Origin of the sequence: Bradyrhizobium sp. (assembly GCF_004799405.1) — a bacterium.
Lineage (GTDB): Bacteria > Pseudomonadota > Alphaproteobacteria > Rhizobiales > Xanthobacteraceae > Bradyrhizobium.
Window position 1 is genome coordinate 1 of sequence record NZ_SSMW01000038.1, and the last position, 41854, is coordinate 41854.

The following is a 41854-nucleotide window of genomic DNA, read 5'->3' on the forward strand; positions in this document are numbered from 1 at the left end:
TCAGCTAAACGAACGACCACGTGAGACCTTGCAATTTGAAACCCCAGCAGAGAGATTTAACGCCTGTGTTGCGTCGACCGGTTGAGCCGGCAACCCGAAAGCGGACATTGTGGCTCAGTGAATCGGCGCGATGCATCGTTACGTTGCCTCTTCAAGGCTAGGTACGCCGACCAATAGGTCGATGATGGGCTTTCCGCTAAGGGTCAATTTCAGACCTTGCGGCAGCTGTCTGCCCATGTCGGGGCCGCAGGGGATGATGGCCTATTTTCCGGGCCTTGATGGGTTTCTTTGCAGCAGCAATTGCCGTTTCATGGTGTTGTACGGCATTTAGAAGTTCATTTTCTGCGACGAACTTTCCCGGTTCTGGTAGGGTTTGCCTTACGAAAATGCAGGGGCGGTGAAAAGGCGATGGAAAGAATAATATTTCTGGTGATATCCGCGCTTGCCGCCTCGGCAATACCGGCTTCGTCCCCGGCCTGGGCTGACGATTGGCACGGCGTCACCAACTATCCGGCGCGGGTTAGCGCATTCACGTTCGGCTCCGGAGTACTCAGTGCAAATCATCCGGTGCACTTCGGCGCCTGGACCGTCTCGTTCGGCACGCAAGGCGTTCAAACCGTCTACGTTCAACAAACCGCGGGCTACAGTTGGTTTCACACCGGCAAGCTATAGCTTGATTTGCGCCAATGCGGTGCTCGGTCAGACCCCTTGCGCCATGTGGCTGCAGCCCGCGTCGCAGAATTCACCCGAAGCATGCAAGATGGCCCTGCTGCCAAATCTAGGGACGGTCGATTTGCTGCCGATACCTTGCCCGACGAGCATCACGTTCCAGCGCTAGTATCGATGTCTGCTGTCTGAGCCCGTGGTCCGCTGTCCGCGCCCCCAAAACGTGGACATCGATCACGGCGACGGCAAAGTCAGCGGTGTGCCGGAAACAGATATATCCGGTTCACGGCTTGGACGTCATGTCTGGTTTGCCGGTGTTGAAATCGACGGGCACCGAGACGTGCTCATGGACGATCAACCAATTGCCCTTGATCTTGCGATAAACATCGGTGACGCGAACGGTAAGGTCCATCGGCTGGCCTTTGGTGTCGGTACCCGTGAGATGCTGAATGCTGTGCCCGAAACCCATTGTTCCGCTAACGGCGACGCTCACGTCGCTAATTTCGAACTTCAATGGTCCGTTGATCGTACCAAGCAGGTCTGTCCAGTCCTTGGTATAAGCCTTGGCACCGACATATTGACGCGGCGGAACCACATCGAACACCAGGAGACTTTCGTCAGGCACGTAGACCTTCATGATGGCGCTGACATCCTTGGCATTGACAGCGGCGACAAACCGATCTTCGAGCGCCCTGATACTGGCTTCGTCCCTGGACGCCGCCTGGACCGCCGTCTGCGATGCGGCCAACGCCACAGCGAAAGTGAAAGCAGCTGCGGTTGCGGTCAACTTGCTCATTTCCCTGCTCCCCAATTCACCCAGGAGTTCCTGGGTGGCTTCCTCATTTTATCGTCCGCTATTTCGTTTTCGCAAGACGGCATAGCTTGTCTCGAAGGCAAAACTGCACGATACTGATTGCTTCAACGACTGGACGACGGCATGAGCGAGATTGAGGACGCTCCACCGGGGGGTGCAGGTGTCGCGCGATTGCTGGCATCGCAAGAAGGTGGCGCGGTCGTTCGCGGCTGCCACCTTCGTTTTCGCGCTATTTTTGCTGAACAACAGTACCGCACGGGCCACCGCGCTGACGGAAGAGACCCGGGCGGCGCTGATCAAGAGCGCGGAGGAGAGCTGCTTCGACGGACAATCGAAGCAGGAGGCCAACAAGTCGCGGAAGCCGGAACAGCTTCACGCGTTCTGTTACTGCTTCGCGGAAAAGCTGAGCTACACGATGACCATGGAGAAGGCCATCGCTGCCTTTGGCAAGCCGTTCGCACCGACGCCTGAGGAAGAGCGGGTGATGCACGCCGTCTTCGACAATTGCTGGCAGGTCAACGTGAAGTAGCCGCTGCCGCCAGAGCATTTGCCCCTGAAAATCGCGTTATGGACGGTCGATCGCGGCGCTGCCGGGTTTACGACTTCGCCTGGCTCACGCCGCCGGCGAGGAGCAGGCTGCAACTCCCGCCCGCGCTCCGATCGAACGAAGGTGCCGAATGAGACAGCGAACGATCATAGTGAACGACAAGATGCAAAGGGGATATCGCTATCAACTTACCGAACACGCCGGTCGCAATTTCGATCCGGAGTTCCATCCACAGCTAACTCCCAAGGAGATGCTTCGACTGGGTGTATTCTGCGGCAAGTACATGACCGACACCCGAAAGGAATTCCCGAAAAGCTGGTTCGAACACGCCAAACTTGCCGGAAAAAAGCCCGATCGCTCACTCAACTACTTTGGCGTCGATGCCAGCCAGCCGTTGTCTGTATGGCGCAAGAACGGATGGATACATCCCGACGATCCGCGCGGGTGGTTTCAATGGTACTGCCGGTACTATATGGGCCGCCGAATGCCGCAGGAAGACCTTCGACAGATCAGGCGGTGGAAAGCAATGCGCAGACACATCAGGCAGATCGAACTTCACTGCGAACCGGGCGACCAGACCTGTCGTAAACGCCAACGACAGGCGCTCCTTCACTGGGCCTACGACAGCCGGAAATTCTGATCCGCGCCGTCTCGACGGCTGGTACTGTCACCAACCACCCGAAGGTCGATCCTGCCGATCAGATCCGAACGGAGCGACTCGGCGGCGTTCATGGCGTCCATCGTCTGCCGCAAGGTACTGACGTTCGAGCCGAGCGACACGATTCCGCCCAGCACCGCGGCAATCGATCCGATCGCGGCGACCTGATTGGATCCGAACAGGCCGAGCATCACAAGCAGCAGCAACGCGCCGCCGCCGGCGATTGCCGCCTTGGAAACCAGGATAATCTTCCGGCATCGCTCGCAGACCTCGGCCAGTTCCTCGATCCGGGCCTCGATCCGTGAAATCTCGTCGCTCGGGTTGTCCTCGTCTGTCAGATTCAAGATCGAGATCCGGAAGTTGCAGTGTCGTGGGGCGCAGCATGCGCGCCGGTTAACCGAGTCTGTTTCGTTTGTTTTTCTCAAACCGGTGAAATGGTCGTCTTGGAACCGACGCGATATCGTGCGCCAGGAACGCCAATACGAATTGCAGGCCGATGATGAGAAGGAATGCCGAGAGCATCACTGTTCCGGCCGAAGAGACGATCCCGGTACGTATTGAGAGTATCCAGTGATAGCCACCAAATATCGATCCACACAGGATCAAGATTATGCCAAGAGGCAGTTCGATCGATGCAAGGGACATATCCCTCAGGTAGTAGTTATAAAACAGTCTCTTGCAAAAATTTCGCACATGATTCAAAAAGAACGCAGCAATGATATTGTTAATTTCGAGATTGCTTACTTCATCCCCGTATTTTGCGTCCATTGGGATATCAAGAACGACGGCGCGTAGCGTGTTCAGGCGAAACAGCATGTCCATTTCGAAAAAGTAGCGCTGGCTGATTTTTCGAAATGGAAGATGACGCGCTAGATCGCGATGTATCGCCGTGTATCCATTTGTCGGATCGAAGATATCCCAGTAGCCGGACGACAACTTGGTCATGAACGATAGTGCCGCGTTGCCGAGCAGGCGGATCTTTGGCATTCCGCGGGTCTTCTCCAGATCGAAGAAGCGATTGCCTTTGGTATAATCGGCCTCGCCGACCGCGATCGGGGCCACGAAGGCCGGGATCAAGTTCGGGTCCATCTGACCGTCGCCATCCAGCTTGACGATAACATCTATTCCGTCGTCGAGCGCCGCCTCGTAGCCCCTCATAACCGCGCCACCGACGCCTAGATTTTCCGCATTGCGAAGAATGACAACGCGGTTGTCCTTGCAATTGTCTTCGACAAACCTCCCCGAGCCTTCCGGGCAACAGTCGTCCACGACGTAGATTCGGCAAACATCCGGCCCGATCCGATCGATCACGCCCAAAATGTGGTTGCACACCCTGTAGCTCGGTATGACAACCCCGATTCTACACGTTTGATCCATCGCGCTTTGCCGCGTTTGCCGGATATGAAAGTATCAGGCAGGTTGTTTTGGTGCCCGATATTTTGGACCGAGTGGCGGTTTGGAATCCTAGTGCAGAGCTGGTACGTGCGCCACTGGCCCGACATCGCGACGGGGATGCGGTGCTTTCTGAACCAAAGAGGGAAATTCCCTGAAACGCAGAAATGCTGGCTGGGGAACTAGGATTCGAACCTAGACAAACAGAGTCAGAGTCTGTTGTGCTACCGTTACACCATTCCCCACCGAGGCAGCTGATTTTGCAGAACTTTTTGAGGAGTTTTGCAGTTTGCAAATCGGCCGTCTGACCCGGCCATATAGACCGGGTAGGCGTTCGCGGTCCAGTCCTGATTGTCACCGGTCCGATGGCTAATTACCCAATTCTCGAACGGCGGCTGCCGGCTGCATCTTGAGATTGGCCTCGGTCCAGGAGCGCAGGCCGCCGCGGTACCACATCACGTTGCGGTATCCCAAATGCATGGCGCGGAGTGCTGCGTTGTAACTCTCCCAGCATCGTGCGCCTTCGCAATAAAACACCAAAGGCCGGTCGGCGTTGTTGGACGTCAACTGGGTCAGCACCGAAGCAAGCCTGCGCTGAATACGATCCCGGAAACTTCCCGAGTCGCCTGCGCCCGGCACATAAATGGCACCGGGAAGTGTGGGGTGGCCGCCCGAGTTGTCCCGCAAGACATCGATGAGAACTGCATCGGTATCGAGAAGCTTGAACACCTGGCTGGTTGTGACGCGCCGCCCGCCCGGAATCGTGAGCGGGGTCATGCTGCCGACATTGACCTTGAGTTCGTTCTGCGACGGCACGCCAAAATCGGTGAGTTCTTCGGCATAATTATCTGCCAAGTCCTGCCCTGGCTCCGGCGGGGCTGGCCGGGGCGGCGGGGCTGGCGGTGGCGCCGGCCGGGCCGGCTGGATCGCCGGCACGTCGGCGGGGCCGCCCAATGAGGTCTGCGCAACATCAAAGCGGCGCAGGCCGTCACCGGCGGCTTCGGCGGCTTGGCATCGCAGAGCTGTCGCGATCACAGAGGTCGCGAGCGCTACCGCCGCAGACATCGCAATGGGTTGAACGGCCCGCATTCTCGCCAGCTTCCGATCCGGTGTTTGCATCCTGGCCGGTGAATGTTCCAAGAATTTCGCTGACGGACAAGAGCCGGCGGCGGCCGGCGCGGGCGATTTTCGGACTGAGGCGATACGGCGGGAGTTGCCGGCCATGCCGCACGGAAGCGGTGATAATGGAAAGCGCGAACCGAGGTCAGCGCTTTCATCATGCGATACCGATCCCGGATGATGCCCGGGAAACCGGCATAATTGCCGTTCGTTCCATTCCCCAGGCGTCGAGCGCTAATAGGGTCGGCTATAGGAAGGCTGTCCGCCGTGCCTGGACTCGTCGTAGCCACCGTACGAATAGCCATAAGGCACGGGGCCGGCGTAATAACCCGGTCCGCCCACATAGCCATCATAACCGTACACGGGCCTGGGATCTCCGGGCGCCCATGCATAGGCGGACGAGGCGACGCCAGCGATGGCAGCTCCCGCAATCAGTGCGCCCGGAAAGCCCGGCCGAAAACCACGTCTGGCCTCGGCGGTGCCTGTCGAAACAATTGCCGTCAGGGCCAACGCCCCGACGGTCGCGAAGATGATGGCTGATCTTTGCATGGCCAAACCTTTTGATGGAGTTACGGCATATCAACGCGGCTGGGTTGCTTTGGTTGCCTAACATGCGCGTGAAGCGGCCGTGATGCTCGCGCATTCGCGATGCGTTCGACGCCGTGCTGGCCGGCGTCTTCGCAAACGCGGTGGCGCCTGTCGCCTGTCGTGACCTTTGACGACGCCTGCGGCGAGCGCGGCGCCAGCAACACCGTCCATGTCGGGCTCGAAGACGGTTGGCCGGTCCGGAAGGCAAACATCGAGGCCGCACCATCGACCAATTGATGGTGCCGCGATGGCGTGCGCGCGGGCCCGCAACTTGCCCCTGCCAATCGGGCATGCAATGCTGACAGGGCCAAAATAAAGGGTGAGCTTGCGGGCTAACGCCCGGCGCATCCCGGCCCCAGAGCCTGGCATCGGGTGGACCTTTCGGAGAGCTTTCACATGAAATTCAAGCATATCATCGGGCTGCTCGGCGCCGCCGCGATTTCCGTTGGGCTGGCCGGCCATGCTTCGGCGCAGCAGACCATCAAGATCGGCGCGGTGTTTCCGCTGAGCGGCAACGCCGCCAGCGCCGGCAACCATGCCAAGGCCGCGATCGAGACCGCCGTCGAGATCATCAACAACGCGCATCCCGAGTTGGGCAATTTCCCGCTGGCGAAGGACGCCGGGTTGGCCGGCCTCGGCGGCGCCAAGGTCGAAGTGGTGTACGCCGACAACCAGGGCAGCCCCGCCACCGGCCAGAACCAGACGCTGCGCCTGATCACCGAAGAGAAGGTGGTGGCGCTGACCGGCGCCTATCAGTCCGGCATCACGCTTACCGCGAGCGCAATCGCGGAGAAATACGGAATTCCCTTTGTCAACGGCGAGTCGGTAGCCGCCAATCTCACCGAACGCGGGTTCAAGTGGTTCTTCCGCGTCACGCCGGTGGCCTCGGACTTCGCCAAGATCTATGTCGACTTCCTCAAAGACATGAAAGCAGGCGGCGCAAAAATCGACACCGTCGCGCTGGTTCATGACAACACCGAATACGGCACCTCGGTCGCGAGCGTGGTCACCAGCGTGTTCAAGGATAGCGGGCTGGCTACCCCGCTCGATGTCGCCTATGCGGCCAACGCCACCGACGTGCAGAGCCAGGTCCTGCAGCTCAAGGAGAAGAAGCCCGACGTCGTGATCATGGTCACCTACACCTCGGATGCGATCCTTTATTCCAAGACGATGCAGGCGCTCGACTACAAGCCGCCGATGATCATTGCGGATGATTCCGGATATTCCGATCCGTCTTTCATCAAGGCGGTCGGCAAGATTTCGCAAGGCGTCTTCAACCGTTCGTCCTGGAGCGTCGGGCCCAAGGGCTCGCCGACAGCGCTGATCGCCGAGATGTACAAGAAGAACAGCGGCGACGAGATGGACGACACCGCCGCGCGCCAGATGCAGGGCTTCTTCGTGCTGTGCGAGGCGATCAACCGCGCCGGCTCGACCGATCCGGCCAAGATCCAGGCCGCGCTCAAGGCCACCGACCTCAAGCCGGATCAGTTGATGATCGGTTACAAGGGCGTCAAGTTCGACGACAAGGGCCAGAACGTGTTGGCGGCCGGTGTCATCATCCAGTTGCAGGACGGCGAGAACTACGTCGCGGTCTGGCCGAAGGGCAGCGCCGAGAAGCCGCCCGTGATGCCTTACAAGGGCTGGTGACGATATATTCGACGGCTGACCAAGGGCGGGCACCGGTCCCGCCCACATCGGTTCCTGCTTGGCGCTTTTCCGACTTAACCCGCAAGACGTGAGCGCGGCATGTCCACCATCCTCGTTCAGGTGATCGTCGGCGGACTGTTGCTTGGCGCGGTCTATGCGCTGTTCTCGTCCGGCCTGACGCTGATCTGGGGCATGATGAACATCGTCAACTTCGCGCATGGCGATTTCGTCATGCTCGGGATGTACGTCGCCTTCGTGATCTGGACGCTGTTCGGCGCGGGACCAATGCTCGGCGTGCCGGTCGCGGCCCTTCTACTGGCGACACTCGGCATCGTCGTCTATTTCGGACTGATCCGCAGCATCATGAAGGGACCGATGCTGGCCCAGATCCTCGGCACCTTCGGCCTTGCGCTATTGTTGCGCTATGCGGCGTTCTGGTGGTTCGGCGCCAACTTCCTGTCGCTGCCGGAAAACATCGTCGGCGGCACCTTCGACATCTTCGGCATTCGCATCCAGGCCTCGCGCCTGCTGGCCGGCGTCGTAGCACTACTGGTGACCGGCGGGCTTCATATCCTGCTGACGCGGACCTCGCTGGGATCGAAAATGCTGGCGGTCGCCGAGGATTCAACCGCGGCGCAGTTGATGGGCATTCGCCCCGACACCATGCAGGCGATCGCCTGGGCGATCGCGGCAGGCGTCACCGGCATCGCGGGCGCATTGATTGCGACGTTCTTCTACATCGTGCCGACGGTCGGCGAGACCCTCGGTATCGTCGCCTTTGTCACGGTGTCGCTCGGCGGCTTCGGCAGCGTGCCCGGCGCGCTGGTAGCGGGACTGCTGATCGGGGTGATCGAATCCTTGTCGGCGTACTGGATCGGCGCCGTCTACAAGGACATCGTGGTGTATTCGCTGTTCCTCTCTTTCCTCTGGTTCCGGCCGCAGGGCTTGATGGGCAAATCCTGATGGGGAACAAGTCGTGATGGGGAAGATGTGATGCGGCGTTGGCTGTGGCCGTCGGTAGCGCTGGCGCTGGTGATTGCCTATCCGCTGCTGTTTTCGACACCGTTCCAGCAGCGGCTCGGCGCGCTGGTGCTGCTCTATGCGATTGCCGCCTCGGCCTGGAACATCGTCGGCGGTTACGCCGGACAGGTGTCGGTCGGGCATGTCGTGTTCTTCGGGTGCGGCGCCTATGCCGCGATGGGAGCTTACTCGCATTTCGCGCTGTCGCCGCTGGTCGGGATTCCCATCGGCATCGTCGTGAGCGTCGCGATTGCCGCCGTCGTCGGCGTCCCGACGCTGCGGCTGTCGGGTCATTATTTCAGCATGGCCACCATTGCGGTCGCCGAACTGGTCAGGCTGATCGTGACCAACACCGATTATCTCGGGGCCGGTGTCGGTCTCAGCGGCCCGACGGTGCCGCGAAACCTGTTCGATCTCTCGTTCATTTCGGCGCTGCCATACTACTATTTGTTCCTGGCGATTTTGGTGACCACGCTCGGCATCACCTGGTGGATGACCAATAGCCGGATGGGTTTTTACCTCCGCGCCATCAGGGATTCCGAACGGGCCGCGCGTTCGCTCGGCGCCCCCGCCAGCCGCACCAAGCTCTACGCCTTCATGCTGAGCGCCGGGCTGACCAGCGTCGCCGGCGCGCTCTATGCGATGATGTTCGGTTTCGTCGATCCGGAATCGGGACTGGGCATCCTGATCTCCGTGAAGATGCTGATCATGGCAGCCCTCGGCGGCGCCGGCCTGCTGTTCGGACCATTGGTGGGCGCGGCGATCCTGGTGCCGCTGGAGGAAATCTCCAACAACGTGCTCGGCGGCAAGGGCGCCGGCCTGACGTTCGTGCTCTACGGGGCCATCATCGTGCTGATCGCGCGGTTTCAGCCGGGCGGCATTCTGACGCCGATCATGCGGCTGTGGTCGCGGCGCGGCAAGGCGCCGGAAATACCGGTCGCGACGGGAGCGTCGCATGCTCCTTGAAGCCCGCAATGTCACCAAGGCCTTTGGCAGCTTCCGCGCCGTCGATGCCGCCTCGGTCACGCTGGAGCAGGGCGATATCCTCGGCCTAATCGGGCCGAACGGCGCCGGCAAATCCACTCTGTTCAACTGCCTGACCGGCGATCTCCTGTCGACATCCGGTAACGTGCTGTTCGAAGGCCACGACATCACCCATTTGACGCCGGAGGCCCGTGCGAGCCTTGGGCTTGCCCGCACCTTCCAGGTGCCGCAGACCTTCGAGGGCATGTCGGTGCTGGAAAACGTGATGATCGGCGCGTTTCTTCGCACCTCCCATCGTGCCGAGGCCGAGGCACGCGCGCGCGCCGTGCTGGAGCGCGTCGGCCTCAGTACCCTGGCAAGCGCGCCCGCAAAGTCGCTGGGAACGCCGGGCCGCAAGCGGCTCGAGATCGCGCGTGCGCTCGCCACCGAGCCGAAGGTGCTGCTGCTCGACGAGGCGATGGCCGGTCTCACCCAGCGCGAGGTGCAACTGGCCATCGATCTGGTGCGTGACATCCATCGCTCCGGCATCACGCTTGTCATCGTCGAGCACATCATGGAAGTGATCATGTCGCTGGCGACCCGCGTGGTGGTGTTTCACCAGGGCCGCGAGATCGCGCGCGGCAGTCCCCGCGAAGTCACCGGCAACCCGGCGGTGATCGAAGCCTATCTCGGCAAGCGGGCCGCCAAGGCGGCCGCGGGCCACACCCCGGTCGAACTGATGGGCAGGCCCGCGACATGACCGCGCCGCTGCTCACGATAGAGCATCTGGAAGTCCGCTACGGCGACCTGATCGGCGTATCGGATGTTTCGCTCGAGGTGCCTGAAGGCAGCGTGGTTGCGCTGCTCGGCTCCAATGGCGGCGGCAAGACCACCACGCTCAACGCCATCGCCGGCCTGATCCCCGTGCATGCCGGATCGATCGTGTTCGGCGGCGAGGAGATCGGCGGCAAGACCGCGTTTTCAATCGTGCGCAAAGGCCTTGCGCTGTCGCCGGAAGGCTGGCGATTGTTCGTGCAGCAAAGCGTCGAGAACAACCTGCTATTGGGCGCGACGCCTTTGCGTAACCGGGCGCGCGTCGCGGCTTTGCTCGAGCGCGTCTATGAAATCTTTCCCAAGCTGGCCGAGCGGCGCAGCCAGCGTGCCGGCACCATGTCCGGCGGCGAGCGCCAGATGCTGGCGGTCGGCCGCGCCTTGATGAGCGACCCCAAGCTGTTGATGCTGGACGAGCCGTCGCTGGGGCTCGCGCCCGCGGTGGTCGAGTCGATGTATGAGACCTTCGGCCGGCTGCATCGGGAAGGGCTGACGATCCTGCTCGCCGAGCAGTCGATTGAACTGGCGCTCGAGGTTTCGGATTTCGCAACCGTCCTTCAAGTCGGCAAGAGCGTGCTGTCGGGCACCGCCGCCGCACTGGCCGATGATCCGCAAGTGCAGAAGGTCTATCTTGGCACCGGCTGACGTCAGAATTTTGCAAGGAGTGAGTGCATGAGCGCGGACAAGCCCTTTGGCGGCACGATCGGCAACACCGTCGCCGGCTCGAAGCCATGGTGGCCGCCGACACCGCAGCCGCCGGCGGACGCGCCCAACATTCTCGTGGTGTTGTTCGACGATGTCGGCTTTTCCGATTTCGGCTGCTACGGCTCGCCGATCAGGACGCCGACCATCGACAGGCTCGCCGCCGAAGGCCTGCGCTATTCGGGCTTCCACACCACCGCAATGTGCTCGACCACGCGCGCCGCACTTCTGACCGGACGCAATCACCATTCGGTCGGCGTCGGCTGTCTCGCCAATTTCGACAGCGGCTATCCGGGATATCGCGGCAAGATCGCCCGCGAAGCCGGAACGCTCGCGGAAATGCTCAAGGCGCATGCCTATCGCAACTACATGATCGGCAAGTGGCACGTCACCCCGCTGACCGAAAGCGGCGCCACCGGACCGTTCGACGGCTGGCCGCTCGGCCGCGGCTTCGACCGCTTCTACGGCTTCCTCGATGCCGAGACCGACCAGTACGCGCCGGAACTGGTGTCCGATAACACCCACATCGATCCGCCCGGGACCTATACCGACGGCTACCACCTGACATCGGACCTGATCGACCAGGCGATCCGTTTTATCGCCGATCACACCGCCGACCGGCCCGATTTGCCCTGGCTGACCTGGGTTGCGCTGGGCGCCTGCCACGCGCCGCATCAGGCCCCCGCCGATATCATCAGGGGCTATGACGCGATCTTTGCCAACGGCTGGGACGTCGAGCGCGAGCTGCGCCTGGCGCGCCAGAAGGCGTTGGGGATCGTGCCTCCTGAAACCAGAATGCCGGCGCGCAATGACGGCGTGAAGGCCTGGGGCGAGCACTCCGCCGACGAAAAGCGCGTGTTCACCCGGCTGCAATCGGCCTTTGCCGGAATGCTCGATCATGCCGACCGCCATCTGGCGCGGTTGATCGCATTCCTGGAGAAGGCCGGCATTCGCGACAATACCCTGATCCTGGTGCTGTCGGATAACGGCGCCAGCCAGGAAGGTGGGCCGCTTGGCTTCGTCAACGCGATGGGCCCGTACAATTTCAGGCCGGAACCTGTTTCGGAAAAGCTGCGGCGGCTCGACGACATCGGCGGCCCGGACACCCACACCAATTTTCCGCGCGGCTGGGCGATGGCTTCCAACACGCCGCTGCGCCGCTACAAGCAGAACACCCACGGCGGCGGCATCCGCGATCCCTTCGTCATCTCATGGCCGAAGCGTATCGCCTCGAAGGGCGAGCTGCGTCATCAGTTCGTTCACGCCTGCGATCTGACGCCGACATTGCTCGACCTGGTCGGCATCGGCGCGCCGCAGCAGATCGCAGGGGTCGCGCAAATGCCGATCGAGGGCGAAAGCTTCGCCCGCTCGATCGCGGACGCATCGGCGCCGTCGAAGCCGTCGCCGCAATATTTCGAGATGTTCGGGCATCGCGGCCTGTGGCATCGCGGTTGGAAGGCGGTCTCCTATCATCCGCCCGGCACGCCGTTCGAGAACGACAAATGGGAGCTGTTTCATCTGGAGCAGGATTTCTCCGAGGTCGACGATCTCGCCGCAAGAGAGCCGGACCGGCTGGCGCAGATGGTCAAGATGTGGTGGAGCGAAGCGGAACAGCACAATGTGCTGCCGCTCGACGATCGCTTCGCGCAGCGGTTTGCGGAAAACGCCGCCCGCTTTCAGGGTTTCCGCCACCGTTTCGTGTTCCACGCCGGCATGGGGCACGTGCCGACCGATGTCGCGCCCGACGTGCGCAGCCGCAGTTACACCATCGAGGCTCACGTCGAGATCGGCGATGCAAATGCCGAAGGTGTCCTGATCGCCCATGGCGATGCGACGTCGGGCTACAGCCTCTACGTCAAGGACGGTCACCTGGTTCACGACCTCAATATCGGCGGCGGCCACGAGATCGTCAGCTCCGACCGTAAGGTCCCGGCCGGCGCGCATCGGCTCGGGGTGCATGTCGAACGCCTGGTGCGCCAGACTCCGCCGGCCAAGGGTTCACGCACGGGGGTCAGCGCCTACACGCTATTGATCGACGGCGAGCCCGCGGGTTCGCTGCAGACACAGCTTGGATTCCACAACCTGATCTCGTGGTCGGGCCTCGACATCGGGCGCGACCGCGGCAGCCCGGTGTCGCATTATGACGCGCCGTTCGAGTTCACCGGGCGGTTACTGCGGGTGACGGTCGTCATGCACGACGACCAGAAGCTCGACGGCAATGGCATCGGCGGTGCCGAAATGGCCAGACAATAGAGGGCGTCACTCGGCGGCTTGCTTGACCGCACCATGTTCGCTGGTCTGAAGGTCCTGATCGTCGTTGCCCGATCGTCCCCAGCCGGCAAAGGCATTCGAGAGCCTGTCGAGGTAGAGATAGATCACCGGGGTCGTGAACAGCGTCAGCGCCTGGCTCACGATCAAGCCGCCGACCATCGCGTAGCCGAGCGGCTGGCGGATTTCCGAGCCGGTGCCGGTGCCCAGCATCAGCGGCACGCCGCCGAGCATCGCCGCCATCGTCGTCATCATGATGGGGCGAAACCGCAGGATGGCGGCCTTGCGAATCGATTGTTCCGGCGACAAATGCTCGTCGCGCTCGGCCGAGATCGCGAAGTCGACCATCATGATGCCGTTCTTCTTGACGATGCCGATCAATAGAATGATGCCGATCAGGGCGATCAGGCTGAAGTCGTATCCGAACGCCATCAGGATCGCGAGCGCGCCGACGCCGGCCGAGGGCAGCGTGGACAAAATCGTCAGCGGGTGGATGTAGCTCTCGTAGAGAATGCCGAGGATCAGGTACACCACGACGAGGGCGGCCATGATCAGCAGCGGCACGGTGCCGAGCGACTGCTGGAACGCCTGCGCGGTGCCCTGGAAGCTCGAATTGAGCGTGGCGGGTGCGCCCATGTCGGCCATCGCGCGCTGCACCGCGTCGGTCGCTTGCCCCAGCGCTACACCCTGCGCGAGGTTGAAGCTGATCGTGATCGCCGGGAACTGGCCCTGGTGGCTGATCGAAAGCGAACGGACCGGCACGCTGGTCCAGGTCGCGAATGTCGCCAGCGGCACTTCATCGCCCGTGGTCGGCGATTTGACATAGAGCTTGTTGAGGGTGTCGAGGTTGCCCTGCAGTTCGGGGAGGATCTCCAGGATCACGTGGTAGCTGTTGAGTTGGGTGAAATACTGCGTGACCTGGCGCTGGCCGAAGGCGTCGTAAAGCGTGTCGTCGATCAGTTGCGGGTAAATCCCGTAGCGCGATGCGGTGTCGCGGTTGATCTTCAACTGCAGCGTCGTGCCCTGGCTCTGCTGGTCGGTCGCGACGTCGCGCAGTTCGGACAGCGTCTGCATCTTGCCCAGGATCTTGGGCGCCCACTCGTTCAACTCGCCGAGGTTGGCGTCCTGCAGCGTGAACTCGAACTGCGTCCGGGTCGGCCGGCCGCCGAGCCGCACGTCTTGAGCGGCCTGCATGTACAGCCGGGCGCCCTCGACCTTTTCCAGCTTCGGACGCAGCCGGGAGATGATCTGCTGGGCGCTGGCATGGCGTTCATTGCGCGGTTTCAGCGTGATGAACAGGTTGCCGTTATTGCCGGCCCTGCCGCTGCCGCCGATCGCCATCGCCACGGTGGCGACGTCGGGGTCGGCCATCACGATAGCGCTAAGCGCCTCTTGCCGCTGCTTCATCGCTTCGAAGGAGATGTCCTGCGAGGCTTCGGAGGTGGCGGTGATCAGGCCGTTGTCCTGCTGCGGGAAGAAACCCTTGGGAATGATGACGAACAGGTAGACCGACAATCCCAGCGTCGCGAAGAAAATTACCAGCGTCGTCAGCCGCCAGCGCATCGCAAGATCGAGCCCGCGTTCATAGGCACGAAGCATGGCGTCGAACGCGCGCTCGCTCCATTGATAGAACCGGCCGTGCTGGGCTTCGCCGTGCGCGCGCAGGAAGCGGGACGCCATCATCGGGGTCAGCGTCAGGGACACCACCATTGACACGAAGATCGTCATCGCCAGGACCACCGCGAATTCGCGGAACAGGCGTCCGATGATGCCGCCCATCAGCAGCAGCGGAATCAGCACCGCGACCAGCGAAATGCTGATCGACACGATCGTGAACCCGATTTCGCTGGCGCCCTTGAACGCCGCCGCCAGCGGCTTCTCGCCTTCCTCGATGTAACGCGTGATGTTTTCCAGCATCACGATGGCGTCGTCGACAACGAAGCCGACGGCGATGGTCAAGGCCATCAATGACAGGTTGTCGAGCGTGTAACCGAATATCCACATCAGTGCGCAGGCGCCGAGCAACGCCAGCGGCACGGTGACGGTTGGAATGACCGTCGCCCAGAAGCTGCGCAGGAACACAAAGATCACCATGACGACAAGTGCAATGGTGATCAGCAACGTGAACTGAACGTCCTCGACGGCGGCGCGAATGGTCTGGGTGCGATCGCTGATGACTTCGACCTTGATCGCCGGCGGTATCGCAGCCACCAGTCTCGGCAGCGTCGACTTGATCTTGTCGACGGTCTCGATGACGTTGGCGCCCGGTTGCTTGAACACCACCAGGAACACGCCGCGCTTGCCGTTGGCCCAGGCGGCCTGCTTGGCGTCTTCCGGTCCGGTAACGGCCCGGCCGATGTCGCGGATCCGCAAGGGGCCGCCGTTGCGGTAGGCGACGATGACGTCGTTCCAATCCTTGGAGTCCAGCATCTGGTCGTTGGCGTAGATCGTATAGGCGCGGGTATCGCCGTCGATATTGCCCTTCGGGCTGTCGACCGTCGTGATCGCGATCTGGCTGCGGACGTCCTCCAGCGACAGGCCCTTGGCGACCAGTTTCGCCGGATCGACCTGGACGCGGATCGCCGGCTTTTGCTGACCGCCGATGATGACCTGAGCGACGCCGGAAATCTGGCTGATCTGCTGCGCGAGCTGGGCGTCGACTGCGTCGCTGACCGTAGTGAGCGGCAGGGAATCGGAAGACGCCGACAACAGCAGGATCGGCGAATCCGCCGGGTTGACCTTGCGGTAGGTCGGCGGTGAGGGAAGATTCTTCGGCAGCTGGCCGCTGGCGGCGTTGATGCCGCCCTGCACGTCGTTGGCGGCGCCGTCGATGCTGCGGTTGAGGTCGAACTGGATCGTGACCGCGGCGGTCCCGAGATAGCTCGTCGAGGTCATCTGGGCGATGCCGGGAATCTGTGCGAACTGCCGCTCCAGCGGTTGCGCCACCGAGGAGGCCATGGTTTCGGGGCTGGCGCCCGGCAAGGTCGCGGTGATCTGGATGGTCGGAAAGTCGACCTGCGGCAGCGCCGCGACCGGCAGCAATGGATAGGCGACGAGGCCGACGAACAGAATGCCGGCCATCAACAGCGAAGTGCCGATGGGATAGCGAATAAATGGCGCGGAAATGCCGTCGCTCATTCCTGCTTGACCTTCGGTTGCGCCGGATCCGAACTCGCAACCGCGGTGGTGACGAGGGTGCCGGGCGAAACCTTGTACTGGCCCGCCGTAATCACCTGCTGTCCAGGTGACAGACCGTCATCGATCACCGAGCGTCCGTCGATCGATTGGCTGACCTTGACCTTGTGCAGCTCGGCCTTGTTGTCCTGATTGACGGCATAGGCGTAAAGGCCGTCGTTGCCGTGCTGGATCGCGTCGTCCGGAACCACCGTGGCATCCTTCAGCGTCTTCACCAGAAGCCGCGTCGAGACCGACTGGCCCGGCCACAAGGCGTGGTTCTTGTTGTCGAACACCGCCTTGAGGCGGACGGTGCCGCTGGTGGTGTCGACCTGATTGTTGACGACTGCCAGCGTTCCTTCCGCCAGCGGCTTCTTGCCGTCGGTGGTGATGGCGATGACCTTGAGCGGCGCAATCGCCTGGGCCTCGTTGATGTATGGCAGCTGCTCTTCCGGCGCGGTGAAAATCACGGCGATCGGTTCGATCTGGGCGATCGTCACGATCCCGGTCTGGGTCGAGGCATTGACGATGTTGCCGACATCGACCTGACGCAGGCCGGCGATGCCGGGAATGGGCGATTTGACGGCGGTGTAATCGAGTTGGGTCTGGGCGTTGGCGATGGCGGCGACGTCGGCCGCGATCTGCGCGGTCAGTTGCTGGACGGTGGAACGCTGGGTGTCGGTCTGCTGCCGGGTCGCGAATTCGCCGAGCTTGGTGTAGCGCTGCAGATCCAGATTGGCGTTTGCCAGATTGGCCTCGTCCTGATCCTTCTTGGCCTTGGCCTGGTCGAGCGTGGCCTGGTAAGGCCGCGGATCGATCTCGGCGAGCAGGTCGCCCTGGTTGACCGCCTGGCCTTCCTTAAAGGCGATCTTGTCGATCTGACCATCGACGCGGGTGCGCACCAAGACGGTATTGAAACCTTGAACCGTTCCCAAGCCGGTCAGATAGACCGGAAAGTCGGCTTTCTGGACCGGAGCGATGGTGACGCGAACGGCGTTGCGCACCGCCTTCTGCGCGTTGCTGGCTGCCGTCGCCTGACGTTCATTCTGGTACCGCTGCCAGCCGAAAAACCCCAGCGCAGCAACGGCTACGATCAGTAAAACCCAGCGGATCGCTCTTGATCTGGTCATATCGGCTCTTTGGCTGAAAACCTAAGTACGGCATCTCTAAAACAGTTCCTAGGCTTGAATATATAGTATGCGTGCACTTAATGTGTAAACACACTATAGCTTGAGAATTCTAAACAATCGGAAAGCTTTACGGCCGTTTTCTAATCAACGTCTGATCAGGATCTAGCCAGCTTTTGATCAGCCTCGGGACCCCGCTCAATGTCTCTCGATCTGAAACGCCAGTTGGTTGCGCAACTCGTCGAAAGCTCGCGCCTGCTGCGCAATTACATCGACCACCGCGCCAAGGGCCGCGGCTCGACGCGCGCGCAGTGGATCGTGCTGTTCCGGTTGCGCGAGCATGAGGGACTATCGCAGGTCGACTTGGCCGAAGTGCTGGAGCTGCAACCGATCTCGCTGGTGCGGCTGCTCGATCGTCTGGTCGAGCACGGTCTGCTCGAGCGGCGGCACGATCCTCGCGACCGGCGCGCCAACCGGCTGTTCCTCACCGACAGCGGCCGCCGGCTGGTCGACGACATGGATGGCCTGCGCGACTCCATCGCAACCGACGTCCTGCAGGACATTCCCGCCAAGGCAATTGAAACCACCCTTGAGACGCTCAGGGACATCAAGGACCGGATCAAGGGTTTTGCCGTGCCTCCCGGCGACGTCGCGGCCAAATAGCGGACTCCGCTGCGCACACGCTGCCGCGCAGTTGCGATTACACGCCGCGCTTTTTTGAATTGAATGCTGTCGCAGCCGGATCGCAACGGGTCGATCGATGACCGGGTTTTAAGCGCGGAAAGGCCCGATTTAGCGGCATTTCTCCAATTCAATTTAGAACGCTTCGAATATGATCTTGGAACGATTTCAAACCGCGATTTAGAATCGATTTGATCTGGATGGATTCAAACATCCCGCCGCCGTAATCGCATTGACCCCAATTTTTTCGCTCGATACCAACGCCCTGTCGCTTGGCGCAAAAATAATTGCGCGAGCGAACTGGAATTCGGTTCGAAGGGCGGGTGTTATGCGTGGGGCGAAAGCGGCGGGACCGCTGCGTTCAATCGCGGCGGTCAATCCGTGGGGATTGCTGTTTTCGGTGAGTTACGCCGCACTGGGCGCAATGGCCGGCGGGACGGCGGCGCAGGCCCAGACGGCAGCCGTACCGCAAACGGAATCGCAACTGCCGCCGGTCGTGATCGCTGCGCCCGAAACGAAGCGTCGCGCCTATGCTTCTCCCGGCCGGCAGCATGCCAGCGCCGCCGCCAAGCGTCACTCGCAAGCGGCGCGGCGGACCGAACCGGCGACGGCGCCAAAGGCCTTCGCGGTATCGCAGGACGCCCGCACCGGCACGGTCGGCGTCTACACCAACAGCACCTCGGTTGCGACCAAGACCAATACGCCGCTGGTCGACATTCCGCAGTCGCTCAGCGTCATCACCAAGGATTTCATCAAGGATCAGGCCTACCAGAACCTCACCGATGTCACCCGCTACGTTCCGGGCGTCTCGGTTCACCAGGGCGAGGGCAACCGCGACGAACTCGTGATCCGCGGCGTCGATTCCAGCGCGAATTTCTTCGTCAATGGATTCCGCGACGATGTCCAGTACTTCCGCGATTTCTACAATGCCCAGAGTATCGAGATCCTGAAGGGGCCAAGCGCGCTCACCTTCGGCCGTGGCGCCGGCGGCGGCCTGCTCAATCGAACGCTCAAGGAGGCTGACGGCACCACGGTGTATGAAGCGTCGGCGCAGACCGGCTCCTGGGGCGACCGGCGCTTCACGCTCGACGCCGGGCAGGCGGTCAACGATAACGTGGCGGTGCGCCTCAACGCCTTCTATGAGGGGACCGACACCTTCCGCGATTTCGGCCAGATCGAGCGCTACGGAATCAATCCGACGGTCACGCTCAAGCCGGACGACAACACCAAGATCAAGCTGAGCTACGAATATTTCCACGACGAGCGCACCTCCGATCGCGGCAATCCTTCGCAGGCAACGAGCGCGACGCCGCCGTCTTCGACCCGTTTCAATCCGGCCGCGCCGTTCGCGCCGAATGGCGACCTCTCGGTATTCTTCGGCAGTCCGACCTACAACGTTGCGCGCGCCGACGTGCAGACCACGATGGCCATCGTCGAGCACGACTTCGAAAACGGATTGGCGGTCAAGAACGGCTCGATCTATGCCGATTACAGGAAATTCTACCAGAACGTCTATCCCGGCAACGGACCCTTGTTGGGCGCGGTCAATCCTGCCGATACCTCGCTCAATCTCGCGGCTTACCAGCACTGGACCAACCGCGATAACGCCTTCAACCAGACCGATTTCGTCTACAAGACCAACACCGGCCCGGCGCTTCATACCGTCGCCTTCGGCACCGAATTCGGCCAGCAGACCGGGATCGATCTGCGCAACACCGGAATCTTTCCCAACGGCACCAATACGATAACCGCCAACCCGTTCGATCCGACCTATTTCGGACCGCTCACCTTCGTCCATCAATATCCCGGCGCTTTTTCGCCAGGTGTCACCGCGGCCGACTCGAACAGCAAATACCGGCTTTACGTGGAGTCGGCCTATGCGCGCGATACCGTTGAAATCACGCGCTGGCTGCAACTGATCGGCGGCGCGCGGTTCGATCGGTTCGACATGTCGGCGACCGACCAGAACACGGACATCTTGCGCGCTCGCGTCGATCAGAAGATCTCGCCGCAGGCCGCCGTGATCGTCAAGCCGGTGAGCAATCTGTCGATCTACGGCATGTACAGCGTCTCCTATCTGCCGGCATCGGGTGACCAGTTCAGTTCGCTCAATCCCGGCACCTTGATTCTCGAACCGCAGAAATTCGAGAACACCGAAGTCGGCGTGAAGTGGAACATCAATCCGAAGCTGCTGCTTTCGACCGCGATCTACAACTTGAATCGCACCAACCAGCCGATCGCGGACGGCAACAATCCGGGGTTCTTCTTGCCGTCCGGCAGCACCTTGACCAGGGGATTTGAAGCCAGTCTGACCGGCTACGTCACCGACGAGTGGCAGTCGTCGCTCGGCTATGCCTATACCGACGCCCGGATCACCAGCGCGACATCGACGACGGTCGTCCCCGGCAATCGGGTCCAGCTCGTGCCCTACAACCAGTTCGCGTGGTGGAACAAATATCAGTTCAATCCGATGTGGGGCGCGGGCCTCGGCGTGATTGTATTCGGCGACTCCTATGCTTCGTCGGACGACACCGTGCGGCTGCCGGGCTTCGTTCGCTTTGACACCGCGCTTTATCTGAAGATCAACGAGAACTGGAAGGCCCAGTTCAATGTCGAGAATATCTTCAACACCGGCTATTGGGCGTCGGCCGACGGCAACAACAACATCTCGCCGGGCCAGTCGCGCACTTTCCGCCTGTCCGCACGGGCGACGTTCTAGAGGAGTGGGGAGGTGGCCCGCAGTTTATCCTGCGTCTAGTTCGCATTTGACGGTCACGCGAGGGTTACGGGTAGCGCCTTTTTTCTGGCTGCAGAGCATGATACGGGATGCCCACGCCCGCGGCCTGATCTTCGATCTCGATACCGCGATTCAGAGCCTGGTGGCGCGTCTTGGGCGGGATGACCCTGAAACGGTCAAATTGAGCGGTATCTGTCACAATCTCATTCGCTGCTGGGCCGAAGTATGAACACGTTAACTTTTCGAGCGACTGGTTCCTTGATTGTCGCGCTGGCGGTGCTGGCGTCGGCCTTGCCCGCGCTCGCGCAACAGAAAACGGCGCCCGCGCCGCTGCAAGCTCCAATGTCATCGCAGCCGTCGATTGCTCCGGTGGCGCCGGTGCCGGTTGTTCCGGCGCAAGCGACGCCAGCTCCGGCGCCGGCCGTTCAGTCCGCGCCCGCGCCGGCGATGGACGTCAGCGCCACTCCCGCCGATAGCGGCAAGTCGCCCAAATCGACCCCCGTGACATTACGCGAACTGTCGCCGTGGTCGATGTTCCTGTCGGCCGATATCCTGGTCAAGGCCGTGATGATCGGACTTGCGTTCGCCTCGCTGGTGACATGGACCGTCTTCATCGCGAAAATGATCGAGCTGTCGCTGGTCCAGCGCAAGCTTCGCGCTGCACTTGCCAGGATCAGCGACGCGCGCTCGCTGGCGGAGGCGCAATTCGCATTGGGTTCGCAGGACAGCGTGCTGTCGTCGTTGCTGGCGGCCGCGATGCGCGAGGCGCGGATGTCGGCGGGAATTTCCAGCGACAGCGGCATCAAGGAGCGGGCGGCTTCCAGCTTTGCCGAGATCGTGCGCGCCGAAGCCCGCAGGATCCGGCTCGGCATGGGTCTGCTCGCCACCATCGGCGCGACGTCGCCGTTCGTCGGGCTGTTCGGCACGGTGTGGGGCATCATGAACAGTTTTATCGGCATCTCGAAATCGCAGACGACGAATCTTGCGGTGGTGGCACCGGGCATCGCCGAAGCGCTGCTGGCCACCGCCTTCGGCCTGGTCGCGGCGATCCCGGCCGTCATCATCTACAATCATTTCACCCGCCTGACCAAAGGCTATCTCGAACTGGTCAGCCGTTCCTCGGGCTCCGCCGGGCGATTGCTATCGCGCGATCTCGATCGCACTCATGTCAGCGGTGGCACGCATTCGCGCGCGGCGGAGTAGGCGATGGGCGCTTCGATCGCAGATGCCGATCTCGACGACGACGGCGATTTCGCGGAAACGCACGAGATCAACGTTACGCCGTTCATCGACGTCATCCTGGTTCTTCTGATTATCTTCATGGTGGCAGCACCATTGTCGACCGTCGATCTGCCGATCGAATTGCCGTCGTCGACCGCGACCCCGCTGAAGAAGCCGGACAAGCCGACCTATGTCACCATCAAGTCCGACCTTGCGGTTGCGCTCGGCGAAACTCCGGTCAAGCGGGTCGACCTCGTGCGGTCGCTCGATGCGATGGCCGACGCCAACAAGGATCGGCCGATATTCATGCGGATCGATCGCGGCGTCCCTTACGGGGATTTTTTCGACGTTCTGGAAATCCTGCGGGCCGGGGGATACCTCAAGGTCAAGCTGGTGGCGCTTGAGGGCGTTCCCGCAAGCACATCGCCGCCCGCGACAGCCGATCAACCCTTGAGTCCGAAACCCTAGTCCGAAACCCTGAGCAGCGCCAGTCAAGATGCCTGATCCCGACATCGAGCAAAAACCGTCGCGGCGGCTGTGGATTTTCGCCGCGGTCGCAGCGTTGGCGCTGCACGTCGGCGGCGGCGCGCTGGCGGTTGCGCACATGCAAGGCGCCGATACCGAAGAACTGGGCAGCCCCGGGATCGAGATCGGGCTGGAATTCATGTCGCCCCGTGTCGAGGAGAGCGACCTGCCGGCCGGTCCTGACACCGACGCATCGCTGGCTTCGCCGGCGCTTGCCGAGCAGAAGGCCGAGGTCAAACAGACCGAACTGCCAAAGGACACGCCGGCCGAAACCGACGATCCGGATCGTCAGGTGACGCTCAACGATTCGCAAAAGCCCAAGGAGGACGACCCGAAGGTCGCGACGGTGCAGACGAGTGCCTCGATGGAATCGGCGGCGCAGGAAGCCACCGCGATGCCAACCGTCGAGGAGGCGCCCGAGGGCAAGTCCCAGGCCCCCGCGCAAGGAACCGGAAAAAGCCTGCAGCGTCAGCGCGCCTCGTGGTTTGCCGAATTGAGCGCCCACTTCGAGAAGCACAAGCGCAACCCGCCGCTGGATAAATTCAAGAACACCAGGGTGCTCGTCAGCGTGACGTTCGATCGGCTCGGTCACGTCGTCTCGAGCAGCATCGCTGAAAGTTCCGGCGACCCGGCTTATGACGAAGCCGCGCTGGCCATGCTTCGCCGTTCCGATCCGGTGCCGCAACCACCGCCGCTGATCGCCGATGAAGGGCTGACCTACACCTTGCCGGTGGTATTCCGCGTCAAGGGCCGGAGCTGAACTGAAAATGCCCGGTGATCGCGCGCCGGACAAGGTGCCGCTGACCCGGTTATGGGGCAGGTTGAAACGTTACCGCCAAGTCCCGGTCAGTGCATGAAATATCGGAACCCGACATAGACAACAACGAGACAGGCAAAGATCAGCGCAACGGGTAGCCGGGGTTTTGCTTCCGAACCGCCGACGGCCCTGGGCCGTTGGGCCGGCGGACGTTTGAAGGCGGTGACGTTGCCCGTCACCTGTGCGCTTGCATGCGCGGGAATATCGGGTGCCGCGCCAACCCCGCCCATTTTCGTGTAGTAGCTTTTGTAGACGAGATCGATGGTGGCTTCGGTGGCCTCGAACTCCGTCATCTCACGGAGCAGCGCCTTGTAGCTCGCCAGGAACGTCTGGGCCTCGGCGGGCAGCGCCGAGGCGCCATTCAGCTTGGCCATCATTTTCCAGGTGGCGAAATCGGCGCGCGCCTTGGTGTCGGCGCGTCGCGCGATCAGCATGTCTTTGGCTTTGATCAAGATGGCCTCAGCTTTTTCAGTCTTCGTCGGGCCCGGTTACAAGTTACCGCTCAACAGCAGAATCAGCCGGATCACATAGTCGGTCGATGCCCGCAGTATCGCCGAAATAACATCAAGATTTAGACCGAACTGGGCGCCGGCCATGGGCAGGATGATCAGAAACCCGATCAGGATCAGCATGCCGAACGGCTCCAGTTTGGATAGCGGAACCGCCAGCACATTGGGCAACAGGCCGACCGCGACCCGCCCGCCATCCAGCGGCGGAATCGGAAGCATGTTGAAAACCGCCAGGACGACATTGATGACGAGCGCGTTTTTAAGGTTGTCGGCGATCCATTGCGCCGTGTTCACAGGCACATAGTCCACGACATGAAACGCCAATGCGGCAAGCAGTGCGAGCACGATATTGGTGGCCGGACCGGCCAGCGCGACCCAGACCATGTCGATCCGCGGGTTGTGCAAGGCACGGAAATTCACCGGCACCGGCTTGGCATAGCCGAACAGGAACGGCGAATGGGAAAATAACAAAATGGCGGGTAGCACCAGGGTGCCGAAGGGGTCGATATGCCTGAGCGGGTTGAAGCTGACGCGGCCCTGGTCCCAGGCGGTGTTGTCGCCGAAATGATGCGCGACAAAACCGTGGGCAGCCTCGTGAAAGGTGATGGCGATGACGAGCGGCAATACCCAGACGGAGACGGTATAGGCGGTGGTGTTCACTTGATCATCCTGACCGGTTGAGCCGATAGGCTACGGCGGCGCCTGTGGATATTGCGGCAGACCGTCGTCGAGCTTCACCCAATTCATTTTCTCCGTGACCCAGATGTGGTCGGTCGGTGCAAACGCGTGGCGGTCATCGAATCCCGCAAGGGCTACGCCGGCCCGTGTTCCATCCCTCCGCCAGGCGAACAGGCGGGTGCCGCAGGTTTTGCAGAACACCCGGTCCAGCGCTCCCGAAGACGGATAGCGGGCGGTTTCTCCTTCAACCGTCAGCGCGCTTTGCGTGAACAGCGCGCGGGCAAAGAACGGCGACCCCATCGCCTTCTGGCAATTGCGGCAATGGCAGATGCGGACGTTGATCGGCTCGCCCTCGGCCTTGAACCTGACCGCGCCGCACAGGCATCCGCCTTCCCTGATCATGATGTCCCCGCTGCGTTCTAGTAAGTCGCGCGCCCGCCGGAAATATCGAACACCGCGCCGGTGGAGAACGCGCAATCCTCCGAAGCCAGCCACGCCACCATCGCCGCGAGTTCTTCCACCAGCACGAAGCGTCCTTTCGGGATCTTCGAAAGCATGAAATCGATATGCTGCTGCGTCATCTGGTCGAAGATCGCGGTTTTGGCGGCGGCCGGCGTCACCGCGTTAACGGCGATGTCGTAGCCGGCGAGTTCCTTGCCGAGCGACTTGGTCAGCGCGATCAGGCCGGCCTTCGACGCCGAGTAGTGCGCCGCGTTGGGGTTGCCTTCCTTGCCGGCGATCGAGGCGATGTTGACGATACGGCCGTATTTCTGCCTGACCATCGACGGCACCACCGCCTTGCAACAGATGAAGGGGCCATCGAGATTGACGCGCAACACCTTGCGCCATTCATCGAGGTCGGTTTCCCACACCGTCTTGTTGACGCCGGCGATCCCGGCGTTGTTGACGAGGATGTCGATCTTGCCGAGCGCTTTCAGCGTGGCGGCCGTCGTCTTCTCGACCGCGGCAAGGTCAGATACGTCGACCTCAAAGGCGGTGGCGCCGGCGCCGATCGCCCTGGCGGTCTTTTCGGCGAACGGCAGATCATGATCCCAGATCGCGACCCTGGCGCCGGAGGCGACGAAGCGTTCGGTGATGGCGCGCCCGAACCCTTGCGCGCCGCCGGTGACGACGGCGCAGCGGCCGTTGAGATCGATCTTGTTCATGAAGAAGTCCTTTCTCGAAATCCCCTCGGCAATTTCCGGATTCGTCATTCCGGGATGCGCGTAGCACAGGACCGGAATCCATACGCCGGATCGTGGTTATGGATTCCGGGCTCGTCGCTTTGCGACGCCCCGGAATGGCGAGGTTACAACGTCCAGCCGCCATCGATGATATGTGCGACGCCGGTCGTGAACGAGCTTTCGTCGCTGGCGAGATAGACCGCGAGCGAAGCGATTTCTTCCGCGGTGCCGAGCCGCCCCATCGGCTGCCGGCTGACGAACATCTCGCGCCCTCCGGGCCCCGCGGCAGCGGCGCGGTCAAGCATCGAGGGGGTTTCGATGGTGCCGGGACAGATGCAATTGCAGCGGATGCCCCCGGTGATGAAATCGGTCGCGACCGCGCGGGTCAGCGCCGCCACGGCGGCTTTGGTTGCGCCATAGACGTAGCGGTTGGGCGCGGCCTTGAAGACGCCCGCGGCGGAGGAGATGTTGACGATCGAACCGTGGCCGGATTCCAGCATGCCCGGCAGGAACGCCCTGATGGTCCGGTGCATCGACTTGACGTTGAGGTCGAAGGAAAAATCCCACTGATCGTCGGAGCAGTCGAGCACGGTGCCGTGATGCACGAAGCCGGCCGCGTTGAGCAGGATGTCGATCTTGCCGACGCGCTTGGCCATCGCGGCCACCGCGGCGGTGTCACGGACATCGAGCCGCGCCACCTCTGAGACGCCGTCCTTCGGCAGCTGCGCCAGGCCCTTTTCGTCGATGTCGGTTGCGAACACCGTGGCGCCCTCGCGCGCAAAGGCGACGGCGCAGGCGCGGCCGATGCCGGCGGCACCCGCGGTCACAAACGCGCGTTTGCCCTTCAGGCGGTCAGACATGTTGTTCTCCTGTCTTTGGTCATTCCGGGGCGCGGCGAAGTCGCGGGCCCGGAATCCATAACCACGATCGGGAGTATGGATTCCGGGCCGACGCTACGCGCATCCCGGAATGACGGCCGTTGTTAATGATTGTCACGCGCGACGCCGACGGTGCCGGCGATGTCGTGATAGCGGGTCGCGAACTCCATGCAGGCGCCGGTGGCCTGCTGGCCGACGGTCGAGCGGTAGAGTTCCTGCCAGGGCGTCTGGTTGGCGGGGTATTTGAAGCCGCCATCCGCCTTCAGCCTGGCATGGCGCTGCTTCAGCTCCTCGTCGGAAATCAGAATGTTGGCGCTGCCCTTGTTGAGGTCGATGCGAACCTTGTCGCCGGTCCTGAGGATCGCAAGGCCGCCATTGGCCGCGGCTTCCGGCGTGGCGTTGAGGATCGACGGCGAGCCCGACGTGCCGGACTGGCGGCCATCGCCGATGCAGGGCAGCGACAGGATACCGCGTTTGATCAGCGCCGCCGGCGGCTGCATGTTCACTACCTCGGCGCCGCCGGGATAGCCGATCGGGCCGGTGCCGCGCACGAACAGGATGCAGTGCTCGTCGATCTCGAGCGCGGGATCGTCGATGCGGTGGTGATAATCCTCAGGCCCCTCGAAGACGATGGCGCGGCCCTCGAATGCGTTGGGGTCCTTCGGATTGATCAGATAGCGGTCGCGGAACTCCTTTGAGATCACGCTGGTCTTCATGATCGCGGAGTCGAAAAGATTGCCGCGCAACACCAGGAAACCGGCGTCCTTGACCAGCGGTTTGTCGTAACTCCAGATCACGTCGCCATCGGGCTTCGGCGCTTGGCGGCAATTGTCGCCCATGGTGTGACCGTTGACGGTCATGGCGCCCTCGTGGATGCGCCCGTGCTGCATCAATTCGCGCACCACGGCGGGGACGCCGCCGGCGCGATGATATTCCTCGCCGAGATAGAAGCCGGCCGGCTGCATGTTCACCAGCAACGGAATTTCATGGCCGTACTTCTGCCAATCGTCGATCGAGAGTTCCACGCCGACGTGACGGGCCAGCGCATTGATGTGGATCGGCGCGTTGGTCGAGCCGCCGATCGCCGAATTGACCACGATGCAGTTCTCGAACGCCTTTCGCGTCAGGATGTCGGATGGCTTCAAATCCTCCCACACCATGCCGACGATGCGCGTGCCGGTCTCGTAGGCAATCTGGCCGCGTTCGCGATAGGGGGCGGGGATCGCCGCACATCCCGGCAGCGACATGCCGAGCGCCTCGGCCAGCGAATTCATGGTGGAGGCGGTGCCCATGGTGTTGCAATGGCCGACCGATGGCGCGGATGAGGCCACGATATTCATGAATTCCTCGTAGTCGATCTCGCCCGCCGCAAGCTGCTCGCGTGCTTTCCAGACCACCGTGCCCGAGCCGGAACGCACACCGTTGTGCCAGCCGTTGAGCATCGGCCCGCCCGACAGCACGATGGCCGGCAGATTGACGGTCGCAGCGGCCATCAGGCAGGCGGGAGTGGTCTTGTCGCAGCCGGTGGTCAGCACCACGCCATCTAGGGGATAGCCGAACAGGATTTCGACCAATCCGAGATAAGCAAGGTTGCGGTCGAGGGCCGCGGTCGGGCGCTTGCCGGTCTCCTGGATCGGATGCATCGGAAATTCCATCGCGATGCCGCCGGCGGCGCGAATTCCCTCGCGGACGCGGTGCGCCAGTTCCAGGTGATGGCGGTTGCAGGGTGACAGGTCGTTGCCGGTCTGGGCGATGCCGATGATCGGCTTGCCGGCCTGCAGCTCATGCCGGGTCAGGCCGTAATTAAGGTAGCGCTCGAGATAAAGCGCGGTCATCCCGGGATTATGAGGGTTGTTGAACCACTCGCTGGAACGGAGTTTGCGCCTGGTGATCCCGGTAAGCGGCTTGTTCATGGTTTCTCCCGCAGCGCACACGCCTTGTTTTTGTGCGTAATGTTCGTGTTGGCGCGGGATGTTTGCATGCCGAGGCCCGGTCCGCAATGTTTGCCGGGGTGGAAGGATACCTACGACTTTGATCCAACGACATAGCCAAAAAAGTCTGGTAAGACCCCCGGTTAAATAAGGGACGACCGGGCCTTTGCCGTCCGGCCGTCGGGTGTTTCGGGGAGGGTATGTATGTCGTCGGTGCAGATTCGCGACGTGCGGAAATCGTTTGGCGGCTTTGAAGTCCTGCACGGCGTGTCGATCCCGATCGAGGACGGCGCCTTCGTTGTTCTGGTCGGGCCCTCCGGCTGTGGCAAATCGACCCTGTTGCGGATGCTCGCCGGGCTCGAAAACATCACGTCGGGGACGATTTCGATCGGCGACCGCGTGGTCAACAACGTCCAGCCCAAAGAGCGCGACATCGCCATGGTGTTCCAGAACTATGCGCTCTATCCGCATATGACGGTCGCCGACAATATGGGATTTTCGCTCAAGCTGCGGGGCGCCAGCGCCGACGAGATCAGCAAGGGGGTGGCCCGCGCCGCGGAAATCCTCGCCCTGACGCCGCTCTTGGATCGCTATCCCCGGCAATTGTCGGGCGGCCAGCGCCAGCGCGTGGCGATGGGACGCGCGATCGTCCGCGACCCCCAGGTGTTCCTGTTCGACGAGCCGTTGTCCAACCTCGACGCCAAGCTGCGCGTGGCGATGCGTACCGAAATCAAGGAACTGCACCAGCGGCTGAAGACCACCACGGTCTACGTCACCCACGACCAGATCGAAGCCATGACCATGGCCGACAAGATCGTGGTGATGCATGACGGCATCGTGGAGCAGATCGGCACGCCGCTCGAATTGTATGACCGGCCGGATAACCAGTTCGTCGCCGGCTTCATCGGTTCGCCCGCGATGAATTTCCTTAAAGGCAGGGTGAAGGTGAACGGCAGCGCCGGCTTCGAGGGCCCCAACGGCGTCAAGTTGCCGCTGGCTTCGGCGCCTGCCAATTCCGACGGCCGCCCCGCGGTGTACGGAGTGCGGCCCGAACACTTCACCATCGCCGACGACGGTGCCGAAGCCGAGATCGTGGTGGTGGAACCGACGGGATCGGAAACCCAGGTTTTCGCCAAGCTCGGCGGAGAACAGGTCGTCGCGGTGTTCCGCGAACGTCATCAATTCAATCCGGGCGACAAGGTCCGGCTTAAACCAGATCCCGCGCTCGTGCATTTGTTCGACGAGACGACGGGTAAGCGGCTCAACGCCTGAGAAATCAAAAACCTTACGGAGGAACCACTATGCATGACTTTACTCGCCGCACCCTGCTTCAGGGCGGCACCGCGTTAGCGACGGCCGGCGCACTGACCGGGCCGGCCCTGTTCGACTTTGCGAAGGCCTGGGCGCAAACCGCGCCGTGGAAGGCGGAAAAAGGCGCCAAGCTCACCGTGATGCGCTGGAAGCGCTTCGTGCCGGCGGAAGACGACGCGTTCAATGCGATGGTCGCGGCGTTCAAGGCGGCGACCGGAACCGAAATGAACGTGTTCAGCGAATCCTTCGAGGACGTGCAGCCAAAGGCCTCGGTCGCGGCGAACACCGGCTCGGGTCTCGATCTGGCCTGGGGCCTGCATACGCTGCCGCAATTGTTTCCGACCAAAGTGCTGAAGATGAACGACGTCGCCGACTACCTCGGCAAGAAGTACGGCGGATGGACCGACGCCGCCGCCGCCACCTGCAAGCAGGGCAATGACTGGCTCGGCATCCCGGTCGCGACCATCGGCGGTTACATGACCTACCGCAAGTCGGCCACCGACAAGGCCGGCTTCAGCGAATTCCCGAAGGACTTCCCGGGCTTCCTTGCGATGTGCAAGGCGCTGAAGGCGAACAACACCCCCGCTGGCTTCGCGCTCGGTCATGCGACCGGCGACGCCAACGGATGGCTGCACTGGATCCTGTGGGGCCATGGCGCCTACACCGTCGACAAGAACGACAAGGTCATCATCAACTCGCCGGAGACCGTGAAGGCGCTGGAATACTGCAAGGCGCTCTCTGATACCTTCATTCCTGGAGTCGCCTCCTGGAACGATTCGTCCAACAACAAGGCCTTCCTGGCCGGCGAGCTCTATTGCACCGCCAACGGCATCTCGATCTATGTCGCCGCCAAGGATGATCCGGCCAAGAAGGATCTCGCCGAGGACACCTATCACGCGCTGATGCCGGTCGGCCCGATCGGCAAGCCGACCGAACTGCAGCTGTGCGTTCCGATCCTGGCGTTCAACTTCACCAAATATCCGAACGCGGCGAAGGCCTTCATCGCCTTCATGCTGGAGAAGGAACAGTTCGATAAGTGGCTGTCCGGCGCACGGGGATATCTCACCCAAACGCTCAACGCCTATGACTCCTCGCCGGTGTGGACCGCAGACCCAAAGAACGCCGTGTTCGGACAGGCCAGCAAGCGCGCGCTTCCCGCATCCGGCATCGGCACCCCGGGCGAGAAGGCGGCAACTGCCATCGCCGACTTCCTGGTGGTGGACATGTTCGCCAACTACTGCACGGGTCGCGAAGACGCCAAGGGCACGATCGCGATTGCCGAACGGCAGTTGAAGCGTATCTATCGCTGAGTAAAAATCGGGCGGGCTGCGAGCGATTGCAGTCCGCCCGATCTGATATTCTATCGCGTGCTCCGGCGAGACGGCATCGTCAGTACAAGGGATTTCGTCAATGGCTGACATCGCAATGCAACCCCGGATGGCCAAGGCGCAGATACGCGAGGCCACCACCTGGGACCAGCTTCGGACCAACCGCAACTGGCTCGGTTTCTGGTTCATGCTGCCGGCGATGGCGTTCCTGATCTTTTTCCTGGCCTATCCGCTGGGGCTGGGGATCTGGATTTCGTTCACCGACGCCAAGATCGGACGGCCCGGCGAATTCATCGGAGTCGAGAATTACGAATGGCTGTGGGGCGATTCGATCTTCTGGCTGTCGGTATTCAATACGCTGCTCTACACCTCGGTCGCCAGCGCCATCAAATTCGCGATCGGGCTCTATCTGGCGCTGCTGCTGAACGAGAACATGCCGTTCAAGGCGATGCTGCGCGCTCTGGTGCTGATCCCCTTCATCGTGCCGACCGTGCTGTCGGCGCTGGCGTTCTGGTGGATATTCGATTCGCAGTTCTCGATCATCTCGTGGTCGCTCAAGCACCTCGGCCTGATCACCCAGAACATCAACTTCCTCGGCGACGTCACCTGGGCGCGGATCTGCGTGATCTTCGCCAACATCTGGCGCGGCGTTCCCTTTGTCGCGATCACGCTACTGGCGGGTTTGCAGACCGTGCAGCCGTCGCTTTATGAGGCCGCGACGCTCGACGGCGCCAGCAAGTGGGAGATGTTCCGCTACATCACCTATCCGCTGCTGACCCCGATCATCGCGGTGGTGATGACGTTCTCGGTGCTGTTCACCTTCACCGACTTCCAGTTGATCTGGGCGATGACGCGCGGCGGCCCGGTCAATGCCACCCATCTGATGGCGACGTTGTCCTACCAGCGCGCCATCATCGCAGGGCAGCTCGGCGAGGGTGCGGCCATTTCGAGCGCGATGATCCCGTTCCTGCTGGCGGCGATCATGGTTTCCTGGTTTGGACTGCAGCGCCGCAAGTGGCAGCAGGGAGAGAACAATGACTAAGCCGTGGCGCTGCGTTATTTTCTGGCGCGAACGGGGCAAGCCTCGCACGCGTTGCCGTAAGTGGCAGCAGGGTGGGAACAATGACTGATCTTCCCACCTCGCGGATCGATCTCAAGGCCGTGTTATCCGGCTCGTCGCCGACGGTCGCGATGGACGATCATAGCGAGGGCATGAGCTATCTGCAGTCGGTGCCGCGCCGCCTGGTGACGCTTTATCTGCCGCTGTCCATCATCGTGATCGTTCTGCTGTTTCCATTTTACTGGATGGGCCTGACGGCGATCAAACCCGACGAACAACTGCTCGATCTCGACAAGTTCAATCCGTTCTGGACCTGGAATCCGACCTTCAAGCACATCCACAAGCTGTTGTTTGAAAGCTACTATCCGCACTGGCTGTGGAACACGATGTATGTCGCGGTCTGCGCCACTATTCTTTCGATCGTAGCCAGCGTGCTTGCGGCCTACGCGATCGTGCGGCTGCGATACCGCGGCGCGCAATGGGTCGGCGGACTGATCTTCATGTCCTACCTGGTGCCGCCGTCGATCCTGTTCATTCCACTCGCCACCGTCGTGTTCCAGTACGGCCTGTTCGACTCGCCGCTGGCGCTGATCCTGACCTATCCGACCATCCTGATCCCGTTCTCGACCTGGCTCCTGATGGGTTATTTCAAGACCATCCCGTTCGAGCTGGAGGAATGCGCGCTGATCGACGGCGCCAGCCGCTGGCAGATCCTGACCCGGATCGTGCTGCCGCTGGCGATACCCGGATTGATCTCGGCGTTCATCTTCTGCTTCACGCTGTGCTGGAACGAGTTCATCTACGCGCTGACCTTCCTGCAATCGACCCAGAACAAGACGGTGCCGGTGGCGATCGTCAACGAATTCGTTGACGGCGATATCTATCGCTGGGGATCGCTGATGGCGGGCGCGCTGGCGGGATCGCTGCCGCTGGTCATCCTCTATGCGTTCTTTGTCGAACACTATGTGTCGGCAATGACCGGAGCCGTCAAAGAGTAGGCGCGCGGGCCCGGCGTCCAAAACCAAGAACAAGAAGGAGTTGGGTCTTGCACATACTGGTTCTGGGCGCAGCCGGCATGGTCGGCCGCAAATTGAGCGAGCGGCTGCTGCGCGACGGCCGCCTCGGCAAGCGCGACATCTCGCGGCTGACCCTGCATGATGTGGTCGCGCCCGCGAAGCCGGCGAATGCGGGATTTCCGGTCGATACCGTGACATCCGACTTCGCCGTACCGGGCGCCGCCGCAAAGCTGGTCGCGGACCGGCCCGATGTGATCTTTCATCTCGCGGCGATCGTCTCCGGCGAGGCCGAACTCGATTTCGACAAGGGCTACCGGATCAATTTCGACGGCACGCGGATGCTGCTGGACGCGGTCAGGCTGATTGGCGGCGGCTACAAGCCCAGGGTCGTGTTCACTTCGTCGATCGCGGTATTCGGCGCGCCGTTTCCCGACGCCATCGGCGACGAATTCTTTCAGACGCCGTTGTTGAGCTACGGCACCCAGAAGGCGATCGGCGAACTGCTGCTCGCCGATTATTCCCGTCGTGGATTCATGGACGGCATCGGCATCCGGCTGCCGACGATCTGCATCCGCCCCGGTTTGCCCAACAAGGCCGCGTCCGGCTTCTTCTCCAACATCCTGCGCGAACCGCTTGCGGGCAAGGAGGCGGTGCTGCCGGTATCCGAGGATGTCCGCCACTGGCACGCCACGCCGCGCTCGGCGGTCGGCTTTTTGATTCACGCCGCGACCATGGACAGCGCGACCGCCGGAACACGGCGCAACCTCACCATGCCCGGCCTTTCCGCCACCGTCGGCGAGCAGATTGCAGCCTTGAAGCGGGTGGCGGGCGACAAGGTGGCAGCGAGGATCAAGCGCGAGCCCGACCCGTTCATCATGGGGATCGTCGACGGCTGGCCGCGCAATTTCGAAGCCAAGCGGGCGGTCAAGCTCGGCTTCACCACCGCCGAAAAGACCTTCGACGACATCATCCGGATCCACATCGAGGACGAACTTGGCGGCAAGTTCGTGGCTTGATCTGAATTGAAGGGACGGCCCCATTCCGGTGCCGAAAACCGGTCCTATATGATACGGTGCGGCTTGCCTCGCGCCCGCTTGAATCAGGGAGAACCACCATGACAGCCAGCATCGTCGGATGGGCGCATACGCCGTTCGGCAAGTTCGATACCGAAACCGTCGAAAGTCTCGTGGTCCGGGTCGCCACCGATGCGATGGCCGACGCCGGCATCTCCGCGGCCGATGTCGATGAAATCGTGCTCGGGCATTTCAACGGCGGGTTCTCGGCGCAGGATTTTACCGCCTCGCTGGTGCTGCAGGCCGATCCGCAATTACGCTTCAAGCCGGCAACGAGGGTGGAGAACGCCTGCGCCACCGGATCGGCCGCGGTGCATCAGGGCATCAAGGCCATTGCGTCGGGTGCGGCGAAAATCGTGCTGGTGGTCGGCGTCGAGCAGATGACGAAGACGCCGGCGCCGGAGATCGGCCGCAACCTGCTCCGCGCGTCGTATCTGCCCGAGGATGGCGACACCCCCGGCGGCTTTGCCGGCGTGTTCGGCAAGATCGCGCAGGCCTATTTCCAGAGGCACGGCGACCAGTCCGACGCGCTGGCGATGATCGCCGCCAAGAACCACAAGAACGGCGTCGCCAATCCCTACGCCCAGATGCGCAAGGATTTCGGTTACGAGTTCTGCCGCTCCGAGAGCGAGAAGAACCCGTTCGTGGCCGGGCCCTTGAAGCGCACCGACTGTTCGCTGGTGTCGGATGGCGCGGCGGCACTGGTGCTGACGGACCAGGAAACCGCGAAATCGATGGGCAAGGCGGTCAACATCAGGGCCACCGCGCATGTGCAGGACTTCCTGCCGATGTCGAAGCGCGACATCCTGCTGTTCGAAGGCTGCACCGTGGCCTGGCAGCGCGCGCTGCAATCGGCCGGCGTGCAGCTGTCGGATTTGTCGTTCGTCGAAACCCACGACTGTTTCACGGTTGCCGAGCTGATCGAATATGAAGCGATGGGCTTGACGCCGCGAGGGCAGGGGGCGCGCGCCATCAAGGAAGGCTGGACCCAGAAGGACGGCAAGCTGCCGATCAATCCTTCCGGTGGATTGAAGGCCAAGGGGCACCCGATCGGCGCCACCGGCGTCTCCATGCATGTGATGAGCGCGATGCAGCTTTTGGGACAGGCGCCCGAGGGCATGCAGCTCCGGGACCCCAAGCTCGGCGGCATCTTCAACATGGGCGGTGCGGCGGTGGCGAATTACGTCTCGCTGCTGGAGCCGGTGAAGTAGCCGGATGCCGTGTCCCGGACGCGGTGCAGCGTTCTTCACGCTGCGCCGCAGAGCCGGGATCCATGAGTTGCTTAGGTAAGATGGACCCCGGCTCAGCAGCGCACCGCTTCGCGTTGCGTCCGGGGAACGCGTCATTGAGCGCACCCATCTATCGTCCAATACCACCCATACCCTTGATCTCGCCCTCGCCCTGCCGTTACTAGGCAGAGAAAATGGCGCAGTCCAACGCGCGCATCGGGAGCGAACGCAATCATGGGACCATTGGAGGGCGTCAAGGTCGTGGATATGACGACCGTGCTGATGGGACCGTATGCGACCCAGATGCTCGGCGATTATGGCGCCGATATCATCAAGGTCGAAACGCTTGATGGCGACGTGACGCGGCTGATCGGCCCGACCCGCCATCCCGGCATGGGTCCGGTATTCCTCAACACCAATCGCAGCAAGCGCAGCATCTGCCTCGACCTGAAAAAACCGGCCGGCCGCGCCGCGGTGCTGCGGCTGATCGCGTCCGCCGACGTGCTGGTTTACAATGTGCGTCCGCAGGCGATGGCGCGGCTGCAACTCGGCTACGAGGAGGTCGCAAAGCTCAACCCGCGCCTGATCTATGCCGGCGTGTTCGGCTTCGGCCAGGATGGGCCCTATGCAGCCAAGCCCGCCTATGACGACCTGATCCAGGGCGCGACCGCGCTGCCCGCTCTGATGGCGCAGACCGGCGACGGCGTGCCGCGTTATGTCCCGAATGCGCTGGTCGACCGCATCGTCGGGCTCACGGCGGTGGGCGCGATCTGCGCCAGCCTCGTCCATCGCGACCGCACCGGGCGCGGCCAGCGGCTGGATATTCCGATGTTCGAGACCATGGCCGGCTTCGTGATGGGCGATCACATGGGCGGTCTCACCTACGAGCCGCCGCTGGACAGAGGCGGCTATGCGCGGCATCTGTCGCGCGACCGGCGGCCCTACAAAACCTCCGACGGCTATATCTGCGTGATCGTCTACAACGACAAGCAATGGGATAATTTCTTCAAGGCCACCGGGCGCGACGACTTGCGCCGCAATCCCAAATTCGCAACCTTTGCCGGGCGCGCCGTCAATATCGATGTGGTCTATGCCGAACTCGCCCGCATTTTCGAGGCGCGAACCACCGCCGAATGGACCGTACTGCTGGAGAAGGCCGACGTGCCCGTGATGCCGATGCATGATCTCGAGAGCATCCTGCACGACCCGCATTTGGTCGCGACCAGCTTTTTCCCCATCGTCAATCATCCGACCGAGGGCCCGATCCGCAACATGAAAGTCGCCGCCACCTGGTCGCAGACGCCGGTCGATCCCGTGAGGCTGGCGCCGCGGCTGAACCAGCACGGCGAGGAAATTTTGCGCGAAGCCGGCTTCTCCGCGGACGAGATCGCTGCAATGGTGCGCGACGGCGTGACCAGAACCGCCGGCGTTTCGCAGGACTGATAGAGATGGATTTTGCGCTCACAGCCAACCAGGAATCGATCCGCGATGCGGTTGCGAGAATCTGCGCGCGGTTCGACGACGCCTATTGGCTGAAGAAGGACAAGCAGGGTGGGTTCCCGGCCGACTTCCACAAGGCGCTGGCGGATGCCGGTTGGCTCGGCATCTGCATTCCCGAGGCCTATGGCGGCTCGGGGCTTGGGATCGTGGATGCCGCGATCATGATGCGGACGATCGCGGAGTCCGGCGCCGGCATGTCGGGCGCTTCGGCGGTGCACATGAATGTGTTCGGACTCAATCCGGTGGTGGTGTTCGGCAATGAGGAACAATGCAAGCGGATGCTGCCGCCGATCGTCGACGGCACGCAGAAGGCCTGCTTTGCCGTCACCGAACCCAACACCGGCCTCAACACCACGCAGCTAAAGACCCGCGCGGTGCGGAGCGGCAACAAGTATGTCGTCAACGGCCAGAAGGTCTGGATCTCCACCGCCCAGGTCGCCGAAAAGATCCTGCTGCTGGCGCGCACCACGCCGCTGGAAGAAGTCAAGAGCCCGACTCACGGCCTCAGCCTGTTCTATACCGATTTCGATCGCGGCCGCATCGCCGTGCACGAGATCGAGAAGATGGGCCGCAAGGCCGTCGACTCCAACGAGTTGTTCATCGAGAATTTCGAAATACCGGTTGCGGATCGCCTCGGCGAGGAAGGCCGCGGCTTTGAATACATCCTGCACGGCATGAATCCGGAACGCATCCTGATCGCCGCCGAGGCGGTCGGGCTCGGCAAGCTGGCGCTGTCGCGCGCCGCGGACTACGCCAAGACCCGCATCGTATTCAACCGCCCCATTGGCAAGAACCAGGCGATCCAGCACCCGCTGGCGAAAAACTGGATGGAGCTGGAGGCGGCATGGCTGATAACGCTGTCGGCCGGCTGGCAGTACGATCAGGGCCTGCCCTGTGGCCCCGCCGCCAACGCCGCGAAATATCTCGCCGGCGAGGCCGGCTATCATGCCTGCGAACAGGCCGTCATGACCCATGGCGGCTTTGGCTACGCCAGGGAATTCCATGTCGAGCGCTATTTGCGCGAATCCCTGATCCCGCGCATCGCCCCGATCAGCCCGCAGCTCATTCTCAGCTTTATTGCCGAGAAAGTCCTGGGCCTGCCGAAGTCGTATTGAAATGAGCTTCATCACCGGCGTCGGACTGACGGCATTCGGCAGGCATGAGGGCTCTTCGTCGCTCGATCTCATGAGCAAGGCAGCGGAGCTCGCGATTGCCGACGCAGGTTTGAAGCGCGCCGATGTCGACGGCATCCTCTGCGGCTACTCCACGGTCTCGCCGCACATCATGCTCGCAACCGTGTTCGCCGAACATTTCGGAATCAAGCCAAGCTACGCCCATGCGGTGCAGGTCGGCGGCGCGACCGGGCTCGCGATGACGATGCTGGCGCATCATCTGGTCGAAGCCGGCGTCGTCAGGCATGTGCTGGTGGTCGGTGGCGAGAACCGCCTGACCGGGCAAAGCCGCGACGCCTCGATCCTGGCGCTGGCGCAGGTCGGCCATCCCGACTACGAGGTGGTGCTGGGACCGACCATTCCGGCCTATTACGGCCTCGTCGCCTCGAGATATATGCATGAGTACGGCGTGACCCAGCAAGACCTCGCCGAATGCGCGGTGCTGATGCGCCGCCACGCGCTGACGCATCCCGGCGCGCAGTTTCACGACGCGATCACCGTGGCCGACGTGATGGCCTCGAAGCCGGTGGCGCTGCCGCTGAAGCTATTGGATTGTTGCCCGGTGTCGGACGGCGGTGCGGCGTTCGTGGTCAGCCGCGATCGCACCGGTGAGACCGGTGTGCGCGTGCTCGGTTGCGCGCAGGCGCATACGCATCAGCATGTCACGGCGATGCCAGGTCTGAGTGAACTCGGCGCCGAGATCGCGATTGCGCGGGCCAAGGCCACCTCGGGCGTTGCGATTTCAGATGTGCGTTATGCGGCTATTTACGACAGCTTCACCATCACGCTGGCGATGTTGCTGGAAGACCTCGGCCTTGCCGGGCGCGGCGAGGCGGCGGCGCGGGTGCGGTCCGGCTACTTTAATGGCAACGGCGCGATGCCGCTCAACACCCATGGCGGTCTCCTCAGCTACGGCCATTGCGGCGTTGGCGGCGCGATGGCGCATCTGGTCGAAACCCATCTGCAGATGACCGGACGCGCCGGCAATCGCCAGGTGAGCGACGCCTCGGTCGCGCTGCTGCACGGCGACGGCGGTGTGCTGTCGTCGCATGTCAGTATGTTTCTGGAGCGGACGCGATGAGCGGCGTGAAGGACTGGACCGCGGGCGCGGAAGCGATCGTCTATCAATCCTGCCCGGCTTGCGACGCGCGGCAATATTTCCGCCGCAGCTTCTGTTGTTCATGCGGTGCGCCGGACCCGGTCGAGAAACTCGCCGGCGGCGAGGGCGTCATTTACGCCACGTCGCTGGTGTGCCGCGCCGCCACCCCGGAGGCCCGCGCGCACATCCCCTACAACATCGTTCTGGTCGATGCCGCCGAAGGCTTTCGCATGATGGCGCACGGCGACAACGATCTCTTGATCGGCGATCGCGTCACCGCGCGTTTTGTCCCCTTCGCCGGCCGCCTCGTTCCATACTTCGCAAGGACAAGATCATGAGCCGTCTCAAGGCCGCACTCGATCCCAAATCCGTCGCCATCATCGGCGCCTCGGAAAATCCCAACAAGGTCGGCGGCCGTCCGGTGCATTACCTCGACAAGTTCGGCTTCAAGGGCAGGATCTTCCCGATCAATCCGTCGCGCGCCGAGGTGCAGGGCTACAAATGCTACAACAGCCTTGACGATCTGCCGGAGGCTCCCGAGATGGTGATCGTCGCGGTCGCCGGCGACAACGCCATCGGTGTGGTCGAGGATTGCGCCGCGCACGGCGTCAAGATCGCGGTGGTGATGGCGTCGGGCTTCGGCGAGGTCGATGCCGTCGCCGGCAAGGCCAAGGAGCGGCGCATGGTCGAGGCCGCGCACAGGGCCGGCATGCGCATCGTCGGTCCGAATTCGCAAGGCCTCGCCAATTTCGGCACCGGCGCGATCGCGAGCTTCTCCACCATGTTCATGGACATGGAGCGCGCCGAAGGGCACGTCGCGATGCTGAGCCAGAGCGGCGCGCTCTCGACGGTGCCGGTCGGATTCCTGCGTCAACGCGGCATCGGCGTTCGCCACACCCACGCCACCGGCAACGACGCCGATATTTCGGTCGGTGAACTCGCCGTCGCGGTCGCCGAAGACCCCGAAGTAAAACTGCTGCTGCTCTATCTCGAAAGTATTCCCGAGACGAAATATCTCGAAGAGCTGGCCGCGCTAGCGCTCGACCGGGATCTTCCGATCATCGCGCTGAAATCCGGCCGCTCCGAGGCTGGCCGGCAGGCGGCGCTATCGCATACCGGGGCGCTCGCCAATGAGGATCGCGTGGTCGATGCGTTCTTCGAACATCACGGCATCTGGCGCGCGCCGGACATGCGCGGGCTGGTGGAGGCGACCGAACTTTATCTGAAGGGCTGGAAGCCCAAGGGCAGGCGTTTGGTGGCGGTCAGCAATTCCGGCGCGGTCTGCGTACTGACCGCGGATGCTGCGACCGCGGTGGGCATGCCGATGGCGAAGCTGTCGGATGAAACCGACAAGAAGCTCAAGGGTATCCTGCCGAGTTTTGCCACCACCACCAACCCGATCGACCTGACCGCGGCGCTGCTGTCGAACGGGCGGCTGTTCGGCGACATCCTGCCGGTGATCGCGCAGGATCCTGCCGCCGACGCGTTCCTGGTCGGCATTCCCGTCGCCGGTCCCGGTTACGACGTGGAAGCCTTTGCGCGCGACTCCGCGGCGTTTGGCAGGCAGACCGGCAAGCCGCTGGTGATCGCAGCGACCCAGCGCAGCGTCGCCGATCAATTTGCCGCCGAAGGCCTGTCGGTATTTCCAACCGAAACCGAAGCGGTCACCGCGCTGCATCAATTTCTCGCCCACCGCGAATTGATGGCGCGTACGCTCGCGCGCAAGGCGACGCGCGCCAAAGACATATCGTCACTGGTTCCGTCCGCTGCGACGACAATGCTGAACGAAGCCGACAGCCTCGCTCTGCTGGTTGCGCGCGACATCCCGGTGGTGGCGCACCGGTTGTGCCGGTCGCGGGCCGAAGCCGTGGCGGCCTTCGCCGCGATCGGCGGCCCGGTCGTGGTCAAGGGATGCTCGGCCGATATCGCCCACAAGTCCGAGCTTGGATTGGTGAAACTCGGCGTCAAGAGCCGCGAAGAGGCCGGCGAGGTCTGGGCGCAGATGGAAGGCATCATCCGCAAGCATGGCGCGCGGTTCGACGGCGTCATCGTGGCGGCAATGGCCGACGGCCGGCGCGAGATCATGATCGGCGCGCATCGCGATCCCGTGTTCGGCGCCGTCGTGGCGGTCGGCGACGGCGGCAAATACGTCGAGATTTTCCGCGACACCACGCTGCTGTTGCCGCCGTTTTCCAAGCAGGATGTGATGGAGGCGCTTGGAAAGTTGCGGATCGCGCCTCTGTTCGCGGGCGTGCGCGGCGAACCGCCGATGGATGTCGAGGCGCTGTGCGACGCCGTGGTCAAGATCGGCGAGTTGATGCTCGATCCCGCGGCCAGAGTGATGAGCCTCGATCTCAACCCGGTGCTGCTCGACAGCGCGGGCAGGGGC

General features: G+C 62.5%; 38 protein-coding genes, 1 tRNA gene and 1 pseudogene. 26 read left to right on the top strand and 14 right to left on the bottom strand.

Going from position 1 to position 41854, the window contains the following annotated elements; genetic code table 11:
• Positions 1-408 precede the first annotated feature (408 nt).
• Positions 409-672 carry a hypothetical protein gene (locus E7813_RS06790; protein WP_291572136.1) on the top strand — a complete coding sequence of 88 codons (264 nt, stop codon included), beginning with the start codon at positions 409-411 and terminating at the stop codon, positions 670-672.
• 277 nt (positions 673-949) lie between these two features.
• On the opposite strand, the gene E7813_RS06795 is transcribed toward E7813_RS06790, so the two are convergent.
• Positions 950-1462, bottom strand: coding sequence for a nuclear transport factor 2 family protein (locus tag E7813_RS06795; protein ID WP_291572138.1), 513 nt, complete (start codon positions 1460-1462; stop codon positions 950-952).
• Between the two features lie 151 nt (positions 1463-1613).
• Here E7813_RS06795 and E7813_RS06800 point away from each other — a divergent pair, with 151 nt between their 5' ends.
• Together E7813_RS06800 and E7813_RS06805 are read left to right on the top strand one after the other, a co-directional pair.
• Positions 1614-2009: a hypothetical protein gene (locus E7813_RS06800; protein WP_291572139.1), complete on the top strand. Its 396-nt coding sequence runs from the start codon at positions 1614-1616 to the stop codon at positions 2007-2009.
• A 148-nt stretch (positions 2010-2157) separates the two neighbouring features.
• The gene (locus E7813_RS06805) at positions 2158-2667 is read left to right on the top strand and encodes a hypothetical protein (RefSeq protein WP_291572140.1); all 510 of its coding nucleotides are present in this window, start codon (positions 2158-2160) and stop codon (positions 2665-2667) included.
• On the opposite strand, the gene E7813_RS06810 is transcribed toward E7813_RS06805, so the two are convergent.
• From E7813_RS06810 to E7813_RS06830, 5 genes are all read right to left on the bottom strand, one after another.
• Complete coding sequence (locus E7813_RS06810) at positions 2646-3023, bottom strand: hypothetical protein (RefSeq protein ID WP_291572201.1); 378 nt, start codon at positions 3021-3023, stop codon at positions 2646-2648. The genes E7813_RS06805 and E7813_RS06810 overlap by 22 nt on opposite strands.
• Before the next feature lie 55 nt (positions 3024-3078).
• On the bottom strand, positions 3079-4062 hold the full coding sequence (locus E7813_RS06815) for a glycosyltransferase family 2 protein (protein WP_291572142.1): 984 nt from the start codon (positions 4060-4062) through the stop codon (positions 3079-3081).
• A 186-nt stretch (positions 4063-4248) separates the two neighbouring features.
• Positions 4249-4322 (bottom strand) — tRNA-Gln (locus E7813_RS06820).
• Positions 4323-4446: 124 nt separating this feature from the next.
• Positions 4447-5166 (bottom strand): rhodanese-like domain-containing protein, encoded by a 720-nt coding sequence (locus E7813_RS06825; RefSeq protein WP_291572144.1) that lies wholly within the window; start codon positions 5164-5166, stop codon positions 4447-4449.
• Positions 5167-5430: 264 nt separating this feature from the next.
• On the bottom strand, positions 5431-5745 hold the full coding sequence (locus E7813_RS06830) for a hypothetical protein (RefSeq protein WP_291572146.1): 315 nt from the start codon (positions 5743-5745) through the stop codon (positions 5431-5433).
• A 435-nt stretch (positions 5746-6180) separates the two neighbouring features.
• Between E7813_RS06830 and E7813_RS06835 the strand changes: the two genes are divergently transcribed.
• The 6 genes from E7813_RS06835 (at position 6181) to E7813_RS06860 (ending at position 13200) form a co-directional block, all read left to right on the top strand.
• On the top strand, positions 6181-7431 hold the full coding sequence (locus E7813_RS06835; protein ID WP_291572148.1) for an ABC transporter substrate-binding protein: 1251 nt from the start codon (positions 6181-6183) through the stop codon (positions 7429-7431).
• 99 nt (positions 7432-7530) lie between these two features.
• A complete protein-coding gene (locus E7813_RS06840) occupies positions 7531-8394 on the top strand; it encodes a branched-chain amino acid ABC transporter permease (protein ID WP_291572150.1) in 864 nt (287 codons plus the stop codon).
• Positions 8395-8424: 30 nt separating this feature from the next.
• Positions 8425-9417, top strand: a complete 993-nt coding sequence (locus E7813_RS06845; RefSeq protein ID WP_291572152.1) for a branched-chain amino acid ABC transporter permease — start codon at positions 8425-8427, stop codon at positions 9415-9417.
• On the top strand, positions 9407-10174 hold the full coding sequence (locus E7813_RS06850) for an ABC transporter ATP-binding protein (RefSeq protein WP_291572154.1): 768 nt from the start codon (positions 9407-9409) through the stop codon (positions 10172-10174). The genes E7813_RS06845 and E7813_RS06850 overlap by 11 nt, the downstream gene beginning before the upstream one ends.
• Positions 10171-10890: an ABC transporter ATP-binding protein gene (locus tag E7813_RS06855; protein ID WP_291572155.1), complete on the top strand. Its 720-nt coding sequence runs from the start codon at positions 10171-10173 to the stop codon at positions 10888-10890. The genes E7813_RS06850 and E7813_RS06855 overlap by 4 nt, the downstream gene beginning before the upstream one ends.
• 27 nt (positions 10891-10917) lie before the next feature.
• Positions 10918-13200: an arylsulfatase gene (locus E7813_RS06860; protein WP_291572157.1), complete on the top strand. Its 2283-nt coding sequence runs from the start codon at positions 10918-10920 to the stop codon at positions 13198-13200.
• A 6-nt stretch (positions 13201-13206) separates the two neighbouring features.
• Here the strand turns inward: E7813_RS06860 and E7813_RS06865 are convergent, their stop codons facing one another.
• Positions 13207-16353: an efflux RND transporter permease subunit gene (locus E7813_RS06865; RefSeq protein WP_291572159.1), complete on the bottom strand. Its 3147-nt coding sequence runs from the start codon at positions 16351-16353 to the stop codon at positions 13207-13209.
• Positions 16350-17519 (bottom strand): efflux RND transporter periplasmic adaptor subunit, encoded by a 1170-nt coding sequence (locus E7813_RS06870; RefSeq protein ID WP_291572161.1) that lies wholly within the window; start codon positions 17517-17519, stop codon positions 16350-16352. The genes E7813_RS06865 and E7813_RS06870 overlap by 4 nt, the downstream gene beginning before the upstream one ends.
• A gap of 198 nt (positions 17520-17717) precedes the next feature.
• Here E7813_RS06870 and E7813_RS06875 point away from each other — a divergent pair, with 198 nt between their 5' ends.
• The 6 genes and pseudogenes from E7813_RS06875 to E7813_RS06900 all read left to right on the top strand — a co-directional run bounded on the left by E7813_RS06875 (position 17718) and on the right by E7813_RS06900 (position 23440).
• Positions 17718-18179, top strand: a complete 462-nt coding sequence (locus tag E7813_RS06875; RefSeq protein ID WP_291572163.1) for a MarR family transcriptional regulator — start codon at positions 17718-17720, stop codon at positions 18177-18179.
• Between the two features lie 346 nt (positions 18180-18525).
• Complete coding sequence (locus tag E7813_RS06880; protein ID WP_363331156.1) at positions 18526-20916, top strand: TonB-dependent siderophore receptor; 2391 nt, start codon at positions 18526-18528, stop codon at positions 20914-20916.
• A gap of 22 nt (positions 20917-20938) precedes the next feature.
• Positions 20939-21163 (top strand): annotated as a pseudogene (locus E7813_RS06885) (PKHD-type hydroxylase); the annotation flags it as partial.
• Positions 21160-22137, top strand: coding sequence for a tonB-system energizer ExbB (gene exbB, locus E7813_RS06890; protein WP_291572165.1), 978 nt, complete (start codon positions 21160-21162; stop codon positions 22135-22137). The pseudogene E7813_RS06885 and the gene exbB, both read left to right, overlap by 4 nt.
• Before the next feature lie 3 nt (positions 22138-22140).
• Positions 22141-22623: a TonB system transport protein ExbD gene (exbD, locus tag E7813_RS06895; protein WP_291572167.1), complete on the top strand. Its 483-nt coding sequence runs from the start codon at positions 22141-22143 to the stop codon at positions 22621-22623.
• A 28-nt stretch (positions 22624-22651) separates the two neighbouring features.
• Positions 22652-23440 (top strand): energy transducer TonB, encoded by a 789-nt coding sequence (locus E7813_RS06900; protein ID WP_291572172.1) that lies wholly within the window; start codon positions 22652-22654, stop codon positions 23438-23440.
• Positions 23441-23526: 86 nt separating this feature from the next.
• Here the strand turns inward: E7813_RS06900 and E7813_RS06905 are convergent, their stop codons facing one another.
• From E7813_RS06905 to E7813_RS06930, 6 genes are all read right to left on the bottom strand, one after another.
• Positions 23527-23931, bottom strand: coding sequence for a hypothetical protein (locus E7813_RS06905; RefSeq protein ID WP_291572205.1), 405 nt, complete (start codon positions 23929-23931; stop codon positions 23527-23529).
• Positions 23932-23985: 54 nt separating this feature from the next.
• Entirely contained in the window at positions 23986-24666 is a 681-nt protein-coding gene (locus E7813_RS06910; RefSeq protein WP_291572175.1) for a site-2 protease family protein, read from the bottom strand.
• A gap of 30 nt (positions 24667-24696) precedes the next feature.
• The gene (locus E7813_RS06915; RefSeq protein WP_291572176.1) at positions 24697-25086 is read right to left on the bottom strand and encodes a GFA family protein; all 390 of its coding nucleotides are present in this window, start codon (positions 25084-25086) and stop codon (positions 24697-24699) included.
• Positions 25087-25103: 17 nt separating this feature from the next.
• Positions 25104-25850 carry an SDR family NAD(P)-dependent oxidoreductase gene (locus E7813_RS06920; RefSeq protein ID WP_291572178.1) on the bottom strand — a complete coding sequence of 249 codons (747 nt, stop codon included), beginning with the start codon at positions 25848-25850 and terminating at the stop codon, positions 25104-25106.
• Positions 25851-25993: 143 nt separating this feature from the next.
• Positions 25994-26728: an SDR family oxidoreductase gene (locus tag E7813_RS06925; protein WP_291572179.1), complete on the bottom strand. Its 735-nt coding sequence runs from the start codon at positions 26726-26728 to the stop codon at positions 25994-25996.
• Between the two features lie 122 nt (positions 26729-26850).
• Positions 26851-28659: an IlvD/Edd family dehydratase gene (locus tag E7813_RS06930; protein ID WP_291572180.1), complete on the bottom strand. Its 1809-nt coding sequence runs from the start codon at positions 28657-28659 to the stop codon at positions 26851-26853.
• A 222-nt stretch (positions 28660-28881) separates the two neighbouring features.
• Here E7813_RS06930 and ugpC point away from each other — a divergent pair, with 222 nt between their 5' ends.
• The 11 genes from ugpC to E7813_RS06985 all read left to right on the top strand — a co-directional run.
• Positions 28882-29949 carry a sn-glycerol-3-phosphate ABC transporter ATP-binding protein UgpC gene (gene ugpC / locus E7813_RS06935; RefSeq protein WP_291572181.1) on the top strand — a complete coding sequence of 356 codons (1068 nt, stop codon included), beginning with the start codon at positions 28882-28884 and terminating at the stop codon, positions 29947-29949.
• 29 nt (positions 29950-29978) lie between these two features.
• Positions 29979-31298, top strand: a complete 1320-nt coding sequence (locus E7813_RS06940; protein ID WP_291572183.1) for an ABC transporter substrate-binding protein — start codon at positions 29979-29981, stop codon at positions 31296-31298.
• 100 nt (positions 31299-31398) lie between these two features.
• A complete protein-coding gene (locus E7813_RS06945; protein ID WP_291572185.1) occupies positions 31399-32358 on the top strand; it encodes a sugar ABC transporter permease in 960 nt (319 codons plus the stop codon).
• Positions 32359-32438: 80 nt separating this feature from the next.
• Positions 32439-33374, top strand: coding sequence for a carbohydrate ABC transporter permease (locus E7813_RS06950; RefSeq protein WP_291572187.1), 936 nt, complete (start codon positions 32439-32441; stop codon positions 33372-33374).
• A 47-nt stretch (positions 33375-33421) separates the two neighbouring features.
• Complete coding sequence (gene denD / locus E7813_RS06955) at positions 33422-34408, top strand: D-erythronate dehydrogenase (protein WP_291572189.1); 987 nt, start codon at positions 33422-33424, stop codon at positions 34406-34408.
• Between the two features lie 98 nt (positions 34409-34506).
• Positions 34507-35676: an acetyl-CoA acetyltransferase gene (locus E7813_RS06960; RefSeq protein WP_291572190.1), complete on the top strand. Its 1170-nt coding sequence runs from the start codon at positions 34507-34509 to the stop codon at positions 35674-35676.
• A 252-nt stretch (positions 35677-35928) separates the two neighbouring features.
• Positions 35929-37137: a CoA transferase gene (locus tag E7813_RS06965; protein WP_291572192.1), complete on the top strand. Its 1209-nt coding sequence runs from the start codon at positions 35929-35931 to the stop codon at positions 37135-37137.
• 5 nt (positions 37138-37142) lie between these two features.
• On the top strand, positions 37143-38309 hold the full coding sequence (locus tag E7813_RS06970) for an acyl-CoA dehydrogenase family protein (RefSeq protein ID WP_291572194.1): 1167 nt from the start codon (positions 37143-37145) through the stop codon (positions 38307-38309).
• A gap of 1 nt (position 38310) precedes the next feature.
• Complete coding sequence (locus E7813_RS06975; protein WP_291572196.1) at positions 38311-39447, top strand: thiolase family protein; 1137 nt, start codon at positions 38311-38313, stop codon at positions 39445-39447.
• Complete coding sequence (locus E7813_RS06980; RefSeq protein WP_291572198.1) at positions 39444-39803, top strand: OB-fold domain-containing protein; 360 nt, start codon at positions 39444-39446, stop codon at positions 39801-39803. Before E7813_RS06975 ends, E7813_RS06980 begins: the two co-directional genes overlap by 4 nt.
• The coding region (locus E7813_RS06985) for an acetate--CoA ligase family protein (RefSeq protein WP_291572200.1) at positions 39800-41854 on the top strand (2055 nt) is incomplete at its 3' end. The genes E7813_RS06980 and E7813_RS06985, both read left to right, overlap by 4 nt.

What these genes read in the sequence shown, in the direction of transcription:
- E7813_RS06815 (WP_291572142.1), bottom strand. Translation starts at nt 4,062, where the DNA reads ATGGATCAAACGTGTAGAATCGGGGTTGTCATACCGAGCTACAGGGTG.
- E7813_RS06880 (WP_363331156.1), top strand. Translation starts at nt 18,526, where the DNA reads ATGCGTGGGGCGAAAGCGGCGGGACCGCTGCGTTCAATCGCGGCGGTC.
- E7813_RS06965 (WP_291572192.1), top strand. Translation starts at nt 35,929, where the DNA reads ATGGGACCATTGGAGGGCGTCAAGGTCGTGGATATGACGACCGTGCTG.
- E7813_RS06835 (WP_291572148.1), top strand. Translation starts at nt 6,181, where the DNA reads ATGAAATTCAAGCATATCATCGGGCTGCTCGGCGCCGCCGCGATTTCC.
- E7813_RS06960 (WP_291572190.1), top strand. Translation starts at nt 34,507, where the DNA reads ATGACAGCCAGCATCGTCGGATGGGCGCATACGCCGTTCGGCAAGTTC.
- E7813_RS06950 (WP_291572187.1), top strand. Translation starts at nt 32,439, where the DNA reads ATGACTGATCTTCCCACCTCGCGGATCGATCTCAAGGCCGTGTTATCC.
- E7813_RS06795 (WP_291572138.1), bottom strand. Translation starts at nt 1,462, where the DNA reads ATGAGCAAGTTGACCGCAACCGCAGCTGCTTTCACTTTCGCTGTGGCG.
- E7813_RS06925 (WP_291572179.1), bottom strand. Translation starts at nt 26,728, where the DNA reads ATGTCTGACCGCCTGAAGGGCAAACGCGCGTTTGTGACCGCGGGTGCC.
- E7813_RS06860 (WP_291572157.1), top strand. Translation starts at nt 10,918, where the DNA reads ATGAGCGCGGACAAGCCCTTTGGCGGCACGATCGGCAACACCGTCGCC.
- E7813_RS06790 (WP_291572136.1), top strand. Translation starts at nt 409, where the DNA reads ATGGAAAGAATAATATTTCTGGTGATATCCGCGCTTGCCGCCTCGGCA.
- exbB (WP_291572165.1), top strand. Translation starts at nt 21,160, where the DNA reads ATGAACACGTTAACTTTTCGAGCGACTGGTTCCTTGATTGTCGCGCTG.
- E7813_RS06970 (WP_291572194.1), top strand. Translation starts at nt 37,143, where the DNA reads ATGGATTTTGCGCTCACAGCCAACCAGGAATCGATCCGCGATGCGGTT.
- E7813_RS06855 (WP_291572155.1), top strand. Translation starts at nt 10,171, where the DNA reads ATGACCGCGCCGCTGCTCACGATAGAGCATCTGGAAGTCCGCTACGGC.
- E7813_RS06975 (WP_291572196.1), top strand. Translation starts at nt 38,311, where the DNA reads ATGAGCTTCATCACCGGCGTCGGACTGACGGCATTCGGCAGGCATGAG.
- E7813_RS06900 (WP_291572172.1), top strand. Translation starts at nt 22,652, where the DNA reads ATGCCTGATCCCGACATCGAGCAAAAACCGTCGCGGCGGCTGTGGATT.
- E7813_RS06840 (WP_291572150.1), top strand. Translation starts at nt 7,531, where the DNA reads ATGTCCACCATCCTCGTTCAGGTGATCGTCGGCGGACTGTTGCTTGGC.
- ugpC (WP_291572181.1), top strand. Translation starts at nt 28,882, where the DNA reads ATGTCGTCGGTGCAGATTCGCGACGTGCGGAAATCGTTTGGCGGCTTT.
- E7813_RS06940 (WP_291572183.1), top strand. Translation starts at nt 29,979, where the DNA reads ATGCATGACTTTACTCGCCGCACCCTGCTTCAGGGCGGCACCGCGTTA.
- E7813_RS06830 (WP_291572146.1), bottom strand. Translation starts at nt 5,745, where the DNA reads ATGCAAAGATCAGCCATCATCTTCGCGACCGTCGGGGCGTTGGCCCTG.
- E7813_RS06915 (WP_291572176.1), bottom strand. Translation starts at nt 25,086, where the DNA reads ATGATCAGGGAAGGCGGATGCCTGTGCGGCGCGGTCAGGTTCAAGGCC.
- exbD (WP_291572167.1), top strand. Translation starts at nt 22,141, where the DNA reads ATGGGCGCTTCGATCGCAGATGCCGATCTCGACGACGACGGCGATTTC.
- E7813_RS06875 (WP_291572163.1), top strand. Translation starts at nt 17,718, where the DNA reads ATGTCTCTCGATCTGAAACGCCAGTTGGTTGCGCAACTCGTCGAAAGC.
- E7813_RS06930 (WP_291572180.1), bottom strand. Translation starts at nt 28,659, where the DNA reads ATGAACAAGCCGCTTACCGGGATCACCAGGCGCAAACTCCGTTCCAGC.
- E7813_RS06920 (WP_291572178.1), bottom strand. Translation starts at nt 25,850, where the DNA reads ATGAACAAGATCGATCTCAACGGCCGCTGCGCCGTCGTCACCGGCGGC.
- E7813_RS06825 (WP_291572144.1), bottom strand. Translation starts at nt 5,166, where the DNA reads ATGCGGGCCGTTCAACCCATTGCGATGTCTGCGGCGGTAGCGCTCGCG.
- E7813_RS06945 (WP_291572185.1), top strand. Translation starts at nt 31,399, where the DNA reads ATGGCTGACATCGCAATGCAACCCCGGATGGCCAAGGCGCAGATACGC.
- E7813_RS06865 (WP_291572159.1), bottom strand. Translation starts at nt 16,353, where the DNA reads ATGAGCGACGGCATTTCCGCGCCATTTATTCGCTATCCCATCGGCACT.
- E7813_RS06905 (WP_291572205.1), bottom strand. Translation starts at nt 23,931, where the DNA reads ATGCTGATCGCGCGACGCGCCGACACCAAGGCGCGCGCCGATTTCGCC.
- E7813_RS06980 (WP_291572198.1), top strand. Translation starts at nt 39,444, where the DNA reads ATGAGCGGCGTGAAGGACTGGACCGCGGGCGCGGAAGCGATCGTCTAT.
- E7813_RS06870 (WP_291572161.1), bottom strand. Translation starts at nt 17,519, where the DNA reads ATGACCAGATCAAGAGCGATCCGCTGGGTTTTACTGATCGTAGCCGTT.
- E7813_RS06850 (WP_291572154.1), top strand. Translation starts at nt 9,407, where the DNA reads ATGCTCCTTGAAGCCCGCAATGTCACCAAGGCCTTTGGCAGCTTCCGC.
- E7813_RS06805 (WP_291572140.1), top strand. Translation starts at nt 2,158, where the DNA reads ATGAGACAGCGAACGATCATAGTGAACGACAAGATGCAAAGGGGATAT.
- E7813_RS06845 (WP_291572152.1), top strand. Translation starts at nt 8,425, where the DNA reads ATGCGGCGTTGGCTGTGGCCGTCGGTAGCGCTGGCGCTGGTGATTGCC.